General features: G+C 31.4%; 55 protein-coding genes, 5 pseudogenes, 1 riboswitch and 1 other annotated feature (1 of these 62 running past the window's edge). Of the genes and pseudogenes, 49 read left to right on the plus strand and 11 right to left on the minus strand.

All coding sequences use genetic code 11. The features are described from left to right. From ACYVEC_RS16080 to ACYVEC_RS16120, 9 genes and pseudogenes are all read left to right on the plus strand, one after another. Positions 1-895, plus strand: partial view of a hypothetical protein gene (locus ACYVEC_RS16080; protein ID WP_431113467.1) — the 3' portion only. It extends 149 nt beyond the left edge of the window; 895 of the gene's 1,044 nt are visible here — the last part of the coding sequence; the start codon falls outside the window, past its left edge; the stop codon is at positions 893-895. Further along, positions 873-1,259 (plus strand): ASCH domain-containing protein, encoded by a 387-nt coding sequence (locus ACYVEC_RS16085; RefSeq protein WP_097850605.1) that lies wholly within the window; start codon positions 873-875, stop codon positions 1,257-1,259. Before ACYVEC_RS16080 ends, ACYVEC_RS16085 begins: the two co-directional genes overlap by 23 nt. Next, positions 1,259-1,780, plus strand: coding sequence for an ATP-binding protein (locus ACYVEC_RS16090; RefSeq protein ID WP_431113468.1), 522 nt, complete (start codon positions 1,259-1,261; stop codon positions 1,778-1,780). Before ACYVEC_RS16085 ends, ACYVEC_RS16090 begins: the two co-directional genes overlap by 1 nt. A gap of 30 nt (positions 1,781-1,810) precedes the next feature. Continuing rightward, positions 1,811-2,047, plus strand: coding sequence for a DUF3850 domain-containing protein (locus ACYVEC_RS16095; RefSeq protein ID WP_431113469.1), 237 nt, complete (start codon positions 1,811-1,813; stop codon positions 2,045-2,047). 327 nt (positions 2,048-2,374) lie between these two features. Then, positions 2,375-2,548 (plus strand): annotated as a pseudogene (locus tag ACYVEC_RS16100) (replication-relaxation family protein); the annotation flags it as partial. Positions 2,549-2,689: 141 nt separating this feature from the next. Continuing rightward, positions 2,690-4,432 (plus strand): annotated as a pseudogene (locus ACYVEC_RS16105) (RNaseH domain-containing protein); the annotation flags it as partial. Positions 4,433-4,640: 208 nt separating this feature from the next. Continuing rightward, positions 4,641-5,414: a DUF3959 family protein gene (locus ACYVEC_RS16110; RefSeq protein WP_063223520.1), complete on the plus strand. Its 774-nt coding sequence runs from the start codon at positions 4,641-4,643 to the stop codon at positions 5,412-5,414. 145 nt (positions 5,415-5,559) lie between these two features. Further along, positions 5,560-5,976: a DUF3995 domain-containing protein gene (locus tag ACYVEC_RS16115; protein ID WP_063223519.1), complete on the plus strand. Its 417-nt coding sequence runs from the start codon at positions 5,560-5,562 to the stop codon at positions 5,974-5,976. Positions 5,977-6,294: 318 nt separating this feature from the next. After that, the gene (locus ACYVEC_RS16120) at positions 6,295-6,774 is read left to right on the plus strand and encodes a hypothetical protein (RefSeq protein ID WP_063223518.1); all 480 of its coding nucleotides are present in this window, start codon (positions 6,295-6,297) and stop codon (positions 6,772-6,774) included. A 718-nt stretch (positions 6,775-7,492) separates the two neighbouring features. On the opposite strand, the gene ACYVEC_RS16125 is transcribed toward ACYVEC_RS16120, so the two are convergent. Further along, the gene (locus ACYVEC_RS16125) at positions 7,493-7,678 is read right to left on the minus strand and encodes a hypothetical protein (protein WP_063223517.1); all 186 of its coding nucleotides are present in this window, start codon (positions 7,676-7,678) and stop codon (positions 7,493-7,495) included. A gap of 214 nt (positions 7,679-7,892) precedes the next feature. Further along, a complete protein-coding gene (locus ACYVEC_RS16130; RefSeq protein WP_162840209.1) occupies positions 7,893-8,069 on the minus strand; it encodes a hypothetical protein in 177 nt (58 codons plus the stop codon). 231 nt (positions 8,070-8,300) lie between these two features. Here ACYVEC_RS16130 and ACYVEC_RS16135 point away from each other — a divergent pair, with 231 nt between their 5' ends. Further along, on the plus strand, positions 8,301-8,504 hold the full coding sequence (locus ACYVEC_RS16135; protein WP_063223516.1) for a hypothetical protein: 204 nt from the start codon (positions 8,301-8,303) through the stop codon (positions 8,502-8,504). Between the two features lie 343 nt (positions 8,505-8,847). Here ACYVEC_RS16135 and ACYVEC_RS16140 read toward each other — a convergent pair whose 3' ends face one another. Next, positions 8,848-9,060 carry a hypothetical protein gene (locus ACYVEC_RS16140; RefSeq protein ID WP_063223515.1) on the minus strand — a complete coding sequence of 71 codons (213 nt, stop codon included), beginning with the start codon at positions 9,058-9,060 and terminating at the stop codon, positions 8,848-8,850. Positions 9,061-9,355: 295 nt separating this feature from the next. On the opposite strand from ACYVEC_RS16140, the gene ACYVEC_RS16145 reads away from it, so the two are divergent. The 6 genes from ACYVEC_RS16145 to ACYVEC_RS16170 all read left to right on the plus strand — a co-directional run bounded on the left by ACYVEC_RS16145 (position 9,356) and on the right by ACYVEC_RS16170 (position 14,705). Further along, positions 9,356-10,360, plus strand: coding sequence for a DUF1835 domain-containing protein (locus ACYVEC_RS16145; protein WP_460507260.1), 1,005 nt, complete (start codon positions 9,356-9,358; stop codon positions 10,358-10,360). 146 nt (positions 10,361-10,506) lie between these two features. Continuing rightward, positions 10,507-10,911, plus strand: coding sequence for a hypothetical protein (locus ACYVEC_RS16150; protein ID WP_098555042.1), 405 nt, complete (start codon positions 10,507-10,509; stop codon positions 10,909-10,911). Positions 10,912-11,070: 159 nt separating this feature from the next. Then, the gene (cypA, locus tag ACYVEC_RS16155) at positions 11,071-12,306 is read left to right on the plus strand and encodes a cytochrome P450 (protein WP_063223512.1); all 1,236 of its coding nucleotides are present in this window, start codon (positions 11,071-11,073) and stop codon (positions 12,304-12,306) included. A 267-nt stretch (positions 12,307-12,573) separates the two neighbouring features. Next, a complete protein-coding gene (locus ACYVEC_RS16160) occupies positions 12,574-13,857 on the plus strand; it encodes an MFS transporter (protein WP_063223511.1) in 1,284 nt (427 codons plus the stop codon). After that, on the plus strand, positions 13,847-14,479 hold the full coding sequence (locus tag ACYVEC_RS16165) for a Vat family streptogramin A O-acetyltransferase (protein ID WP_063223510.1): 633 nt from the start codon (positions 13,847-13,849) through the stop codon (positions 14,477-14,479). The genes ACYVEC_RS16160 and ACYVEC_RS16165 overlap by 11 nt, the downstream gene beginning before the upstream one ends. 70 nt (positions 14,480-14,549) lie before the next feature. Then, positions 14,550-14,705 carry a DUF1540 domain-containing protein gene (locus ACYVEC_RS16170; RefSeq protein ID WP_000046091.1) on the plus strand — a complete coding sequence of 52 codons (156 nt, stop codon included), beginning with the start codon at positions 14,550-14,552 and terminating at the stop codon, positions 14,703-14,705. A gap of 103 nt (positions 14,706-14,808) precedes the next feature. Here ACYVEC_RS16170 and ACYVEC_RS16175 read toward each other — a convergent pair whose 3' ends face one another. After that, positions 14,809-15,306 carry a PadR family transcriptional regulator gene (locus tag ACYVEC_RS16175; protein ID WP_063223509.1) on the minus strand — a complete coding sequence of 166 codons (498 nt, stop codon included), beginning with the start codon at positions 15,304-15,306 and terminating at the stop codon, positions 14,809-14,811. 140 nt (positions 15,307-15,446) lie between these two features. Between ACYVEC_RS16175 and ACYVEC_RS16180 the strand changes: the two genes are divergently transcribed. From ACYVEC_RS16180 to ACYVEC_RS16205, 6 genes are all read left to right on the plus strand, one after another. Next, a complete protein-coding gene (locus ACYVEC_RS16180) occupies positions 15,447-16,661 on the plus strand; it encodes a cytochrome P450 (protein ID WP_063223508.1) in 1,215 nt (404 codons plus the stop codon). 108 nt (positions 16,662-16,769) lie between these two features. After that, positions 16,770-17,348 carry a cysteine dioxygenase family protein gene (locus ACYVEC_RS16185; protein WP_063223507.1) on the plus strand — a complete coding sequence of 193 codons (579 nt, stop codon included), beginning with the start codon at positions 16,770-16,772 and terminating at the stop codon, positions 17,346-17,348. A gap of 172 nt (positions 17,349-17,520) precedes the next feature. Next, entirely contained in the window at positions 17,521-18,372 is an 852-nt protein-coding gene (locus ACYVEC_RS16190; protein ID WP_063223506.1) for a Cof-type HAD-IIB family hydrolase, read from the plus strand. Between the two features lie 458 nt (positions 18,373-18,830). Further along, positions 18,831-20,618 (plus strand): ATP-binding protein, encoded by a 1,788-nt coding sequence (locus tag ACYVEC_RS16195; RefSeq protein WP_063223505.1) that lies wholly within the window; start codon positions 18,831-18,833, stop codon positions 20,616-20,618. Positions 20,619-20,839: 221 nt separating this feature from the next. Then, complete coding sequence (locus ACYVEC_RS16200) at positions 20,840-22,921, plus strand: peptidoglycan D,D-transpeptidase FtsI family protein (protein ID WP_063223504.1); 2,082 nt, start codon at positions 20,840-20,842, stop codon at positions 22,919-22,921. A gap of 381 nt (positions 22,922-23,302) precedes the next feature. Beyond that, positions 23,303-24,481 (plus strand): macrolide family glycosyltransferase, encoded by a 1,179-nt coding sequence (locus ACYVEC_RS16205; RefSeq protein ID WP_275719297.1) that lies wholly within the window; start codon positions 23,303-23,305, stop codon positions 24,479-24,481. Positions 24,482-24,530: 49 nt separating this feature from the next. Here the strand turns inward: ACYVEC_RS16205 and ACYVEC_RS16210 are convergent, their stop codons facing one another. Next, positions 24,531-25,211: an aspartate/glutamate racemase family protein gene (locus ACYVEC_RS16210; protein WP_063223502.1), complete on the minus strand. Its 681-nt coding sequence runs from the start codon at positions 25,209-25,211 to the stop codon at positions 24,531-24,533. 153 nt (positions 25,212-25,364) lie between these two features. After that, positions 25,365-25,480: riboswitch (SAM riboswitch) on the plus strand. Between the two features lie 139 nt (positions 25,481-25,619). Between ACYVEC_RS16210 and ACYVEC_RS16215 the strand changes: the two genes are divergently transcribed. The 4 genes from ACYVEC_RS16215 to ACYVEC_RS16230 all read left to right on the plus strand — a co-directional run bounded on the left by ACYVEC_RS16215 (position 25,620) and on the right by ACYVEC_RS16230 (position 28,915). After that, positions 25,620-26,168, plus strand: a complete 549-nt coding sequence (locus ACYVEC_RS16215) for an ECF-type riboflavin transporter substrate-binding protein (RefSeq protein ID WP_063223501.1) — start codon at positions 25,620-25,622, stop codon at positions 26,166-26,168. Positions 26,169-26,178: 10 nt separating this feature from the next. Further along, a complete protein-coding gene (locus tag ACYVEC_RS16220; RefSeq protein WP_275719296.1) occupies positions 26,179-27,879 on the plus strand; it encodes an ABC transporter ATP-binding protein in 1,701 nt (566 codons plus the stop codon). Further along, positions 27,872-28,672 carry an energy-coupling factor transporter transmembrane component T family protein gene (locus ACYVEC_RS16225; protein WP_063223499.1) on the plus strand — a complete coding sequence of 267 codons (801 nt, stop codon included), beginning with the start codon at positions 27,872-27,874 and terminating at the stop codon, positions 28,670-28,672. The genes ACYVEC_RS16220 and ACYVEC_RS16225 overlap by 8 nt, the downstream gene beginning before the upstream one ends. Positions 28,673-28,807: 135 nt before the next feature. Then, a complete protein-coding gene (locus ACYVEC_RS16230; protein ID WP_000120182.1) occupies positions 28,808-28,915 on the plus strand; it encodes a YjcZ family sporulation protein in 108 nt (35 codons plus the stop codon). Between the two features lie 92 nt (positions 28,916-29,007). Here ACYVEC_RS16230 and ACYVEC_RS16235 read toward each other — a convergent pair whose 3' ends face one another. Continuing rightward, positions 29,008-30,276, minus strand: coding sequence for a sensor histidine kinase (locus ACYVEC_RS16235; RefSeq protein ID WP_063223498.1), 1,269 nt, complete (start codon positions 30,274-30,276; stop codon positions 29,008-29,010). A gap of 89 nt (positions 30,277-30,365) precedes the next feature. Further along, entirely contained in the window at positions 30,366-31,247 is an 882-nt protein-coding gene (locus ACYVEC_RS16240; RefSeq protein ID WP_336448542.1) for a protein kinase domain-containing protein, read from the minus strand. Positions 31,248-31,374: 127 nt separating this feature from the next. Here ACYVEC_RS16240 and ACYVEC_RS16245 point away from each other — a divergent pair, with 127 nt between their 5' ends. From ACYVEC_RS16245 to ACYVEC_RS16285, 9 genes and pseudogenes are all read left to right on the plus strand, one after another. Next, positions 31,375-31,887, plus strand: a complete 513-nt coding sequence (locus ACYVEC_RS16245) for a GrpB family protein (protein WP_275719294.1) — start codon at positions 31,375-31,377, stop codon at positions 31,885-31,887. 171 nt (positions 31,888-32,058) lie between these two features. Then, positions 32,059-33,048, plus strand: a complete 990-nt coding sequence (locus ACYVEC_RS16250; RefSeq protein ID WP_063223495.1) for a zinc-binding dehydrogenase — start codon at positions 32,059-32,061, stop codon at positions 33,046-33,048. A 261-nt stretch (positions 33,049-33,309) separates the two neighbouring features. After that, the gene (locus tag ACYVEC_RS16255) at positions 33,310-33,909 is read left to right on the plus strand and encodes an undecaprenyl-diphosphatase (protein WP_063223494.1); all 600 of its coding nucleotides are present in this window, start codon (positions 33,310-33,312) and stop codon (positions 33,907-33,909) included. A 308-nt stretch (positions 33,910-34,217) separates the two neighbouring features. Beyond that, positions 34,218-36,356, plus strand: a complete 2,139-nt coding sequence (locus tag ACYVEC_RS16260; protein WP_460507276.1) for a penicillin-binding protein — start codon at positions 34,218-34,220, stop codon at positions 36,354-36,356. Positions 36,357-36,531: 175 nt separating this feature from the next. Continuing rightward, positions 36,532-36,790, plus strand: a binding site (T-box leader). 64 nt (positions 36,791-36,854) lie between these two features. Next, on the plus strand, positions 36,855-38,093 hold the full coding sequence (locus ACYVEC_RS16265; RefSeq protein ID WP_063223523.1) for an MFS transporter: 1,239 nt from the start codon (positions 36,855-36,857) through the stop codon (positions 38,091-38,093). A gap of 97 nt (positions 38,094-38,190) precedes the next feature. Beyond that, positions 38,191-39,213: a serine hydrolase domain-containing protein gene (locus ACYVEC_RS16270; protein ID WP_460507279.1), complete on the plus strand. Its 1,023-nt coding sequence runs from the start codon at positions 38,191-38,193 to the stop codon at positions 39,211-39,213. 4 nt (positions 39,214-39,217) lie between these two features. After that, positions 39,218-39,811 (plus strand): annotated as a pseudogene (locus tag ACYVEC_RS16275) (GNAT family N-acetyltransferase). Positions 39,812-40,067: 256 nt separating this feature from the next. Beyond that, a complete protein-coding gene (locus ACYVEC_RS16280; RefSeq protein ID WP_063223491.1) occupies positions 40,068-40,574 on the plus strand; it encodes a DUF3189 family protein in 507 nt (168 codons plus the stop codon). Positions 40,575-40,773: 199 nt separating this feature from the next. Continuing rightward, on the plus strand, positions 40,774-41,580 hold the full coding sequence (locus ACYVEC_RS16285; RefSeq protein ID WP_063223490.1) for a DegV family protein: 807 nt from the start codon (positions 40,774-40,776) through the stop codon (positions 41,578-41,580). A gap of 172 nt (positions 41,581-41,752) precedes the next feature. Here the strand turns inward: ACYVEC_RS16285 and ACYVEC_RS16290 are convergent, their stop codons facing one another. Next, positions 41,753-42,325 (minus strand): DJ-1/PfpI family protein, encoded by a 573-nt coding sequence (locus tag ACYVEC_RS16290; protein ID WP_098557408.1) that lies wholly within the window; start codon positions 42,323-42,325, stop codon positions 41,753-41,755. A gap of 557 nt (positions 42,326-42,882) precedes the next feature. On the opposite strand from ACYVEC_RS16290, the gene ACYVEC_RS16295 reads away from it, so the two are divergent. From ACYVEC_RS16295 to ACYVEC_RS16320, 6 genes and pseudogenes are all read left to right on the plus strand, one after another. Then, the gene (locus ACYVEC_RS16295; protein ID WP_460507284.1) at positions 42,883-43,830 is read left to right on the plus strand and encodes a DUF7018 domain-containing (lipo)protein; all 948 of its coding nucleotides are present in this window, start codon (positions 42,883-42,885) and stop codon (positions 43,828-43,830) included. A gap of 371 nt (positions 43,831-44,201) precedes the next feature. Beyond that, positions 44,202-44,582: pseudogene (locus ACYVEC_RS16300) on the plus strand (helix-turn-helix domain-containing protein); the annotation flags it as partial. A gap of 63 nt (positions 44,583-44,645) precedes the next feature. Then, positions 44,646-45,608: a helix-turn-helix transcriptional regulator gene (locus ACYVEC_RS16305; protein ID WP_063223487.1), complete on the plus strand. Its 963-nt coding sequence runs from the start codon at positions 44,646-44,648 to the stop codon at positions 45,606-45,608. A gap of 74 nt (positions 45,609-45,682) precedes the next feature. Continuing rightward, entirely contained in the window at positions 45,683-46,315 is a 633-nt protein-coding gene (locus ACYVEC_RS16310; protein WP_336448547.1) for a type 1 glutamine amidotransferase family protein, read from the plus strand. 400 nt (positions 46,316-46,715) lie between these two features. Then, positions 46,716-47,939 (plus strand): methyltransferase domain-containing protein, encoded by a 1,224-nt coding sequence (locus tag ACYVEC_RS16315; protein ID WP_063223485.1) that lies wholly within the window; start codon positions 46,716-46,718, stop codon positions 47,937-47,939. Between the two features lie 111 nt (positions 47,940-48,050). Then, a complete protein-coding gene (locus ACYVEC_RS16320; protein WP_063223484.1) occupies positions 48,051-49,355 on the plus strand; it encodes an MFS transporter in 1,305 nt (434 codons plus the stop codon). Between the two features lie 40 nt (positions 49,356-49,395). Here ACYVEC_RS16320 and ACYVEC_RS16325 read toward each other — a convergent pair whose 3' ends face one another. Together ACYVEC_RS16325 and ACYVEC_RS16330 are read right to left on the minus strand one after the other, a co-directional pair. After that, positions 49,396-50,112, minus strand: a complete 717-nt coding sequence (locus ACYVEC_RS16325; RefSeq protein ID WP_142332805.1) for a hypothetical protein — start codon at positions 50,110-50,112, stop codon at positions 49,396-49,398. A gap of 794 nt (positions 50,113-50,906) precedes the next feature. Further along, the gene (locus ACYVEC_RS16330; protein ID WP_063223482.1) at positions 50,907-51,368 is read right to left on the minus strand and encodes a DUF2306 domain-containing protein; all 462 of its coding nucleotides are present in this window, start codon (positions 51,366-51,368) and stop codon (positions 50,907-50,909) included. 165 nt (positions 51,369-51,533) lie between these two features. Here ACYVEC_RS16330 and ACYVEC_RS16335 point away from each other — a divergent pair, with 165 nt between their 5' ends. Further along, the gene (locus ACYVEC_RS16335; RefSeq protein ID WP_063223481.1) at positions 51,534-52,064 is read left to right on the plus strand and encodes a DUF4269 domain-containing protein; all 531 of its coding nucleotides are present in this window, start codon (positions 51,534-51,536) and stop codon (positions 52,062-52,064) included. A 45-nt stretch (positions 52,065-52,109) separates the two neighbouring features. Here the strand turns inward: ACYVEC_RS16335 and norG are convergent, their stop codons facing one another. Continuing rightward, complete coding sequence (norG, locus tag ACYVEC_RS16340) at positions 52,110-53,543, minus strand: efflux pump transcription regulator NorG (protein ID WP_063223480.1); 1,434 nt, start codon at positions 53,541-53,543, stop codon at positions 52,110-52,112. A 148-nt stretch (positions 53,544-53,691) separates the two neighbouring features. Here norG and ACYVEC_RS16345 point away from each other — a divergent pair, with 148 nt between their 5' ends. The 7 genes and pseudogenes from ACYVEC_RS16345 (at position 53,692) to ACYVEC_RS16375 (ending at position 57,646) form a co-directional block, all read left to right on the plus strand. Then, positions 53,692-54,603, plus strand: a complete 912-nt coding sequence (locus ACYVEC_RS16345; RefSeq protein WP_063223479.1) for a DMT family transporter — start codon at positions 53,692-53,694, stop codon at positions 54,601-54,603. Between the two features lie 108 nt (positions 54,604-54,711). Continuing rightward, complete coding sequence (locus ACYVEC_RS16350; RefSeq protein WP_063223478.1) at positions 54,712-55,170, plus strand: GNAT family N-acetyltransferase; 459 nt, start codon at positions 54,712-54,714, stop codon at positions 55,168-55,170. Positions 55,171-55,200: 30 nt separating this feature from the next. Then, a pseudogene (locus ACYVEC_RS16355) lies at positions 55,201-55,402 on the plus strand (hypothetical protein). 25 nt (positions 55,403-55,427) lie between these two features. Next, entirely contained in the window at positions 55,428-55,874 is a 447-nt protein-coding gene (locus ACYVEC_RS16360; RefSeq protein ID WP_063223477.1) for an NUDIX domain-containing protein, read from the plus strand. A 203-nt stretch (positions 55,875-56,077) separates the two neighbouring features. Continuing rightward, positions 56,078-56,353 carry a heterocycloanthracin/sonorensin family bacteriocin gene (locus tag ACYVEC_RS16365; RefSeq protein ID WP_063223476.1) on the plus strand — a complete coding sequence of 92 codons (276 nt, stop codon included), beginning with the start codon at positions 56,078-56,080 and terminating at the stop codon, positions 56,351-56,353. A 101-nt stretch (positions 56,354-56,454) separates the two neighbouring features. Further along, on the plus strand, positions 56,455-57,471 hold the full coding sequence (locus tag ACYVEC_RS16370; protein ID WP_460507294.1) for a serine hydrolase domain-containing protein: 1,017 nt from the start codon (positions 56,455-56,457) through the stop codon (positions 57,469-57,471). A gap of 31 nt (positions 57,472-57,502) precedes the next feature. Further along, positions 57,503-57,646 carry a hypothetical protein gene (locus ACYVEC_RS16375; RefSeq protein WP_000653324.1) on the plus strand — a complete coding sequence of 48 codons (144 nt, stop codon included), beginning with the start codon at positions 57,503-57,505 and terminating at the stop codon, positions 57,644-57,646. Positions 57,647-57,671 lie beyond the last annotated feature (25 nt).

The following is a 57,671-nucleotide window of genomic DNA, read 5'->3' on the forward strand; positions in this document are numbered from 1 at the left end:
TGGAGTTCAGGGATTTTTGTATCTTAAGGAAGAAGATGAGTCTGATGATACTATCACTCCGAATTTTGTGAAAAAAAGACGTCTTAAGATTGGAACCTTTAAAATCAAGCCACATGGAACAGTTCTGGGAGAACGTTTTATTGGTATTATTTTGAAGAGAATGCTAGAAGAAAAATATTCTGAATGCTATGTAACTCTTTTTGAAAAGCAAGTAAAGTTAGTGGAGATATTTGAAAAGTTTGGTTTTGTTTTTTGGGGGAGAAAAAATAACGGTGAATTGGTATATGTAAAAACATTGGAGAAAAAAAATGATATTTTTAGAGACTTTCCATGTATTCAATTAGAGGACAACAATAAATTTGTACTTGGTATCTATCCTAAATACCATACAAGATTATTTCCGTTTTCAAAACTAGACACGGAAAGAAATCATAAAATAGAAGATTTATCTTTTACAAATACAGTTGAAAAAGTTTATTTAACAGCTATGCTGGGGATAGAAAGTATTCAATCTGGAGATATGTTAGTAATTTATCGAACAGCTGAATGGGGTCAGTCCGCTAAATATAGTTCTGTTGCAACATCTATATGTACTGTAATAGAAAGAAAACATATTAGTGAATTTAATAACATTGACGAATTCATTAAATTTTGCGGTAAAGGAACAATTTTTACCCCTCTAGAGTTAAAAGGATTTTGGGAGTTAAAAAAGTATCCTCATATTATTAAAATGTTGTATAATATTGCATTGCCAAAACGTATTATTAGGAAAGAATTAATTGAAAAAAATGTGATAAGTGACGGGAAGTACGCAGGTTTTATGCCCTTAACAAATTCACAATTTGAAAAGATTTTAGAATTAGGTGAGGTATGTGAAAGTTTTATTATCGATTAAACCGGAGTTTGTAGAAGAAATTATTTCGGGAAATAAAAGATTTGAATACAGAAAAAATATCTTTAAAAGAAAAGATGTTTCTTCTGTAGTAGTTTATGCAACTAAACCATATGGGAAAGTGGTAGGGGAGTTTGAAATAGAAGATATAATTATGGATAATCCCAAAAACATATGGAAACAGACAAAAGAATATTCGGGGATAACTAGAAGATTTTTTAATCATTATTTTGAGGGGAAGCAAAAGGGATTTGCAATACAGATTAAAGAATTTAAAAAATATGAAAAGCCTTTAGATTTAATCGAATTCGATAGTACTTTAAAAGGTGCACCTCAATCATTTTGTTATACCAATGGAGGCATATGATGGTAGAATATATTTTTTTATCTGGCATACATGGTGTTGGAAAGTCAACTTTAGTAAAAAAGTTGCAAAATGACATGAATCTTGAAGCATTTTCTGTTAGTGATTTAATTAGAAAAGCTGGTAATGATATTGAAATATCTCAAAAGAGTACTGGTAATATTTCGAGGAATCAAGAAATGTGGAAGAGTGAATTAAACAATTTAGAATTAACTGATTCAAAATTGGTGTTAGATGGACATTTTTGTTTATTAAACTCGAAAAATGAAATAAAGCCTTTAGATTTTGCAACTTTTAAGGGTACTAATATGAGTAAGATTATTTTCATGAAAAATAATCCTCAAGTAATAAAAGAAAGATTATTCAAAAGAGATCGTATAAAATATTCGATAGAACTGTTAGCGGATTTTCAAGAATTTGAAATGTGTCAGGCTATTAAATATTCGCAAGAGAATGATATCGAGTTATTTATGTATGATGAAATTGAACCATACTCAGAGCTAATTAGATTTATTAAAAGCTAGTAGTATTTTGGTTAGGAGTGAAGGTATACTATGCTACATAATTTAAAAATAAATCCCGTTTTTTTTGAACCTGTATTGAAGCGTATCAAGACCTTTGAAATCCGCAAAAATGATAGGGATTTTCATGTAGGTGATACAATTAATTTAAATGAATGGGATAATGAGCGAAAAGAATATACAGGAAGAAGCATAGCGATAGAAATTTTGTATATTACAGATTACGAACAAAAAGAGGGTTATGTAGTTTTTAGTTTTAAAATAGTATAGTATTTTTATTTCATAATCTTAACAAGGCGTATATTTAATTTTTTGTTTGGGTTTCTCTTGATATTAAAGGAATATAATTAGTCGACTTAAAGGCTATTTTATTTTTGCGTAACTATCACAGTTAATAAAGAGAAAATAAAAACATAAATTTAAAAACCCACCTAATCGTAATGATAGGTGGGTTTTTAAATTGTGTAGACGCCCACAATTTGCCCACAAAGTATTCAATTAAAAACCTACGAAATCGTATCTTTAATATATCAATAATATAAAAGAAATATCTATATCATGGTTTTAAAAAGTAATTCTTAATATAACTTACCGTAGAAAAAAATGAAAAGGTATGGTGAGTTTACAACTTACTACAAAAATAAATTTAAAGGTAAAATACCAATCGTTCATTTTTTTACCGTAACAGAATATAGACAAAAAACTTTAGAGCAGTTTGCAATGAAGAATGGCGTTTATGTGAAGGTGTATGTTGTCCCAGAGTTTCAATAAAAAAAGTGCTAACAAGTTTGCAAACGAACTTGCTAACACCTATACAAAATAGACATAATTTATCGCTGATATGTCGTCTTTGAAAATAGCTTTAATCAGTTAAATCACACTTATATGAAATGCTCATAAAAATAGCCTTAATATCAAGAATATAACCATCCAGACATTCCTTTGCTGTTAAGACGAAAACGGGGTATGGTATTAATTTCTACTCCAGAATTTGCATCGAATAATAAAAAGTCACGGTTTGTAAAACTAAAAGTACAACAAGCTACAAACGGTATAAAGTGGATCAAGATATTTAGAAATTTAAAAGAGGATTTTCATATAGGTGGAGAAGTTGAATTAGAGCATATTCTTCAATATCCGAAAGATTATATGCTAGGGGCAAATATTAGGGTGTTGCTTCCATACAATGAGAAAATATATAAAGTTCAAGGTACTAAAATAAAACCAGGTATAAAAGTAAAGGAAAGAGAGTATCTATTTAAAGGGTTTCAGCAAAAATTTTCCTACTTCAGATTACTACCAGAATGTAAAAGAATAGCAATAAATAATGAAAATGAATTATTCCCTTTAATTGCTCCAAAAGGATTAGAGACTATAACGTTAGAAATATGGTCTGAAAAAATATCGATGGAAGTAGAACAAGCATTATTTGAAAGTGAAATTGTGATAGCGCAAATTGGTGAGTCATCATATGTATTGAATGCAGATTCTCCAGTATTGTTAAAAATAGTAAGGTATAATATTGAAAAAGTATTGCAAAACCCATATAAAATGCAATATTGCCAGAAATACAAAACAAACCTAGTAGAGGATGTTATGAAAGCGGTTTATGCTACTGCAGGTAAGTGTAATGATGCGGCATTGGCGTTAATCGCAATGAAAAATTGTGATGGGCGTGAAAAGATTGATCCAAAGCAAATCGTTAGAGAAGGGTTTGCACGAACAAACCGTATTTCGGCATTTATTAATTTATTTGTAGGCCAAAATGTATCTCGTAAAACAATTATAAATTGTATTCTTAGTTTATTAGAACAAAGAGGATTTTTGAAACGTAGTTGGAATAAGATAAATTTACCTTGTACATATGTTAATTTATCAATTGAACGAATCTCGAAATTTGATTTCTTACCTATTATTTCACAAATAAAAGGTAAAGAAATTTCATATAAATTATATGGGAATACAGAGTGGCAAACGATTGATCGTTTATTATTAAATATAAATAAACATAATATCTTTTTACCGCAGCCTTCAAAAAGAAATGACATGGGAATTCAATTTAAACAATTTGTTTCTGAAACATTAACGGGAATTTTACAATATGCAAAAGAGCAAAATGAGCAAGTATATTTCATTATAGATGCGAGTTTAAGAAAACATTGGATAAAAGAGTTACAAAATAATAAAATTGATATAGATACTTTCCCTGAGATTGTTCCGGATGTGTTAAAGGTTCCAAACTTAAATATTATTAGAATAAATACATCTTTTGATGTACCAAAATACGGTGCAATAGAATGTGATGATGTACTCGATTGTACGAGTTTATATGTAGATCCTAAAGGAATGTATTATAGCACTGGTGAGTATTCGTTTAATGGTAGTGAAACATTGCAGCGATACATACTCGAAATTTTACCGCTAGGTGTAAAAGCTGTAGAAAAGAATTATATTGCCAAAATGGTACATTACATGTGCTGTAATTCAAGTATGCTTTTGGAAAAGAATATACACATGCCGTATTCCATGCATATGGCGAAAGTAATAAAAAGCTATATGACTGATATAGATGCAAGAGAGTTTAAAGAGTTTGATGATGAATTGGATGTAGATATAATGAAAATAGAAAAGAAAGATTCAATTATGTTTCTTTAAATAATAGTAGACAAATCCTGTTCATTATATCGATCAGGATTTGTCATTTTTTCATGTAAATAAGGATATCTTTTGTCATGTATCTTTTCTTTTATGTATTTACTTTATTTACATACAGGATTAAGATGTTTTTTAGAAATAAAAAACTACATCAAATGCAAAAGCAGTATGAATTGATTCAAAAGAAATTTGAAAGGAATGAGGAATTGTGAAGAAATTAGATGTGCTATTAATGTTATTGAGCGGCCTCTTTCCAATTGCAGGAATTATAAAGCAAATCCCACTAGAACGGTCTTTATATATTGGAGGCCTTTTATTTTTTACTAGTTTCGGTAGTTATTTTGCGAAAAAAATATATTCACGCATATGTAGCTGGATAGCGTATGCTCCATTTATAACACTACTGTTAGTCATTTGGCATCAAGATATTTCAATAAGTTCAATAATAGCGAATGCGAAAATTGCCGCATGTGTCGCTTTAATTCCGTGTCTATTCCGTTTTCGTACATATGGACTTACATTCGGTTTAGTCTCATTATGGGCCGCTTTACTATGGGATATTAAAGAAGTACAGTCATTAGTCATACTTGAACGTATGTCGAGTTTAATGACGAGCCATTACTTGTATATTCTCCTTTTAATTGGGGGACTTATATTAGGTGGGTTACTTGCGATGTTATTGCACCGAAAAGAGGAAGATAATAATAAAGAAAATATTAGTCTATTTAAACAAAAAAAGAAAAGAAAAAGACTATTATTTAAGATTCGTCTTCCAAGATTACCAAAATTTAAGATGAAGTTATTTAAGTTTGGTGGAAAAGTATCAAAACGAAAAACACCAGAAAAAATACGTGAGCATAATTACGAAGAATCAGCTCCAGCTGCAACATATGAAACGCCAGAGCAAATACATCAATATAAAGAAGGTACTGTTCAAGGGCAAACGAGGATGGAACGTCGTAGAAATAGGTATAATGCATAAGAAATTTCAGTAAACCCTTTAATGATTTATCATTGAATTGATAAATCATTAAAGGGTTTTTTATGTAATTAAATATAGATTGCTAATTAGGAATTCATAGCATAATCTAAAGTTGGGGACTTAAATAAAATAATGGGAGGACAAAATGCTTATTATTACATATTTTGCCGTCTGCATATTATTCTTAGTTAGCTTTTTACATGTTTACTGGGCTTTTGGAGGTAAGTGGGCGACGAATAGTGTCATTCCAACAAAATCTGGAGAAAAGGCGTTTACACCAGGTTTAGGAGTGACATTGTTCATTGCATTATTATTAAGTATGGCAGCAATGATTTTATTGCAACAAACAAATATAGTTCATTTTGCATTTCCTAATATTATTGTTCAAATGGGATCCTGGGTTAGTATGGTTGTTTTTTTCATAAGAGTAATTGGTGAGTTTCGTTATTTTGGTATTTTTAAACGCGAAAAAGATACGCATTTTGCTAGAATGGATACCGTTTTATTTATACCACTTTGTGCATTTCTATCTTTATCCTTCTTATTAGCAATTATAACGTGAATATATAAATATACGGGTATTAAATAAGCGGCCTCTGTGCAATCAGAAGCCGCTTGTTTCGTGTGGTTACATTTTATTGCAAAAATATAACCAACAATATTTTAATACTGTATTACAAAGTAAAGCGATGTATACAACTCTAATTAAGAGGATGGATTGCTTCTAGTTGGTAAGCAGTGAAAAAATTATTACAATAATGTAAGGTTTATGTAATGATAATCGATAGTAAATTAAAGTGTTTGAGTGTATTTTTAATATGGTTTAAAAGTACTGTTTATCTATAAGGATAAATAATATTTAATTAGGAAGTGTAATTAAATGATTGAGATTAAATCTATTATTCATTCATACAAACTAAAGAGAAGAATAGCTAGGGATTTATACGGCACCAGGGATGAATTGACGATATTATTAAATGAATTTAATAATATGAAATGTACAGTTGTATCTGAAAAAAAGGAAAATTGCATGCTAACTCGTTTACAATTAATTTATCAAAATATGAACTTAGATAAACAGTTTCCTCTTCCCCTTGCTTTACATAACAAGTTTTTGGAGCGATTAGAAAATGAATCTCTTCAAACTATTGAGGGTTGTATATCGTATCTGCATTTAATGTTAGATATAAATTATGAGAAAATAAGACATTATGGATCGAGCACAAGTAGGTCATTTGTTCCATTATCGCAATCTTCTATTTGTCTTGCTGATTGTATTTGTTTAACAGGATTTGTATTAGGAGTACTAGGAACAGTGACATTTGGAGGGTTAATATTATCTGTATGTTCGCTTACATAAAGAAAAAAGAACACTCACTTAAGGTGTTCTTTTTTAGTTATTTAGAAGAGCTTCTGAGATAGGAAACATTGATTCAAATGTATAAGTTCATTTTTATCATGTTGTGTAACTTAAAAAGGAAAGTATCAGAAAATGCTTATTTTGAATGAATATAAACAGCGGCTATTCGGGATCCGTATTAGAATGCTTAGAATTGGTCAAAAAATGTCGTGTGAAATGTAAATAAAAAAGGACAAGCAGTCGTATCTGCTGTCCTTAAAAGGAGAAAAGTCTTTTGATAAAGAACTACGAATAAACAGAAAAACTGCTTGTAATTAATTTTACCCTAAATATACATGTCTATACAAAAAAGGGATAAGTAAAAAATACTTATCCGAGGAAGGGAAATCCAAAACACCAAAATGGCTTGCATTGGTATGCAGGTTCAAAAGTAGTATATGTAAAACGAAAAATCTCATACAAAAGCAGACAAGTAAAAGTGTTGTTTGCTAGAGAATCTAATGAATGAGCCAACTTTTCACGCTTCTTTTCCCATGTCAAGAAGATCGAAAATTGAAGGATCTACCTGCTTTCAGTGGAATGTATCTATTACGGTATATATGAAATTATTCAGTTAATCAGTAAAAAAAGGCGAAAGAAGATAATGAATAGTACACAATTACGCGGAATATAAAAGGGACATAACTGAAAGGAAAGAAGTGGGATATATTTTTGGTTTCTATGAATGATGTATTTTCTTCATTTTCTTTGTCCCCAAAATACAACTAATAATTGCGAGTAATGCATTTGAAGAAATGAAATTTACGGTCCAATAAATTCCTGTTCCAGCAATTAAATCGATAATAATAAATTTTTTAATTGCCGAACCTTTTACTACATAAAAAACAAATTGATTGTTATTCAATGCTTTCACATCCCTTATCTTTTTTTTAATATATGACAAGGCATGCTTGTTTTAGTCTTAATGTTAATAAACCAATATGACTTAGAAGAAGCTAATAAAGCAATTATAAATAAAGGATAATTATTGGAAGTTACATTCTTAACTTCAGTGAAAAGAGTTCAAAATTATAATTTTTCCTGCGTTACTGATAAAATATTATATTTTACTTAAGGGTTTATGCGGAAAATTTGATAAAAAATTCTTTAATTAAAAGTATAATTCCAAGCAGAAACAAGACTTCAATAGAGAACCAAAACATACTTTTTTGAGGCTTTTTAAATTCCATAATAATAGATGAAAACAAAAAAATAGCAATAAGTATAATAATTAAGAGGCGAATTATATCAGCCATTAATAACACTCCTAATATTTAATCAATACTATTATATAATTCTTTCTAAAGATGTAGAATGCTAGAAACGTTTGATTGTAATTTTAATAAAAAGAATAAGAGGTGTAGATTGGCTGTTTTTCTTAAAGTCATTTTAAACGTGTTATGGGATGTGATAAACCATACTTTAATAAAAAAGGATGTAAGCGTATTCTTATCGAATTATAGATAATTAAGAGAGGCGGTGACACTATGAAGTATGTAAAAGTCAGTATGAATGGTGGAAGTGAGCACAAATTCTCAATGACTTTAGAACGATTTGAAGAACTTATTACTACAGAGAAAGGGTTATTAGAAAATAAATTAGTTTGTATTGAAAATGTAATGATTAATCCTACTAATATATCTTCTGTAGTTGAAAAAATTGGTGTACCTGCTAAGTTTATGGAAGTTTAAAGGTGATTAGAGAAAAAACATCCATGGGGATGTTTTTTGTTTATAAATAAAGCAATTTTAAAATGTAAGAATGAGCAGGTTTTATTAGTAATAATGTAGGAAGGCCTTTTATAGCGAGTTAGTTATCCAATGTGTATGTATCTATCTGGCATCTGGATATTGTGTTTTTTTATGCACAATATAATAAGTACAAGCATATAGTATGTAATAGGACAAGATCTTCGTGTCCGAATCAATACTCAGAAAAAACCTCTAATCACACTAGGGCATCCAATAGCAGGGTGCTCTTATTTTTTATGAAAAATGTAGCTCTACAACGGTTTCGTTTCAATTATAGTTTTCTTTAACCTTTGATTTTAAATTTATCTTTTACGTTAATAAATATTAAGAATAAAATGATAGCAATAATTAAATTAGACAAATAGAAATTTTGGTGAAACAGTAGTTCAAAGATAACATCAAGTGTATATAAGAAAGCCACAGCAGGTAATATACAAATAAATATAAATCTCCAATTTTTTAGATAATGTTTATAAGTAGTAAGTACTTTCTCCATTAATATTGCTCCTGTAGTTTTTATTTTCTATATAATTATACATTTAAATAAAAAGATTTACAAAGTATTTAAAATTTATTTAGCAACTATTGTGATTTCGTGTGATTGATAACGGGGAAGCGAAAAAATATTTTAGGTCTATAGCTTGAGGAGGAGATGGAGAAAGATTTTATTAAAAACTTAGATAGCTGCATAAATCAGTGTAAGAAATGATTTGACTAAAAAGCTTTTAAAGAACGATAGTAAAATGATACACTATAATCTACGTTATTTTGAAATGAATAGAGGGATTTACGTGATAGATAAAATTAAAAACGTTGTTGAGGATATGTATGAAGATGAAGCAAAACATTTACTTCAAAGTATTCTAATACAGTTAGATGTATTAGACGGGAATTATAACGAAGATATGGTAAAAAATTTAACGAGTATTCCTAAGCAATTAACGAGTGATACAACTCAGGAAAAGAACATAAGAGAAAGTATACACATTCATATCGCTTTTGATGATTCAACAGCCGGTTGTTTAAAATATATGTTGAAACAGGAAGGGTTACTCGAGGAGAGTGTGGTTTCATTCTCTGAATTCTTTTCAATTGGGCCAATACATCAATTACATACAAATGAAGGTCAATTAGCAAGAAAAGAGTGGTTAGTAAATAACTTAACCTCTTATGATAGTTATTTTGAAGATGAGTATTTACCAAGATATAAGGAAACTGTAGAAGTTCTGCATTCAATTCCGAATGAAACACCAATTACCATTTGGAAGGCAGATAACGCACATGAACATGTAGGTCTATGTTTTGTATTGACACAATTAAAAGATAAGAAAAACATTCGAGTTATTAATACGTCTGAAGCAAGTAAAGAAATATTAAAACAAGAGTATGATATTCGTGGAACTGGAGAATTAGCGCCTGAAAGTTTAGCTCTAATTCAAAAAAGTTTTGTAGAATTGCCTTATTTAACTGTGGAGAAACGTATGCAGTTTGAACATGAGTGGGATAGTCTATCGAAAAGTACGGAATTTTTAAGAGTTTGGACAGACAATGAAGTGCATTCTGTACAAGAAGATTATTTTGATCAATTTATAATTGAATGTGCGAAAAGTGTAGGTGCTGATCAAGAATTTCTAAAAGCTCCGAGAGTAATTGGTGAAGCACTTGGTCTTGTAGAGCAGTTAGTTGGCGATACGTTTTTAGAATATCGCTTAAAGGAATTAATTAAACAAGAAGTATTTGAATTTGTAGGTTCACTAGAAGAAATGCGCTTTTATAGTGTAAAGTTAAGGAAATAATAAATACATTTTATGTTTAAAAACCTCGTATTATTAAGAATACGAGGTTTTTAAATTGAAGTTGGGCTATAACATAAGCTTCCTTTAGAGGGCATATCACATATGAATGTTAAAGGTACTGAATGAAAAGAAGGTGATTTGTTAATATGTATAACCAACAAAATTATCCATATGATCAAGCGATGTATTATCAACCACAAAACTACGGATATGAATCTACAAATGAAGTGAGAAATATGGAACAAGAAGATTATAGACCAGATGATGCGGAAGATGCTCCAACGTCACCACCACCGTCACAAGCTCCATCATTACCATCTACATTTGCTTCTCCAGCACAAGCAGGTAATATGAAATCATGGATGTGTAACTGTTTAGGAAGATGGGGATATTTACGTTTACATCGTCCTGGACCTTTCGGAAGAGACTTATGGTTCTTTCCGACTGAAGTGAGAAGAAACGGAGTATCAGGTTACACTTGGCAAGGTGGTCGTCGTCGTAAAGTAAGTTACCGCTATCAACAAATTAGTAATTTTATGTGTTTCGCATAAAAAAAGTGAGAGAGTAAAATTATTTTACTCTCTCACTTTTTTTATTTTTCAATATACGAAGTAAGATTTTGATTAAAAATTAACAATTTTCACGTTTTTATTAGAGTATAATGCATATGTTGGTTGGTTTTCAAAAACAAATGAGAGTGAGGGAATACAATGTCAATGAAAAATAAAGTTGGGCTAAGAATAGAGGATGGCATTAATTTAGCTTCAGCTCAGTTTAAAGAAGATGCGTATGAAATCTATAAAGAATCTAGAAAAATGCAACCTATCTTATTTGTGAATAAAACTGAATTAGGTGCAGAGTGGCTTATTACAAGATATGAAGATGCTTTGCCACTTTTAAAAGATAGTCGCTTAAAAAAAGATCCGGCCAATGTCTTTTCTCAAGATACATTGAATGTGTTTCTTACTGTTGACAATGGTGATCATTTAACGACGCACATGTTAAATTCAGATCCACCAAACCACAATCGTTTACGATCACTTGTACAAAAAGTTTTCACACCGAAGATGATCGCGCAATTGGAAGGAAGAATTCAGCATATCGCAGATGATTTATTGAACGAAGTCGAGCGAAAAGGTTCATTAAACCTTGTTGATGATTATTCATTTCCTTTACCGATCATTGTGATAAGTGAAATGCTTGGCATTCCAAAAGAGGATCAAGCGAAATTTAGAATTTGGTCTCATGCTGTCATTGCTTATCCAGAAACACCAGAAGAAATAAAAGAAACTGAAAAGCAACTATCTGAGTTTATTACATATCTTCAATATTTAGTTGATATGAAACGAAAAGAGCCGAAAGAAGACTTGGTTAGTGCTTTAATACTTGCAGAGAGTGAAGGGCATAAACTTAGCGCTCGGGAACTATATTCAATGATAATGTTACTAATTGTGGCAGGACACGAGACAACGGTAAATTTAATAACAAATACAGTATTAGCACTTCTTGAAAATCCGAATCAATTACAGTTATTAAAAGAAAATCCAAAATTAATTGATGCAGCTATTGAAGAAGGATTACGATATTATTCTCCAGTTGAGGTAACGACTTCAAGATGGGCAGATGAATCTTTTCAAATTCACGACCAAACAATTCAAAAAGGGGATATGGTTGTCATTGCATTAGCTTCGGCAAACCGTGATGAAACAGTATTTGAAAAACCAGAAATATTCGATATTACTCGGGAAAATAATCGTCATATTGCCTTTGGACATGGTAGCCATTTTTGCTTAGGAGCTCCACTTGCTAGGTTAGAAGCAAAGATTGCTATCACTACTTTATTTAAGCGAATGCCTGAACTACAAATAAAAGATAACCGTGATGAAATCAAATGGCAAGGTAATTATTTAATGCGTTCTTTAGAGGAATTACCATTAACATTCTAGAATATTTATTGTAAGACATGCATACATTGAAAATGATTTACATAGAGTATGTATGTGTAATTTAAATTCGAAACGGAAGGGTGAATACATCCCAATGATCAACTAATTCTATTTGTAAGAGATCTTCGTTAAAAAACGAAATATTCTTCTGAATAGGATTAGTATGTACATTTATAGAAAAGGGATGTATTTCGCTCTGTGAAAATATAGTCTTTTCATATGATTTGTGCTGCCTCCTGTTCAGAACATGAAATAGGAGGCTTTTTTATGTCGACAAATGTAGTAACAAAACAAAATACCGGGGTATCGCAAGTATTAAAAAATCGGTTTGTGCAAGGAATTCTAGCATCAGCATTATTTTTGCAAATAGGAATATGGGTTCGAAACTTTGCGGTATTACTATACGTAATGGAAATGACAAAAGGTGATGCTTTTGCTATTTCGATGATTTCAGTTGCTGAGTTTGCTCCAATTTTCATCTTTTCCTTTATTGGCGGAACTTTTGCTGATAGGTGGAAGCCAAAGAAGACAATGATATGGTGTGAAACGTTAAGTTCTATTTCAGTATTTGCTGTATTAATTACTCTTATGTTTGGTACGTGGAAAATTGTGTTTTTTGTCACGCTTATTTCTGCAATCCTTTCGCAGTTTTCTCAACCATCTGGAATGAAATTATTTAAACAACATTTATCAACGGAACAAATCCAATTAGCGATGTCTATATATCAAACAATATTTGCGATTTTTATGGTGTTAGGACCGATTCTTGGAACATTTATTTTTCATAGTTTTGGAATTTATATTTCAATCATCATAACAGGTATCGCTTTTTTACTTGCGGCAGCTGTGTTGTTATTTCTTCCTAAAGATCTTGAGAATGATAATGAGAAGAAAGAAATCACTCTATTACAGGAAATGCTGGACGGTATTAAATACGTGAAAAAGAAAAAAGCATTAACTTTACTAGGGCTTTGTTTTATGGCAGCAGGACTAGGTATAGGATTAATTCAGCCATTAGGTATATTTATTGTGACTGAGCAGTTAGGGCTGTCAAAAGAGAGTTTACAATGGTTACTGACAGTCAATGGTGCAGGGATGATTGTTGGTGGAGCTTTAGCGATGGTATTTGCGAAAAATGTTGCTCCGCAAAAGATGTTAATTGTAGGGATGCTCGGTCAGGCGATTGGTATTGGTATTATAGGTTATTCGACAAATTTATGGGTGACACTTACAGCACAACTTTTTAGCGGTTTAGCTCTTCCTTGTATCCAAATTGGTATTAATACGCTCATCATTCAAAATAGCGATACTGATTTTATTGGTCGTGTAAATGGTATTTTAAGTCCACTATTCACAGGTTCAATGGTAGTAACGATGAGTATTGCTGGCTCATTAAAGGAAATGTTTTCATTAAGTATGATGTATGAAGGAACGGCTTTCCTTTTTATAATTGGATTATTGTTTATTTTACCTATATACAATTTAAAGCCAACGATAGCAATAGAAAGTGAAATAAGTGGTAAAGGAAGTGCTATACAAAATGAATCCTAATCCAAATGTTAAATACCCTATTGAAGGAAATCAAAACGTCCATTTTATAAAAAACACAATAACAAAAGCTAATATACTTGTTGGAGACTATTCATATTATGATGCGAAAGATGGAGAAACATTTGAAGATCGAGTATTACATCATTATGAATTTCTTGGAGATCGCCTTATCCTTGGAAAGTTTTGTTGTATTGCAAATGGAGTTACCTTTATTATGAACGGAGCGAATCATCGAATGGATGGATTTTCGGCATATCCATTTAATATATTTGGAAATGGGTGGGAGAAGTATACACCTAATTTGTCTAATTTACCTTACAAAGGTGATACAGTTATAGGAAATGACGTTTGGATCGGTATGGATACAACGATTATGCCTGGAATAAAAATAGGGGATGGTGCAATAATAGCAGCTAAATCTGTTGTGACTAGAGACGTCGCACCATATACAATTGTTGGTGGAAACCCTGCAAATAAAATAAAGGAACGATTTACAAATACAATAATAGAAGAATTATTGCAAATTCAATGGTGGCATTTTGATATTGAAAAAATAACTGAAAATATAAGTGCTATTGTACAAGGGAATATAGAGCCATTAAGAAAGCTAAAAAGGGAATAAAAAATGCATAACAAAGAGTATCATACCTCCGAATTTTGTTAATGATAATAGAACAAGGAGGTGTGATACTATGGCACAAGACGTTTTATGTGAAGTAAACAACTGTAAATTTTGGGCTAACGGCAATAAATGTAGTGCAGATGCAATTTATGTTGTAAGTCATAAAGGTAAACAAGCATCTACAACGGAAGAAACAGATTGCAAAACTTTTGATCCAGAAGTATAAATTTTTTTAAGGGTAACCAAATCGTGGTTGCCCTTTTATTAATTATAGTATTGATAATAAATCTCATTTTCATTCATTATTTTTAACTTTTCTTGTTATTTTTTCATATTTTCTTCATAAGTGATGTAATCCAGAGTAATTCATGTTCAATACGTGATTTACTAAATTCAATGACTTCTGTAATAAAAGAGGAGGTAATATCTAAAGATTGAATAGCAGTAAGCTGTTTATGTAGTATGTCTTGGCGCATTGTTAAAATTTCTTTTCTAGCTTCGCAATCAAGTTTTTCAAAAAGCGCGACACGAACAAGAAACTCTGCATTGTTTGTCGCGAGTTTTTCGGGAAACTCGCGTAACATTTCAGAAAACATTTTTTCTCCGGTTTCTGTTATGTCGTACATATTTCGGTTTGGTTTTCCGACTTGTGTATGTACTTTTTTCGTTATAGCCCCCATATTCTCAAAACGCCGAAGAGAAGGATAAAGCATATTATGATTTAATTCAAAATTCTCTCCTAACCGATTTTGGATATTTTTCTTTATTTCATAACCGTGTTTTGGCCCTGAAGTTAATTCTGCCAGTAATAAAATATCAACATACATAAAAATCCTCCTTATATATTTCTCAAGTTATTCAATGAAAAATCTCCTTTAGTATATGTTAAAATAACATATGTTAGATTATACAACTTTGAACTACCGACCTATCACTTTTATTGTAAAAGAAAAGGGAGGAAAGAACTATGGCTTCGCCTGAAAATGTGATTTTAGTTCATGAAATTTCAAAGCTGAAAACAAAAGAAGAATTGTGGAATTCATATGAGTGGTATCAATTTATGAGGGATAATCATTCGGTTCATTATGATGAGGAGCAGGATGTATGGAATGTTTTTTTATATGATGATGTAAATCGAGTTTTATCGGATTATCGCTTATTTTCAAGTAGAAGGGAACGAAGACAATTTGCAATCCCACCTTTAGAAACTAGGATAAACATCAATTCTACTGATCCACCAGAACATCGCAATGTACGTTCTATTGTTTCTAACGCATTTACTCCAAGAAGTTTAGAACAATGGAAACCTCGAATACAGTCTATCGCAAATGAACTTGTAGAACATATCGGAAAATATAGTGAAGTTAATATCGTTGAAGAGTTTGCTGCACCTTTACCTGTTACCGTCATATCCGATTTATTAGGAGTGCCAACAACTGACCGTAAAAAAATTAAAGAATGGTCGGATATTTTATTTATGCCGTATAGTAAAGAAAAATTTAACGATTTGGATGTAGAAAAAGGAATTGCGTTAAATGAATTTAAAGCATATCTTCTTCCAATCGTTCAAGATAAAAGATATCATTTAATCGACGATATTATTTCAGATTTAATACGAGCGGAATATGAAGGCGAAAGATTAACTGATGAAGAAATTGTTACTTTTTCTTTAGGTTTATTAGCCGCTGGTAATGAAACAACTACAAATTTAATTATTAATAGTTTCTACTGCTTTTTAGTGGACTCACCTGGAACATATAAAGAATTAAGAGAAAAACCTCAATTAATTTCGAAAGCAATTGAGGAAGTATTACGCTATCGCTTTCCAGTTACATTAGCTAGGAGAATTACAGAGGACACAAATATATTTGGACCTTTTATGAAAAAGGATCAAATGATTGTTGCATGGGTAAGCGCAGCAAATTTAGATGAGAAAAAGTTTTCACAAGCATCTAAATTTAATATACACCGAATAGGAAATGAAAAGCATTTAACCTTTGGTAAGGGCCCTCACTTTTGCTTAGGGGCACCACTTGCACGTTTAGAAGCTGAGATTGCATTAAGTACTTTTATAAAGACTTTTGAAAAAATAGAGTTATCTTCATCTTTCTGTTTAGAAGAATGTATATTGGAAAATGAACAAACATTAAAACATTTACCTATTCGATTGGAAGCTAAATAAAAATCTTAACAAGATGTATATATTTGCATCTTGTTTTTTGTTTCTCAATTGTGAGTTTTATAAAATTACCTTAATATGGAATTGTATAAAATGTAGAGGAGGATTCTTATGTTGACTTGTAATGGAAGTAAATCATTTCAAAAGTTTATTAAAGGTGTTACAGATCTTATGGAAAATTGTTTATTCGAAGAAGAAATAGTGTGTGGTATTGAAAAGTTACTAGAAGAACTTTTAGAAAAGAAAACATGGCTTCCGATAGAAAAACAGAAGGCGAATTCGGCTCAATATGCACGACACTCGCTATATGAAGACCCTTTAAAGCGTTTCGAAGTATTAGCTCTCGTATGGAAAGACGGCCAATCTACACCTTTACATGATCATGATGGTACATGGGGAGTAGAAGGCGTTTTTACAGGAAGGATAATGGTGCAGAACTTTATACAAACGAAGCAACTTGAAAATTCACTTGTGTATTTAACACATACAGGAAATCTTTATTTGGGAGAAGGCGAAACAGATAAAGTAATTCCACCAGCTGATTGTCATATTCTTGAAATAGGGAAATATGAAAGCGTTATCACAATTCATGTTTACGGAAAACGTTTGGAAAAGTTTAAAGTATTCGTCCCAACTGAAGAAAAGAATGTGTACATGTGTGAGACAAAATATATTAGTTATAATTCATAGTTTAAAATCCAAAGCTTTTTTTAAAAAAGTTTTGGATTTTATTTATAATTATTTCTTGACCTGAAACGCTTTTCATAAATTATAAATAAGGAGTACTTCACGAAATCAGTATGAAAACGATACCTTTCGTTTAATATGAACGCGTGTATATATAGAAAGTGGTGAAGAAATAATGAAATTAATTGCAATTGATTTAGACGGAACTCTTCTTTCGGGGAATAAAATGATTAGTAAAGAGAATGCAGAGGCAATTCGAAAATGTCAAGAAGCAGGTCATGTTGTAGCAATTTGTACTGGACGTTCTATCGTCGACATTGAGCGATTATTGTTAGAAGTTAATTTAGAGTGTCCAATTATTGCCGAAAATGGCGCGCTTATATATAAAGATAAAAAAATGATGAAGAGATATCCAATTCAAAATATGCAAGCACTTGAGATTGTGCACTATCTTGAAGAAAATGGTTTATATTATCAGCTTTATACTGATAAAGGTGTGTACGTGCCGGAATATGGAGTAGAAAGTGTACGTAATGAAATCGAATATGTGAAGAATTCAAATGAAAATATCGACTTGAAAGAGTTAGAAACGATTGCAGCATTATACCTTGAACATACAGCATTTCATAGTGCCGAAAGCTGTAAACCGATTGTAGAAACAGATATACATGTGCATAAACTTTTGCCATTTTCTTATGATATAGAAAAATTAAAAAAGTTAAAAGAAACGTTTCTGCATAATACTGATTTAGCCATTACATCTTCGTATTGGCATAATTTAGAGATTAATCACCGAGACGCCCAAAAAGGAAATGGATTATATACTTTAGCAGAACACCTGAATATTCCAGTTGAAAATACTGTAGCGATAGGTGATGGGCTAAACGATGTATCAATGATGGAAAAAGCAAATATATCAATTGCAATGGGGAACGCAGTCGAAGAAATAAAAGCGATGTGTCAATACGAAACCTTATCAAATGAAGAACATGGTGTTGCACATGCTTTATATAAATATGTAATGTAATAAAAAAAGAAAAAAGAATCTACATAGATTCTTTTTTCTTTTTATTAGGGGTAAGGTATTCTATGAGATTCATAGAAGCCTTATTACATTTTATTATATAGAATATATTGGAATAAATGTTTATATTTTTCATAAAAATTGTGAAAATTTTATGAACTTTATATTTTTTGTATTTTTATACTGCAACAATCGGTGCGTAAAACTCTAACATCAAAATTATAAGTATGCATGAGGGCGCGATTTATGTTGTTCGTCAAATCAGAATTGATATGTGATGAACAAAATGCATACTGATTAAAGTTTCATTTTATATGTGAATCCCTCTCTTTTTTAATTGAAAAATAAAATTTGTTCGAATAATTATTCTACAGCTATATACCTAATGGCACATTCTTCGTATAATGGAGAAGTATAAATTTTGAATTTGTATTAACTTTACATATTGAGGTGAAAAAAGAATGAATGCGCGGCTAATGGAACTTATTGATGTGAGTACAATAGAAACCATGGCAGAACAATTTTATCAATTAACCAACATATCACATCAACTTCTTGATGCTGAAAAAGAATGTATATTTTCTTTTGGAATAAATGAGACGAAAATATGTAAACTTCCCAAAATTGAAATCCCCATTTTCATATACAATCAATATTTAGGATCTTTTGTAGTATGGTCAAACAAAAGTGAAATTTTCAATTGTCAAAAATATTTTGAAATGCTTTCAAATCTAATTATAGATGGAGTAATGAAAGGATTTCAAAGTAAAAATACAACGTTACTTTCTCGAAAAGAGGAGGAACTACATACAATCTTACAAAACATGCCTGTTATGGTTGATGCACTTGATTATAATGGAGATTTTGTTTTGTGGAATCGCGAATGTGAAATTGTGACAGGCTATACTGCAGAAGAGGTAATTGGAAATCCAAACGCACTTCGATTACTGTATCCTGATCATAATTATCGTCACGAGATACAAAAGAAATTTTTGACTCGCGGAAAGAACTTTAGAGATTGGGAAATGCGCTTAACATGTAAAAATGGTGAAATTAAAACGATAATGTGGTCCAATATATCAGAACAGTTTCCTGTAAGTGGATTTAGTTATTGGGCTGTTGGGGTAGATATTACACATTTAAAAGCAATAGAAGAGAAATTAAAACAACAAACGTCTGAATTGGAATTAATTTTTAAGGCTTTACCAGATTTATGTTTCTTAACAGAAGATGATGGAACAATTATTGATTATAAAGCAGGATCCCCTACAAAATTTTACGTACCCGCAGAAGCTTTTATGGGAAAAAAGTTTTACGAAGTATTACCATCTACAGTAGCACAAAAATTTCAAGAAGCAATTTGTCAAGTGAAAGAAAAAGGAACAAATACAATTATTGAATATCCACTTACAATTAATGAAAGTATCGATTTCTTTGAAGCTAGATGTTTACCGTTATTGCATGATAAAATTATGATTATTGTACGGGATATTACAGAGCGAAAAAAGACAGAAGAATTGCTAAATAAATCAGATACACTTGCAGCAATCGGTCAATTAGCTGCTGGTGTAGCTCATGAAGTGAGGAACCCATTAACAGTCATTAAAGGGTTTATACAGTTATTCCAAATTAATATAGAAGATCAAGAAAAATATTTTGATCTAATGCTTTCTGAAATTGAAAGAATAGAAGCAATTCTTCAAGAGTTTTTGTCGATTGCTAAAACAGATGAAATAAGTACCGAAAAGAAAAATATTTATCAAATATTTAAAAATGTCGTATCATTAATAAATACAAAAGCAATTATGACAAATATTCAAGTTGAATTATATACAGATTCCAAAGATATAATCCTTGAATGCTCAGAAAATCAATTAAAACAAGTATTTATTAATATTTTGCAAAATTCAATCGAAGCTATGCCGGATGGTGGAAAAATTGCAATTCATATAAAAGAGATAAACGATGAGGGTGTCATTATTCATGTAATTGACGAAGGAATAGGGATACCTGAAGAAAGAATTAAGAGATTAGGTGAGCCATTTTATAGTACGAAAGAAAAAGGTACTGGTATCGGATTAATGCTAAGTTATAAAATTATTGAAAGTCATCAAGGGAAAATAAGTATTATGAGTGAGGTTGGTGTCGGGACAACAGTGAATATTTATTTGCCAAAAGCTCAGAGTAAAAAATCTTTATCAAATTATGATGATAGATTCGAATCAATGCGTCCAATTATTAATTCTTAAATTACTAAATACCCAATAATCAAAAGCTTAGTTTTTGGTTATTGGGTATTTTTACATTTAATTTAGTAAACTTTACCTTTTCTTTAGATTTGTTTTAATTTCTATTAAGTTTTAAACATTATATTAATATTTGTACAAGGTAATGTATGGAAGTCGCACGTTACTTTTAATATAGAAACCAAATATTATTTGAAATGTTGTAAGGAGGAGATTAAGGCGAAGTGAAAAAACAAGAGAAAACAAGAGGTAGAGCAATACCGATGCGGTTAAACATTTTATTTTTTTGTGTATTTTTATTATTTTCTGCCATGATCATACAGTTAGGTAAAGTACAAATTATCGATGGAGAAACGTATAAAAATGAAATAGAGAAGAGAGAAAATGCAACCGTAAGTCTTTCTGTTCCGCGCGGAAAAATATTTGATCGAGAAGGGAATCCAGTAGTTGATAATAAATCTTTACGTACAATTACATATACAAAGATGAAAGGTGTAAAATCAGAAGAGATATTAAAAACTGCAAGACAACTTGCAGACATAATTGAAATGCCGCAAGAAGATATAAATAAGCTAACTGAAACGGATAAGAAAGATTTTTGGATGCAATTAAATCCGAAACTTACCGAAAAATTAGTATCTAAAAAAGAAATAAATAAGTTCAGAGATAAAGATATTACCGGGAAAAATTTAGATAAAAAAATAGAAGAGTTAAAAAGGAAGCGTGTAACAGATAAAAATCTTCAGGAATTAACAAATAAAGATATAAAGGTGTTAGCTATTAAAAGTAAGATGACTTCTGGTTATCAAATGGCTCCTCAAATTATTAAAAAAGATGTTAGTGAAAAGGAATTCACTATAATTAGTGAAGGTTTAGCGAATCTCCCAGGTGTAGACGTATCGGTTGATTGGGAGAGAGTGTATGTAAATGATGGATTATTCCGATCTGTTCTTGGAAATGTTTCTAATTCCGATGAAGGATTACCAAGTGAACGATTAGATTACTACTTGGTACGTGATTATAGCCGAAATGATAGAGTTGGAAAAAGTTATATCGAGCAGCAATACGAAGATGCACTTCATGGTACAAAAAAAGAAGTAAGAAGCGTTGCAGATAAACAAGGTAATACAATTAGAACGGAAACAGTTTCTGAGGGAAAGAGCGGTAAGAATTTAACTTTAACAATAGATATGGAATTACAGAAAAAAGTAGAAGAAAGTATAGAAAAAATATTAAAGGCATATAAAGGATCAGAATCCATGTTAGACCGTGCTTTCGTGGTGATGATGAATCCGAAAAACGGACAAGTATTATCCATGGCTGGGAAAAGACTTGTAGAAAAAGACGGAAAAACAGAAGTTGAAGACTATGCTTTAGGCACAATGACTAGTTCTTATGAGCTTGGATCAACAGTTAAAGGTGCAACAGTTTTAACTGGATTTGAAACGAAAGCTATAACACCAGGTACTTATTTTTATGATGCACCTATGAAGTTTAAAGGAACTAAGGAAAAAAAGTCTTGGAAAGAGTTTGGAAATATTGATGATTTAAGAGCGTTACAAGTCTCTTCAAACGTTTATATGTTTCATACAGCATTAAAAATTGCAGGTGTGGATTATGTGAAAAATAGTTCATTAAATATTAAACAGGAGTACTTTGATAAAATGAGGTATTATTTCAGGCAATTTGGATTAGGTGTTCCAACGGGTATCGATTTACCGAATGAAACAGCTGGACAAATTGGTAAAAAAGATAATCAACCTGGTTTCTTACTAGACTACTCAATTGGCCAGTATGACACCTATACGCCACTTCAGCTTGTACAGTATATTTCAACAATCGCAAACGGTGGATATCGAATGAAGCCACAAATTGTTCAAGAGGTAAGAGAGCAAACGTCGCAAAAAGATGAGATTGGTAAAGTGGTGCATTCAGTAGAACCAATCGTTTTAAATAAAATAGATATGAAAGTGGAATATATAAATCAAGTAAAAGAAGGATTTAGAAGGGTGTTCCAAGAAGGTGATGGAACAGGTGTAAGGGCGTTCCAAAAAGCATCTTATAAACCAGCAGGTAAAACAGGGACTGCACAGACAGTATACGGTGGAGAAAGTGATATTGGAAGAAATGAAAAAGGTGAGCGAAGAGAATGTTATAATTTAACGTTAGCAGGATATGCACCATATGATAATCCTGAAGTAGCATTCTCTGTAGTTGTACCGTGGGTTATTAATGATAAATCTGGTATTAATTCTGATATTGGAAAAGAAATTTTAGATGCTTATTTTGAATTGAAAAATAAGTGATTGACTGGAGAAACTACAAAAATAGATAGCTCTAAAGAAGATTAAAATATATGAAATGTTATAGAAACTAGAGTCGTCTTATTTAGGGATAGATTCAAAATGGGTGATAGAGAGGTAAAATCATTCTATCAATTATTCACGTTTTATAAAATAAATCATATATTGATAGCATAGGACAAGCTGAAAAGCTTATTCTAACCTCACAGAACACTCCTTATCACGGTTAGGCATCTACTTATGTAGATGCCTTTTTTAATTTAATGACTGACAATTATTTATCAATCTAAAGTAGCAAGTTTATTAGGACTATTAGGGGAAGATTGACTGTAATAATTACAGTATGGTTAATAAGAGCATTGAAATGTAGGGAGTGAGAAAGAAGTGCTAAATATTTTAATGGTTAATTTTCCGGCAGAGGGACATGTAAATCCTACATTAAGTTTAGTCAAAGCCTTCATTGAACGGGATGATCACGTACATTATATTACAACAGAACATTTTAAAGGCAGAATTGAAGATTTGGGAGCTACTGTATATACACATCCAGATTTATTAAAGGAGATTTCTATTGATACTGAAACTTCATATGGGTTGAATTCTTTCTTTCATGTACATGTTCAAACTTCTTTATATATATTAGAAATTACGAAAAAATTATGTGAAAGCATAATTTTTGATTTTGTAATTTATGATATATTTGGTGCTGGAGAGTTAGTAAAGGAGTATTTACAAATACCAGGTGTAGTTTCTTCTCCTATATTTTTAATTCCTCCAGAATTTTTAGAGACGTTACCTTTTCATCCAAATGCAGAAATACAATTCCAACCCGATGAACTTTCTGAAAAGTTACTATATCAAATGGAGCATGAATTTGGCGTAAAACCTAAAAATAATCTTCAATTTATACATAATAAGGGAGATATTTCTCTCGTGTACACAAGTCGTTATTTCCAACCTAATAGCAATTCGTTTGGAGAAAATAACATTTTTATTGGGCCGAGTATTTCAAATCGTAAAACAAATGTAGAGTTTCCATTTGAAATGCTTAAAGAGAAGAAAGTTATTTACATTTCAATGGGAACACTACTTGAAGGACTCGAACCATTCTTTAATACTTGTATTGATACTTTCTCAGATTTTGATGGGATAGTTGTAATGGCAATTGGTGATAGAAATGATCGTTCTAAAATTAAAAAAGCGCCAGACAATTTTATAATTGCTTCATACGTACCCCAATCAGAAATATTAAGTGAAACAGATGTTTTTATTACACATGGCGGCATGAATAGCGTACACGATGCTATATATTTTAAAGTCCCATTTGTAATAATTCCACATGATAAAGATCAGCCAATGATAGCACAAAGGTTAACTGAGCTTGAAGCAGCGCATCGGTTATTGAAAGAGCATGTTAATGTGCAAACGTTAAAAGAAGCGGTAACAGACGTACTTTCAAATGAAAAGTATAAACATGGTATACGAAAACTTAATGATAGTTTTTTAGAATGTGGTGGTCCAAAAGAAGCCATTGCAGTTATTGAATCTCTTTTAAGTAAATAGTGTCAACAATATACAAGCATAGAGGTTCTACCTTTATGCTTGTATATTGTTATCCCGCAAACTGCACAGCAGTATTTGCATGTAAAAAAGCAGTATCAAACACAGGAACAGTAAGGTCGTTTTGTGAAATAAGCAAAGGGATTTCAGTACATCCTAGTAATATTCCTTCTGCGCCATTTTGAATTAATAATTTTGTAATTTGTAATAGCTTTTCTTTTGATGTTTCTGAAATAATTCCTTTACTTAATTCATTTAAAATAACGTGATGAATAAAATTTCTTTCCTCTTCATTTGGAATGACTGTCTCAATGTTATAGTTTGCTAGACGTGATTTATAGAAGTCTTGTTCCATCGTTTGTTTTGTACCCAATAGTCCGATACGCTTTATATTCTGTTCTACCATTTCTTTAGCACTTACATCACCAATGTGAAGAAGTGGGATGGATATTGCACTTTCTACTTCTTCAGCAAATAAATGGACCGTATTAGAACACATTAATAAACATTCAGCTCCAGATTTTTCAACTTTTTTTGCAACTGTGACTAATTCGTTTTTCACTTTTTCATATTGATGATTTTGTAATAAAGTAGTTACCTCACCAAAGTCCATGCTATATAAAACAAGCTTTGCATTTTGATCATATTGAGAGAGTGTAAGTGTATTAATATGTTTATAGTATAACGATGTAGATTCCCAACTTAGTCCACCAATTAAACCGATTACTTTCATCGTGCATTCCTCCCGTAACTATTTTGAACTTATTATTTCATAATTCCGATAAGAATACAATGATTTAAATGTACCGTTAAATAAAAAATAAAAATAATTAGAAAAGTGTTGAAATTTACACTTCTTAGTGCCATAATACGAATTACAAATTAATACTTATCCAGAGAGGTGGAGGGAACGGCCCTATGAAACCTCAGCAACCCCTATATAAATTTATAGGAAGGTGCTAATTCCGCAGAGGACACGATGTGTTTTTTTGAAGATAAGAGGATTCTTGAACGTGAAAGAAAATGACCTCTTATATAAGAGGTCATTTTTTGTTGTATAGAAAGGGAGTGTCGATGCATAATTCATTTTCAAAATAAATATAGAGTAATAAAAGTTGACTAATATGAGAGGGGAATTGTAATGAACAAATTATCAACAAAGTTAGTAGTAGCAATCGGAATTGGGGCAGCATTATACGGGATATTAGGACTTTGGGGATTTTCTATTGCGCCAAATACATTTATTAAACCCGCATTAGCTATTTTAACTGTTTTTGGAGCTCTATTTGGTCCAGTTGCAGGACTGTTAATAGGTCTTATCGGTCATACCGTAACAGATACGATCGCTGGATGGGGTATTTGGTGGGGATGGGTTATTAGCTCAGGCATTATCGGATTTGCAATGGGACTCATTCAAAAAAGAGTTGGCTTTAGTGTGAGAAACGGGACGTATAATAAGGGAGATATTTCTTATTTAGCCATTACTGGGTTAATTGGAATTGTCATAGCTATTATATTTGCTGGGGCATTCGATATTATTGTGATGGGAGAACCGTTTGACAAAATTGTTATACAAGTATTAGGAGCAACAATTGCTGATGTTATTGTATTTTTAGTTCTTGGATTGCCAATTACAATAGGTTTAGCTAAATCTAATAAGAAACATACACATTTAAAAATTGAAAAGTAGGGATGTTAACATGCAACCAATTATTTCTTTTGAACAATTCAGCTTTCAATATGAGCATGCAGCACAGCCTACTGTAAAAGACATTTCATTTCATATATATCCTGGAGAAAAAGTACTAGTTGCTGGACGAAGTGGTTCAGGGAAATCAACGTTAGCTCATTGTATCAATGGGCTAATTCCATTTTCTTATGAAGGAATTAGTACTGGTAATATTTTAATTGCCGGAAAAGATCCAAGGAAAGAGAGTATTTTTGAACAGAGTAAACAGGTAGGAACAATTTTACAAGATCAAGACGCTCAATTTATTGGCCTTACAGTAGAAGAAGATGTAGCATTTTATTTAGAAAACGAATGTGTAAATCAAGATGATATGAAAAAGATTGTTTCGGATTCATTAAAAAAGGTGAAGATGCATGCTTTTCATAAACAAAGTCCACATGAATTATCAGGAGGGCAAAAACAAACTGTTTCTCTAGCAGGTCTGTTAACAACAAATGCTAATATATTATTGTTCGATGAACCGTTAGCAAATTTAGATCCGCTAAGCGCCATACATACAATACAACTAATTAAAGATATACATAAACAATATAATAAAACAATTGTAATTATTGAACATCGAATAGAAGAAATATTAAACCTGGATTTAGATAAAATCATTTTAATTGATGAAGGTGAAATTGTTGCGATTGGGACACCTGAAAAGATTTTAGCGTCAAATATATTACCATCTTTAGGCTTAAGAGAACCTATGTATATAGAAGTATTAAAGAGATTACATTTTGATAGTAATAATGACGTAATATACCCACTTGAAAATCTTTATAGGGAAAGTGTTAGTGGCGTAATAAATGAGTGGATGGAGAAGCAAGTTTTTTGTAAAGACACTCCTACAAAAAAAGAATTATTGAAAGTAGAGAATTTGTCATTCTCATATTCTAATAAACAAAAAGTATTAGATAATGTGAATTTCTCTATATATAAAGGGGAAATAGTAGCACTTTTAGGCCATAATGGAGCTGGAAAATCAACATTAGCTCATAGTCTTATAGGGATAAACAAAACAAAAAATGATAGGATTTTAATTGATGGAGTAAATATTAATTCTTGGTCTATTCGTAAACGCGGTGAGGTTATATCTTATGTGATGCAAAATCCTAATCATATGATTACTCAACCTACTGTTATGGAAGAGGTTTCGTTTTCATTAAAATTAAAAAAATTTTCAAAGGAAGAAATTAAGCTTAGAGCGGAAGAAGCGTTAAAAGTTTGTGGTTTGTATCCATTTCGAAATTGGCCAATTCAGGCGTTAAGTTATGGACAAAAAAAGAGATTAACGATTGCATCTGTACTAACAACAAATCCGAAACTTATCATATTAGATGAACCGACAGCGGGACAAGATTATTATCATTATAAACAATTTATGTCGTTTATTAGAAAATTAGCTGCAAAGGGAATATCGTTTATTTTGATCACACACGATATGAATCTCGCATTGGAATATACAGACAGAGCGATAGTTTTACATGAAGGGAAAATTATTGCGAATAATACCGCGTCTATTGTGTTAGGGCATCCAGAAACGTTACAAAGAGCGAACCTAAGGGAAAGTTCTTTATTCAAACTAGTTAAATTTAGTGGGATTGCATATCCTGAAAGGTTTATAGAACTTTATTTTGATGTTATTAGGAGGGAGGAAGATGTATAGTACATATTTTCATCGCATGGATGGAGCAGTGAAATTGTTGTTATTTATTTTTTGTATGACGTTTACCTTTTTATTTTTTGATTTTCGCGTATTGCTAGTTGTATTTTTGATTGGATGTATGGGACTTATAGTTGCTAAAATTCCACTCCGTAAAATTTTTATTGTTTTTAGTGTTATATTTACATTTAGTTTATTAAATTCTGTCATGATTTTATTTATTACACCAACCCATGGATCTGAATTAACCGAATCATATACTTCGTTTGTGCATATTGGATATGCAACAATTACATATGAAACATTATTTTATGCAGCTACACTTTCATTAAAATATTTTACGTTATTACCATTTACACTTATTTTTATTTATACGACTGATCCAAGCGAATTCGTGAGTAGCTTAAGTAAATTTCGAATTCATTATAAGATTACATATGCAATAAATATTGCATTACGTTATATACCTAATATTCAGTCCGAATATAAAGTTATTAAACATGCGCAAGAGGCGAGAGGAGTAGCTTTTGAAAAAGGAGAAGCAAGTTTATGGATTCGCATGAAAAACCGTGTCTTAATTTTCTGGCCTTTAATTATTCATTCTCTAGAGAGAATTGATACCGTTTCAAACGCAATGGATTTAAGAGGATTTGGAAAGAAAGATACACGTACGTGGTTTTATACAAATAAAGCGAAAAGTGGGGATTTCTTTGCTTTATTTGTAGGTGTTTTTATTTTAATTGTTGCAGTATATTTAAAATTACATGTATTTCAAAACTTTTGGTATCCATTTTAAAGCACTCTCAAATGAGTGCTTTTACTTATTTTTATATAGACATGCTCAAAAAAGGGATATTTACATAATGTATAATACGAACCAGTTAAAATGATCAACTACCTATTAGTTTTCAAACCAAAAGGAGGAGAAAATATGAGTTACGGTGGTTCTTGTGGTTTTGGTGGAGGTTTCGCTTTATTAGTTGTGTTATTTATTTTGTTAATTATCGTTGGATGCAGCTGCTGGGGCGGAGGGTACTAATTTCTAATTAGTCTCCACAAATGTAAACTAAAAAAACATAAAAGATACTTATGTATCGAAACAAATAAAAAAGGAGCAATTATGCTCCTTTTTTATTTGTTCTCAGATGAGTTCTGATTACATTTTGGGAATGTAATTGTCAAAGTGGTACCTTTATTAACAACGCTTCGGATTTTTAAACTACCTTGCATCGTTTCAATAATCTTAACAGCAACCATTGTACCTAAACCTGTACCTTTCGTTTTTGTACTAAAATACGGTTCGCCAAATCGATTTATTTGCTCTTGTGACATACCAATTCCGCTATCTTCAATTCGTATTATAACTTTATTATTACTAATAGATGAGGAGATATTTAAAGTGCCACCATTAGGCATTGCTTCAATACCATTTTTTATTAAGTTTAAAAAACATTGCTGAAAGTGCTGTTTATTTCCAACTATTGTTGCCGTAGAGAAATCTTTTGTAATATGTATTGTATTCATATTACATAAAGGTAAGATCATATTAATAACTCGATTTAACTCTTGTTCTACTGAAATCTCATCTAATTTTTCTGAAGCAGGTTTGGCAAACGTTAAATAATCATCAATTATTCCTTGGGCACGATGTAATTCTTCAAGTATATGCTTAATATACTCGTCTCTTGATTCTGGAGTTAAATTTGGTGTTTTTAAAAGTTGAGTAAATCCTTTTACAACAGTTAAGGGATTTCTTACTTCGTGCGATATACTGGCAGCTAGTTGACTGACAATTTCCATTTTTTCCATTTTAATCAACTTCGATCGCATACATACTGCATCTTTTAAAACTTCATTAAAATAAACTACAAACAACATTAAAGTAGTTGGTAATATTATGAAATAAATAATGTACAAATTATTCACTTCAAAATCTGATAAAGTTAATACAATTACAGTTGTAAATATTCCTAGAAAAAATGTTAAAAACATTGTATAAGCTACTTTGATTTTTCTATTATACGTATTAAATTTTGCGGATGCGAATGCTGTAATGATAAACATTGTGCCATAAACTAGTATTGTTAACATACTAAATCCATAAAATGAAAATCTTGTAATTAATAAAATAGCAAACAATATGATACCGACAGGGAAGCCACCATAAAGTGTACCTATTATAACTGGTATTTGTCTTAAATCATGAATGCAATTTTCATCCATATAGATAGGATAGCGCATACATAAAATAAGAGGGATACTCGTACAAAGTATAATAAGTAGTTTTTTATATTTCTTCAAATAGTGCCCGCTATCATATATAAAATAAAAAATAAAGATACTAATTAAAATGTAAAGAAGATTATTTAATACGTTTTGATTAATATAAACAAAGTCCATAATATTTGCCTCATTATTTTGAATTTCCTTTTCATATATATTATACATGATTATAGTATAATATATATATTTGATTAAATAATATAGGTTTATATTTTTTTAGTATTTGCCACGTTTACCCATTCTTCATATAATTCTTCAACTGATGCATATCGTTCAGTTCGGTTTTCATTTACAGCGCGATACGCTATTTCATATAAATCCATACTTGCTTCCCATTTTGTAAAGGAGCGATCTTTTCCACCCCCTAAAATTGTGAAAGCCATTGCACCCATATTAAATACATTTGTTTTCGCATCAATCATAGCGTTTAGCTCAAATTCTTCAGGAGACATAAAACGCGAGGAACCCCATAATCTTCCCATTTTATTTACGTATGGTTTTTTAGAATATAAATCAATATCACAAATTTTCGTCTCATTTGTATGAAAATCATATAAAATACTACCGTCATAAAAATCTATTGCTACATAGTTTTTCTTTTCGACATACGTATGGAAAGAAAAAATGGAATTTAAGGATTGAATTCGTTCCATAACAGATAAATGCTTAAATTTATAAAATGGGGACTTTGGATTATTATATTTCTCAGGAGGCGGGAAACTCCAATGCGAATGAAGACATTCACCATCAAACCAATCGAAAATCAATACATATCCAGATTGAACTGGAAAATGTTCAATTAGTTTTATAAGCGAGTCATGTTTTAATTCCTCGTATAGGGAAACTGAATTTCTTAACCGTTCAATAGCGTCGTTCATTGTTCCTTCGTATGCAATTGTTTGTGCCCCTGCGTATTTAATGAATTTCTTATGCCCATTTTTTTCTACACCAAAACTTATATTACCTGAATCTTGCTGGTCAAAAACTGCAAATACGGTTCCTAATTTCAATAGCCAATCAAAATTATGATGTTCTTTTAATTGGAATGTTATTTGATTCAACTGAATTTCAACTGGTTTAGCTTCCATAATATACCTCACATTTATTATAATTAAGTTGTATATTTCAGTATTCGACATATTTTGTAAAAATCCTATGTTAATCACATGAAATTTTATAAATATAATGATAAACACTTATAGGAGGGTGAATAAAATGGAACAACAAATCGTTATTAAACCATATGAAAAAGAGTGGCATGAAGAGTATTTAATAGAAAAGGAGAAATTTATTTCTTTATTTGGAGGAGAATGTATTGCTATTGAACACATAGGGAGCACATCCGTACAAGGATTAGGAGCGAAACCCCTAATTGATATGATGATTGGTGTAACGGATTTGCAAATTATCGAAAAATGGATTGGTGATCTATTAAAAATTGGATATGAGTATGTACCAAAGGAATCAACTAATTGGCGCTTTTTTAGAAAGGGAAAATGGAGAGCGGGTACCCATCATTTGCACGTTTATATTTATAATAGTGACGAATGGAATAATAATCTTTTATTTCGAGACTTTCTAACAAAACATGAATGGGCACGTAATGAATATGGAGAATTAAAAGAGAAACTTGCAGCTACATATCCTTTTGATCGAGCTTCATATACAAGTGCAAAAGCGCCGTTTATTCAAAAGATATTAGAATTGGCCAAAACTCAAAAAATTTAATATTAAAGATTCTTATCTGAAAAATTTTTAAAATCCCTTCCTACGTTATTTATAGGAAGGGATTTTTTATTTTGTCATAACGATATACATTATTTCTAATTATTGGAGACAGATTAGTTTATTTATTTCGATATTTCTAGTACATTGAAAATATTAAGGGGGAATTAAGCAATGAAAGCAATTGTACATCAATATAAAAAAGGTGCAGAGGGATTAGAATATAAATTTTTATCTGAAACAAATCCTAATGCTGGTGAAGTAAAAATAAAGTTAAAAGCTGCAGGATTAAATCATAGGGATTTATTTATTATAAACAATAGAAAAGAAATGGATCTGCCGTTAGTAATAGGGTCAGATGGTTCAGGAATTGTTACAGAAGTCGGAGAAGGTATTTCAAAAAATTTATTAAATAACGAGGTTATTATAAATCCTAGCATTGGATGGGAAAATATTGCCGAAGTACCAGAGTTACCAGAGGTGCTAGGTGGACCGAGAGATGGGACGTTTGCTGAATATGTGATTGTGCCAGCTGAAAATGTAGTAGCAAAACCGTCATATCTTACTTGGGAAGAGTCTGGCGTATTATCTTTATCGGCGTTAACTGCATTTAGAGCACTTTTTACAAAGGGTAGATTGAAATGTGGAGAACATGTTTTAATTCCGGGAATAGGCGGCGGTGTAGCGACATTTGCCATGTTATTTGCGAAAGCAATTGGCGCAAAAGTAAGTGTTACTTCAAGGATTGAGAACAAAAGAAAGTTTGCAGAAAAATATGGCGCAGACTTTTCTTTTAATAGTTCTGGAAATTGGGAAGAGATTTTACAAGGAGAGAAAGTAGATTTAATAATCGATAGTATAGGTCCAGCAACATTCTTGAAATATTTTGATGTATTGAAACCAAATGGAAGAATTGTTAATTTTGGTGCAAGTTCAGGAGATAAAATAGAATTGCCTTTAAGAGCGTTATTTTATAATCAAATTGATATTATGGGAACATCTATGGGTAGCCGTGTGGAATTTAATGAAATGATTAAGTTTATAGAGAAATATAAGATTAAACCAATTATGGATAAAGTTTATTCGTTAGAAGAAGCAATTCAAGCGTTGAGCCGTATGGAACAGGGAGAACAGTTCGGTAATATCGCCCTACGTATGGAATAAAAATATGATTTAATAACCAATGTTTTTATATGGATATGTTATGTAATATACACACTTATAGTTTGTGGATCATTTGATTTAAAAGCTTTTTCAACTATATATATCTTTAATCCATATAAATAGTTACATAATTGTCAAATGAGAAATAGTAAAATAAATAAAGTGAAAATCTAAATGTGTGTAAATGTTGTATACTGTGTAAATCAAGTAAACTTGTATCTTTATTTCAAGTAAAACAAGAAATTATAAGGAGAGAGTAATGTGAATTACACAGTATTTCAATGGATAAACAATTTAGCAGGTACATCTGCGCTCTTAGATAAGGTAATGATTGCTATTACAAATAGCGCTGCATATGTGGCTATTCTATTCATGTTTATCTTATGGTTTCATAACGGAAAGAAAGAGAGTGCGATAAGAAAACAATATACAGTGTTGTATACGACACTTTCAGTAATAATTGCATTACTAGTAAATGTTTTTATTCATGTAGTATATTATCATCCACGTCCTTTTGTATCATATGATGTGAATCAATTAGTACCACATGCAGAAAACTCATCCTTTGTTAGTGATCATTCTGTACTTGTATTATCGATTGCATTTATTTTTATTCTTAGAGGAGAAAAGTTAAGATATATTGCACTTTTATGGGCGGTTTTAGTTTGTATATCACGTTTGTATGTAGGTGTTCATTTCCCTTTAGATGTAATGGGTGCAGCTGTAATAACGATTATAACAAGCAGTTTATTGTTGCAGAAAAAACGTATATTTGAACCAATTGCAAAACTTGTTTTCAAGGTGTATGCACTCGTAGCGAAACGAATTCCTTTTTTAGAGAAATATAACCATGTAGCTTAAATTTTATAACTAGCCTTTTATAGATTAGGAAAAAAAATCCCCCTTTGGAAATCCAGAGGAGGATTTTTTTGTTGTATACAAGTGAATAGATTGCTTGCAATAACAATTCGAGTGTTAGGCATTAAGAGGAAAAGAATGAATATTCTTAAATTTAACGTACTGTATTTTAATAAAATAACAATAACTAGTTTCACATTGTTTTAAAGGAATTAATAAGAAAACTTCGAAACATATAGTATCGAAAGCAAAAATTACTTATTTGAAAGCGCATCTGTGCATGTATCAATTAATAAAGAAAGGAGCGAAATATGCATAAACTTCAAACGAATAAAGGCGCGCGGTATTTTATGGTTGCTTTTATTATTTTGTTTCTTACTATGATTTTGCGTATATTTTATATTCAAGCAGTAGGGGTCGTGCATAATGTAAACGTCAAGGATCTTGCAACTGAACAACATAATAAAAATGGTGTTTTGGAAGCAAATCGTGGCACAATATATGACCAAACTGGAAAGGTACTAGTCCAAGATTCCACAACGTATCGTGTTGTTGTGAATTTAAAAGGAACAGATAAAGTGAAAAATAAAGATGAAACCGCAGGGCAATTAGCTGATGCGCTTGAAATTGATAAAGAAGATGTGTTAAAAAATTTTCATGAGGGGCGTACGCAAGTTGAAATTGGAAAAGTTGGTCGGAATTTATCTAGAGAAAAGAAAGAACAAATTAAAAAATTAAAAATCCCGGGTGTATCTTTTATGTCAGAGAAAGCAAGAGTGTATCCGAATGAAGATTTTGCATCTTATATACTTGGTTTTGCTAGACCAGACGATAAAGGAAATACAGAAGGGAATTTTGGACTTGAAAAAAGTTTGGATAAATATTTGCGCTCGACAAATGGGAAAATAGAATATGTAGGAGCACGAAGAGGTATCCCGCTTACAAATGATATAGGGAAAATAGAACCCGCTAAAAATGGAAATAACGTTTACCTTACGCTTGATAAACAAATTAATAGTTTTTTAGAAGAATCGATGAATAAGGCACAAGAGCACTATGATCCTTCCATGTTAGTAGGAATCATAGCTGATCCAAAGACAGGGAAAGTTTTAGCAATGTCTAGTAAACCTAGTTTTAATCCTAATAAAGGCGATATTGAATACTTTTTAAATGATCCAATCGCAAATGCATATGAACCAGGTTCAACAATGAAAATATTTACGTTAGCTGCTGCAATTAATGAAGGTGTATACAACGGGAAAGAATATTTTCAATCCGGAAAATATTCCGTTGGTTCATCGGATATAAAAGATCATAATGGTGGATTTGGATGGGGATCTATTACATTTGATGAAGGCTTTGAAAGATCATCAAACGTAGCTTTTTCTATTTTAGAAGATCAGTTATTAAAACCCGATAAATTTAAGCAATATATGAATAAATTTGGATTTAACCAAAAAACCGGAATAGATTTACCTGGTGAAAGTAAAAATACTTTATTATTAAGTACACAAATTCAACAAGTCACAACTTCTTTTGGACAAGGTTCTACAGTAACTCCTATTCAATTAATCCAAGCTGCTACTGCTATAGCAAATGACGGGAAAATGATGCAACCATATATCGTTGACAAAGTTGTAAATCCAACAAACAAACAAGTTATTATGGAAAATCAACCGAAAGAAATTGGGAATCCGATAAAAAAAGAGACAGCGAACAAGGTAAGAGACTTAATGGAACGTGTTATTACGTCTTCAAAAGGGACTGGTACAATGTATAAAGTGGATGGTTATCCAATTGGAGGTAAGACAGGAACAGCGCAAATTCCGAATCCTGAAAATGGACGATATATGGAAGGGAAAGAAAATTATATTTTTTCATTTTTAGGTATGGCTCCGATTGATGACCCAGAGTTAATTGTATACTTAGCTATTAAGCAGCCAAAGTTAAAGGGAGACGAGTATGGAGCTCAGCCGCTTGCTGAAATATTTAAACCAGTTATCAAAAATAGCCTTGAATATTTAAAAGTGAAACCATTTACAGAACAACAAATGACAGATGCAACGAAACGATCTCAATTAAAAGTACAAAATTATGTCAACCAATCAATAGATGCAGTAGAGAATAGTGTAAAAAAAGAGAAACTCCAGCCGATAATTTTAGGAGAAGAAAAAATCAAAAAACAATATCCGCAGTCTGGTGAAGTAATGAGTGAAGGGGATCGTATATTTTTATTAGGAAGCAACCCCAAAATGCCAAATTTAAAAGGTTGGTCCATGCGTGATGTTATGTATTTCTCTAAACTATTAAAATTAGATTTAAAAACTTCAGGGACAGGCTATGTAACGAGTCAAAGCATTGAAAAGGGACAAGATATACAAGAAGGCGATATATTAGAACTAGAATTAGAACCACCATTACAACCGTTAGCAGAGGCGAATACAAATTAATTTGGGCAATGTAAAGAGTCTATATACAATAGGCTCTTTTTTATAGATGTAAGTAATTTCACGCACCGTAATTTTTAGAAAAAAATAATAAATAAGAGAATTAACAGTGACGTATCATTAAATATCTGATTATTTTTTATTTACAGTTAAAAATAATTGTGATAATATGGAAAAAATAAATGCGGTGAAGAGAAGAGTAAATAAAATGAATTTTTCACAGAGAGCTCCATTTAGCTGAAAAGGAGTAAAAATTCTTTATTGAACCAAGCCTCTGAGCAGCGCATCGGAACCTATTATTAGGGGATGGTGTGACGGGAGCTCCCGTTATAGAGATAAGGTATAAGCATGAATCAAAATGCAGTACCTAATAAGGGTAATATGGTGACATATTAACAAACTAGGGTGGCACCGCGATGATAAATCTCGTCCCTAAGACTAAAAGTCTTGGGGGTGGGATTTTTTTATTGGTTTAAAACAATTTGGAAAGCGGGGCCTAAAATGAAAAACTTACTTAAAAATTGGAAATATCCTTTATTACTACTGTTCGGAGTTGGTATTGCGAATTTAGGGGCATGGATTTACTTAATAGCACTGAATGTACTTGTCTATCATATGGGTGGCTCAGCCTTAGCAGTTGCTACTTTATATGTAATTAAACCATTAGCCGCTTTATTTACAAACGCTTGGTCAGGAAGTATGATTGATCGTTTAAATAAACGGAAGTTAATGATTCACCTCGATATATATCGCGCGGTATTTATCGCTATTTTACCTTTACTTCCATCACTTTGGATGGTTTATGTGTTCGTATTCTTTATAAGTATGGCCAGTGCGATTTATGAACCAACTGCTATGACATATATGACTAAATTAATTCCAGTTGAGAAAAGACAACGTTTCAACTCATTGCGTAGTTTAATAGGATCTGGTGCTTCTGTAATTGGTCCATCGATAGCGGGAGCATTGTTAATAGCAAATACATCAGAGTTTGCTATATATATGAATGCTATAGCATTCCTCTTATCCGGAGTAATTACATTGCTGCTACCTAATCTTGATAAAAAACCTGATATTCATACATCAAATGACAGGTTATCTTTAGCTGTACTAAAAAAAGATTGGAACATCGTTTTAAATTTTAGTAAAAAATCTTTGTATATCGTTTTTGTGTACTTCCTATTCCAAGGGATGATGGTGTTAGTTGCCGCAAATGATTCACTTGAATTGTCATTTGCAAAAGAAGTTTTATTGTTAACAGATAGTGAATATGGCTTTTTAGTTAGTATCGCTGGAGCCGGCTTTATTTTAGGAGCAATAACAAATACAATTTTATCAAAAAAATTAACACCTTCATTTTTAATTGGAATAGGATCATTATTCATCGCAATCGGTTATATAATTTATGCTTTTTCAAATGAGTTTTTAATGGCTGCAATTGGATTCTTTCTTTTATCTTTTTCTATGGCGTATGCAAATACAGGGTTTAACACTTTTTATCAAAATAATGTCCCTGTCCATATAATGGGACGGATTGGGAGCATATATGGCTTATTTATTGCAGGTATCACCATTTTAATTACGATTTTGTTTGGAGTTGCAACCCAATTTATTTCTATACAACTCGTAGTTATTGTAGGATCATTGGTAATGCTACTTATTACTATCATATTGTGTGTGTTTACTTTATTGCCTTCACATTCTAAGGCGTATTCTTCTGAGTCAATACATTCGAAATAGTTTTAGAATTTACGGTGTTATATAGGAGGGTTCCCCCTCCTATATATGGAAATATAAGAAGGGTGAACAATATTGATGAACAAGGGTGATTTTTATAATGAAAACAAAAGATCAAATAGACAACATTGTAAAAGAAATACATCGGCATATAGATTTTTCAGGGGTAATTTTAGTGAAAGAGGAAAAAAGCTTAGTCTATGAAGAGGCGTTTGGTTATGCAAATCGAAATGAATGTATAAACAATACACTACAAACTAGATTCGGAATTGCCTCGGGATGTAAAATCTTCACAGCAATTGGAATCTGTCAACTTGTTGAAAGGGGTATAATTACTTTTCATACAAAGTTAAAAGATTGTTTAAATATTGAATTCCCAAATTTCAATGAAGATATTACAATACATCACCTTCTGATGCATAGTTCGGGTATTCCAGATTATTTTGATGAAAGTATTTTGGATAACTTTGAGGATCTTTGGAAAGAAACTCCTATGTATCTATTAAAAAGTTTAAAAGACTTTTTACCATTATTTCAAAACAGAGATATGATGTTTGCACCAGGAAGTAAGTTTCACTACAATAATGCAGGGTTTATCATACTTGGATTAATAATCGAAGAACAGACAGAACTTACATTTACGGAGTATATAGAAAAAAACATATTTAAACCAATCGATATGAATGATTCTGGCTATTTTTCTTTAGATAGATTACCAAGACACACAGCAATTGGATATATACAAGATGAAATTAGCCAGACATGGAGAACAAATGCTTACTCTATTCCGATAAAAGGTGGTTCTGATGGTGGAGCCTTTATTACTGCGCCAGACATGCTGAAGTTCTGGGAAGCGTTATTTAACTATGAAATCATAAGCCGAGAATATACAAAAATACTTTTAACTCCTCACATTCAAGTAAATAAGAATCAGTCTTACGGCTATGGAGTATGGATTGAAACAAGAGAAAACAAGGTATTTAAATATCATGTAATGGGATATGATCCAGGCGTCAGTTTTCGCTCAGCCGTATATCCAGACTTAGGAATTACATTAGTTATTCCGTCAAATAAAGGGGCGGGACCCGAAAAATTAATGAAAGAAATAGAAGGAGCTTTTTAATTATATGGATATAGAAATTAGAGCGTATAAAAAAGAGGATGAAACCGGTTGGGTACGTTGTCGTGTGTTATCTTTTTTAGATACAGCTTATTACGATAATGTGTTTAGAGAGAAAGAAAAATATGAACATCCTGCTATTGAATTAGTAGCTGTATATGAAAATCAAATTGTGGGTTTAATAGATATCGAATATGAATTAGAAGAACGTACAGTTTGTTCAAGAGGAACTGGCCTTGGCGATATGATTTGGCATATTGCAGTTCATCCGGATTTTCGTAGAAGGACAATTGGTGATCAACTATTATATAAAGCAGAAAAGTTAGTAAAAGAACATAACCTAAATCGCCTGGAAGCATGGACTAGGGACAATTGATGGGTTCATGGATGGTATGAAAAGAACGGATTTGTAAACGTAGACTCCTATTTACACGTATATAGCGATCATACTGACGAGATGAAAGGTGTAATGAAAAGTAATATAGATCAGTTATATCCAGTTCAAACATTTGCTCATTATACAGGTGAAAATAAAGAAGACATAAGAAAACAATTTAAACGGGTTCATGATTGTTTTTGTTTTGAAAAGTATTTTAGTTAACAATTCATACGGGTTAAAGGATATATTTGTTTTGAATAAAGATGATAGCAGACGTACGAGTCAAAAATACGTCTGTTTACTTTTGTAAATAATACTAATAACTATTACATTATGTAACGTAATTAATAGATGGTAGTATAATCGAAAAATATATAATAAATTAACAAAAAAGTGTAAATACATTCATCACTTGTTTATCAATGCTGTGAACGGTAATACTAAATAACATTGAACTTTTATAACAAGGGATGATAATATGATATTCATTTACACAGATTTCGGCGGAACACATTCAACTGCACTCGCTGCAGCTTATCATTTAAATAAATTACCAACGGATCGCAAGCTAACAAAAGAAGAAATATTAAATGTAGAATACTTTAATAAATTGAAAACTGAAGATATGGGGAAAATTATTTTTCATGGAATAGATGAAAATGGTAACCCGGTTTATACAATTGGATGCGGCGCATCAAAAGTCGTTGTACCTGCGATGAAGCATTTAGGAGAAATTCTGCAAAAGCATTATCAAAGTCATGAAAAGATTATTCTTTCTAATACATCACCAACAGTGCCTTTACCAATGACTTTTGGCGGTCTGTTTTCTAGAAGATTTCATATTGACTTTATTGGTGTACCACTACTTGTATGGGGAGCAAAACTTAGTTGTGATAATGTACAAAGACTTGTTAGTTATACGAAAGAAGCCGGACGATTAACAAATGATTATGTTGTGATTTTAGATAATGAAACTTTTAAATAATGTATGATAAAAAGAAAATCGAGCAAATTTCTTGATTTTCTTTTTAATTTGTGAAAAAGACAAGAAATATTCACATTTATCAGCTATCTACTATAGCCAAAACAATAAAGTCCTGTTACTATTACAGGGATATTCTCTTTTCATAACATAAATATATAGAAAAATTAGAAAAGAGGAATTGAATTAAGGGAGGAACAACATGAAGCGTGTTGCTTGGATTACTGATAGTACAACTGCGAGTTTTACAACAGAAGGAGATAACTTTGTTATCCCAATTGAAGTTATTATTGATGGTGTGTCGTACAAAGATTGTGAAGAAGGTGTGCGTGAGCGCGTTTATAATGCTTTGGACGAAGGTAAAACTGTCACTACATCACAGCCTAACATAGGGGAAATGGTAGATTTATTTTCGAAGTGCAAAGAAGAATATGAAGAGGGATTTGCAGTTGCTATTAGCGGAAAAGTAAGTGGAACCTATCAAAATATGAAATTAGCTGCAGAAATGGCAGGTTTCCCATTAACGGTATTAGATAGTGAAACAACAAGCTATCCAATGGATGAACTAATTAGAAAAGCGAAATCGTTATACAATGATGGTATGACTTTACAAGATATACACAAAACATTAGTAGATGAAAAAAGAAGACCTTTCCACGTATTCCCGAAAAGTTTAAAAGGCCTTTATGCAAGTGGACGTGTAAAGGGAGTTCAATTTTTACTTGGAAGTTTATTAAGTGTCAACTTAATATTAGAAGTAAAAGGTGGAGAACTTTTACTTGAAAAGAAAGTTCGCAAAATCCAAAAATGTCGAGAATACATTAAAAATGAACTTGAAAAAGAGTTACCAAGAGTACTTCATATGTTCCATGCTAACGATAAAGATGGAGCTGAAGAATGGATTACAGATATTAAAAAATCATTCCCAGAAATGGATTTTAAACTGTATCCATTACCAATTTCATTTGCGGTTCATGCAGGTGAAGGTACAATAGCAATTAGTTATTAAGAAGAAAACCCGTGAATAATTCGCGGGTTTTTTTATTTAAAAATGGTGCACACCACGCCGCCATCAGGTGGAAGTTTTATAGCGCTTTAGAACGAAATTTGTGTTAACTCGAAACAAAAATTTTATTTTATCGCTTTAGGGAGCAACCACAATCCCTTGACTTGATTTGAAATTAAAAATATAACCCTTTGCCTACTGGTTGAACAGTTTCTAGTACAATATCAACCATTTCTTGATTAATTAGGGTTCTTATAATCCAAGCTGAGAGTTCTTGAGCAGCAAAACAACCCGCAGCAGTTGAAATATTTCCTTCATTTACGAAACTTTTTTCAATAACGTCTACACCAAATTCTTTAAGTTGTTCTACTGCGGATGGATATGTAGTTGCTTTTTTGCCAGTTAACAATTTTTTAGCTCCTAATAGTAGTGAACCAGAACACATAGATCCTATTAATTGTCTTTGAGGATTTACATGAATGCTATGAAGATATTCTTGATTCTTATATAAATCTTGTACACCCTTACCACTTGCAAATATTACAGCGTCAGCAGATGGAATATCAGATAGGCTTCCTGTCATCGGAATACGCAAACCAGACATGGAAATATGAGTTTTTTCCGTTCCTAATAGTTGGACATTCCAATCAGAAATACCGCCAACTAAACGTACACGATTTAATAAATCCCATGGTAGAAAAACATCTATATCAGTAAAGTTATCGAAACAGACTATTGCAATTTTCATTTTCTACTCCCCCATTCCTGTTGTTAACGTTACCAATTAAATTTTCTAACAAAAAATTGCTTTAACAACTGATTCTAACTCCATATGTATGTCCCTTTATTTACAATATAAACTTCTCCTTTTTATGTTCTATATTAAGTTATAAATCCCTGTATATTCCATGCGTATGAAAGGGGTGTTAGCGATTTTTTGTACAAAACCAAGATCTGTAGCAATAACTTGTAAGGTATTGGGGATGAGAATCTTTAAAATTCTAAAGGAAATCACACATACAAATAGAAATAAAACCGTCATCCTTCTTATAAATTTACAGATAGAAACACATTTTTCTTTTTTAGGGGGGGCTTTGTTTCATTAGCTTACTAATATATTTATAAATTGCCAGCAATCAATAAATCATATGATTTTTATAATTTTTGTAAAATAATTTTGACGTATTTATTTTTTCAATATAAAATAATATTCGTTCATCCAAATTTAACCAACAGCATATAAAAGATATATCTTTTTATATGCATAGGTATGTATCTTTTTAGTTTTAAGGGGGAAGGGTTAAAATGAAAGTAAAGAAACTAGTTACGCTTGCAGTACCATTTATGCTATTAGTAGGTTGTGGATCTGAGAAAACAGATGCAAAGCCGAAAGAAAAAGTGGAATCAAAAGCAGAAACAAAAGAGAAGTTATCGAAAGACAAGTATCCTGATCGAATAACAGCTATATCTACCGAATTCTTGCAGAAAGTCACTGAAATGTCTGAAACAGCAAAGGATAGAACAACCAGTGATAATGAAGTATCTAAGAAAATATTAGCACAAGTAAAGGATATACAGAAAATCATTAAGAAGTTTGATACTATTGAACCGCCAGTAGAGTATCGAGATGCCCATAAAGACATATTAAAAGCAGTAGATTGTTATAAAGAAGCATATTCGATTCAAGAAGAAATATTAACATCAGACAAGAAAGCAGACGAGAAAGAACTTAAGGATAAAGCAGTAAAGTCAAAAGACTTACTAAAAAAAGGTTCTGAACTTTGGGTATTTGGTTACAAGCCAATTCAAGATGCGATAGTAGGTAAAACGAATGAAATTAAGGATAACTCTGACTCTAAAACTGATAGTCTTTCAACTTCTGATACTTCTACTCTTAGTAATAAAGATGTGCAACTATCAATAAGTGGTAAAGAGTTAGTAGGGGAATGGGGCAGCTATGAAGGTTCTGAATTCATCAAAGCAGTTGAGTTTCTTGAGGATGGTACATATATCGCTTATGATGACAAAGGTAAAACACCCTATGAGCAAAACCATATGGAAGGAAGCTGGTTCTACACTCAAGAAAAAAACCAAGTATCTTTAACGGCGAAAGAAGTTGTAAAAAACGGGAAGAAGATTGATACAAGCCAGTTAAAAGTAGCAGTAGACTACAAGGTTGATTCCTTTAAAGACGATTCGTTCAAGATGACAGACGCAAAGGGAAACAGTCTACAAGCAGAAAAACGTAAGTAATTCATGCAAAGTATGTATGCTATTTGATTTTAATTCATTCAAAAAAGACATTTACTTTTTCAGTAAGTGCCTTTTTTATATCAAAGAAACAAATCCTCTTTCTCTTTAATTCATTAAGCTTAAATAACTTTGAACAATATTATGTCCTATCCCCTTTAATATTTGTAACCTTGCCATTTTAGCACCTCGTGTACATTTTGTTTAAAATATTTTATGCTACCTGTCCGTTTTTTATATTCAACTGCTGTTGTTAGGTGGAGAGTATTCTAAATAAGGAGGTTGCGATGCAAATGGCTAATTTTTACCGTCTCTAATTCTATTCCCCGTATGTATTCGAGTCGGTCTATTACTTTCAGAAATGTTTCGGGTGAAGGATTACTCGTAGTACACAAGATTTATTTGAATTAATCGATAACATATGGAGTAAAAAGGCAAATTTAAAATCCTTAAAAGATACATGACTGGATTTATCAGAAGATAATCCCTACAGCCAATTCTTAATTACGGTTATGGCAGGTGTAAATCAATTAGAACGTGATCTTATCCGTATGCGGCAGCGTGAAGGAATTGAACTGGCTAAGAAAGAAGGAAAGTTTAAAGGTCGGTTAAAGAAGTACCATAAAAATTATGCAGGAATGAATTATGCAGTAAAGCTTTATAAAGAGGGAGATATGACTGTAAATCAAATTTGTGAAATTACAAATGTGTCTAGGGCCTCATTATATAGAAAGCTATCGGAAAGGAACAGTTGATGAGTTATACCAAAAATAGGAAATGTATAATAGGAAATAAGTTTCATATAGAGGTGGAATTATATGCCTAAAATTGACAATATGTTAGCAATTCTATGGATGCTTCGTTCAGGTAAAAAAATTACTGCAAAACAAATTTCAGAAAAGTTAGAGATGAATATAAGGACTGTGTATCGTTATATTGATACAATTTCAACTAGTGGCGTACCTATAATTTCAGAACCAGGACATAACGGTGGATACACTTTATTGAATAATTTTATTGAGGCTCCTCTTTTTTTTGATTTTGAGGAGCAAACCTCACTATTTCACGCTGCTGTTTTTGCAGAAGAAGCCGGATATTATGGAGGTGAAGCACTAAATAGGGCCATTTCAAAACTAAGTAAATACTCAAATCAAGAGCAGGAAACAAAGATAAACCAACATTTAACTAGTCTTGAAGTAATAAGTCGATTAAGTTCACTCTCTATAGAACCTTTTTTGAAGGAGTTGGAGCAGGCCGTAGCTGACGGGTACTCAGTAAAAATTATTTACCATAAAAGTGGCGAAAAGCAATTAAATTATAGATTGGTCGATCCATACAGAATTATCTATTGGAATAATAAATGGTATGTGATTGGATTTTGTCATCTTAGGAATGATATTCGTAATTTTAGAGTAGATCGAATTGAAAGTTTAACGCTAACCGAAAATAAGTTTAACCGGCCAGAAAATTTTTCAGCACGTGACTTTTTTATAAAAAGTCTTCTTCCAACTATAGAAGATAAGGAAGGTATTATTTCTTTGGTTATTAATGGGGATAAAAGTGTATTGGCTGATATTTGCCAACATTGGTTTTTAGGAAATTATTTACAAGAACGAACTTCAAATCAAGCAGTTTTTCTTCTTGATAAAGATATGATACATAAATATGTACCTTATTTACTTTTACCGTACAATAAATCCATTAAAGTTATTGAGCCAATAAGTCTTAAAAAAAGGCTTATTGAAGTTCTGTCGGAATTAATAAAATTTCATCAAGTATAATAACTTCCCTGACGCTAACTGTCAGGGAAGTTATATTATAATAGCTATACAAATTGTGATTGGAGTGTTATTGGATGCAAACAAAAAAAGCGTTTCTATATGTATTTAATACAATGTCGGACTGGGAATATGGATATTTAATTGCTGAACTAAACTCAGGAAGATATTTCAAAAAAGATTTAGCACCTTTAAAAGTAATTACAGTAGGAGCTAATAAAGAAATGATTACTACTATGGGAGGACTGGGCATAAAACCAGATATTTCCCTTGATGAATGTACTCTTGAGAGTAAAGATCTTTTAATTTTACCAGGTGGGACTACTTGGAGTGAAGAAATTCATCAACCTATCTTGGAAAGAATTGACCAAGCTTTAAAGCTTGGCACTATTGTTGCTGCAATTTGTGGCGCAACTGATGCCCTCGCGAATATGGGATACTTGAATACTAGAAAGCATACAAGTAATAACTTAGAATATACTAAAATGGTATGTCCTAACTATAAAGGAGAAAAGTTCTATGAGTTGGGATCTGCGGTATCTGATGCGAATTTAGTTACTGCATCAGGAATAGCTCCTCTGGAATTTGCAATGGAGGTACTGAAAAAAATAGATGTATTTACACCAGATGCATTACATTCATGGTATAATCTAAATAAGACTCATAAACATGAATACTTCTTCCAGTTAATGAATTCATTAAATAAATGAAATAAATAAAAAGCTCAATTTCTCTATTTTGATTTGTAGAGAAGTTGGGCTTTTTAATTTGGAAATCCTTTATCGTTGTAAATCCGCATTTTCCTGACGCTACCCCTATGTAATCTTCTACAGAATCCTACTCTAATAGTTCAATAAAGTAATCCTATTCTGTCCACTTATAGGTACATTTCATTAAATAGAAAGTAATAAATCTATTGAGGTTTAATAATTTTGATACTCATAATTTGACATGCATAAAACCAAAATTTACATGTTATATTATTAGGCACACCAATATAAATAATACCATTTTTTCATTCCGTAAATAATGTTGATAAAAAAGGTGAAAGGATTTTTAAAGATAAAAATAGAAATCTATATAAAAAAATATTTAAATGGTAGGGATATTATGAAAATCGGTAAGTTTGGAGAAGTAAATAACATAAGTATTGATACGATTAGACATTATATGGATCTCAGTCTCATTATTCCTGAAAAAAAGGGAGGACACTATTTTTTTGATGAGTATTGTCAAACAGATTTAGAACTTATTTTACATTACAAAGATCTAGGATTTAGCTTGAATGAAATTAAAGGACTATTTTTTTATAAAAATTTAGCGAAATCTATGAATTACGAAAAAGATACTTTTTACCAATCTTTATTTAAACTGAAATATGACAAGATGGAACAGGAAATAGAAATTTTGGAGAAGAAACGGGATAAATTAAAGAGAGTGTTACATGATTTATCATTAACAAATGAAACTTCTAATTCAATTATAGGGATAGATTTAAGTGTATTACATTTACTTACATGTTCTAAGTGTAGCAAAAAACTAATTCTTCAAGATGGAATAATTAATAACAATCAAATTACAGAGGGGAAGTTAATTTGTAATTGTGGTAAAGAATACAATATTATTTCAGGAATTATAACTGCTGATAAATTATTCAAAGCAAATGAGCAAACGTCACTTGAAGATACTATTTCGGATTATATTTATGAAACTGATAATGCATATTTGGAAAATATGCATAGAGAAGGTGAATGGGCGAAAAAGAAACTAATAGAATTAGATTTAAATAACAAATTAATACTGGATATAGGTTCGGGACTTGGATTCTTTTTGAGAAACATTTATGAAGAACTACCAGAAGATTGCCTATACATTGCAGTGGATCGAGATTTCAATAAACTTATATTTTTAAAAGATGTAATAGCGAGAAGAAATCCGAGAAGAAATATTCTCTTTATCTGTGCGGATTTTTTGAACATCCCTATTCAAAATCGGTCTGTTGATATTGTAATTGATCACTCTGGTACAAGCAATTATAGTTTTGAGCATGAGAATTTTTTACTTCACGAATTAAATCCGCTTTTTAAAACGGATTGTTATTTATTAAGTTTATTTATTTTATTTAAAAATTTCAGCTCAAATAGCCAAATTACAAATAACTTTCGGGCAAATTTTACAATTTCAAAAGTAACGAAAGAAATTCAAAATCTACAGTTTCAATCGATTGATGAAAGTACTTCAAATTATTTGAAACGAGGCGGAAAGTACGAGAATTTCTTTGTTCAAGGAGAAGAAATTTATACATATTCATTTTTCGGAAAAAGATGGGGTTAACCCCATCTTTTATTTATTTTCCCTTAAAACTATTCAAATAGTACATATTGCGATTGGGTTGACCCAAGAACTTACAATGTACGTAACACAAATTAGGCAGGGGGAAAAGTTATGGCAAGTTTACAATTACATATAGAAAATAAAAAAAGCAACCAAGAACGAAGAAATATTTGTTTATATTCAATTGCAAAAACAATATCAATATCCGGTAGCTCTATTTATAGTTTCGCATTAGGATTATATGTTTTACAAATAACTGGATCTGCTTTAAATTTCGCGACTACGCTTATTTTAGGAACGATTCCTATGATTGTTATGAATCCATTTGCAGGTGTAATTGCTGATAAGATTGATAAAAAGAAACTCGTCGTTTGTATGGATGTACTAAGCGGATGCTTATTAATAACGGTTTATATATTAAACAGCTATTATGGGTTAAACTTATTCATCATTTATACTACTACCTTTCTTATGACAGTATTTACAACATTTTTTGGAATAGGATTAGAGGCTGCAAAACCAAATATCGTCTCTAAAGAGAGACTAATGAGTCTTAACTCTATAAGTAAAATTATCGACTCTATATCTTTAATTCTAGGGCCTATGTTAGGGGGCTTTGTTTTTGCAGTCTTTGATATGAAAACTTTTATAATGATTAACGGTATTTCATTTATCCTTTCTGCTATATCCATATTGTTTATAAACTTTAAGTTGTGCGAGCAATACATAAATGAGGAATGTTCAATTAGAGAAATTAATTTTATTAAAGATATAAAGGAGGGATACACTTACTTAATGGAGCGGGAAAGCTTAAAAAATACGTTTAGTATTTTAATTTCACTTAATTTTTTCCTAGGATTTGCTGTAACTGTTCCATTGCCATACATTATTAATACAGTTCTCAATCTTAGTTCTAAACAATTTGGTATGATTCAAGGGACTTTTCCGATAGGTATGATAGTTGGTGCAATATTAGTAAAAAAGATAACTGATCGTTTTTCTTATTCCTATCTATTGAAAAAAATAAGTTTTATGCTGGCAATTTTTATGATAGTTTCAGGTGTCCCTGTTCTATTTAAAAGTATTGAAGTGAATAATATTGTATTTGTTACTATGTATTGCGCTATTATGTTCTTTTTAGGGCTAATGATAGCATTAATCGATATCCCTTTAATTTATTTTATGCAAAAAGAGATTCCAGATGAATATAGGGGAAGAGTGCTTAGTATTGGATTAAGTATAGGTAAAATGATGCAGCCGATAGCACTCGCATTATCAGGTCTATTATTAAATCATATTCCAGCCTACACGCTTCCAATTGGAGGAGGGATCGTATTTCTTATTTTGAATAAGGCTTACTCAAATAAGTTGAATTTAGAAATCCATTCAAAAGGTTATAGTGTTGAAGGTAATTAAATAATATCGAAATAGCGCAGGATCATTATCCTGCGCTTAGCTATCGTAATTCTGCTGTTTTTCTAATAACAATCTTATCAATATCATCTTCTTCATCACCAATAAATAACCCGCGTTCTTTTAAATACGCCTCAAAATATAAATCTGCTTCTGCACGTTCATCATATGGTTTTACAGATAGAACGAAACCTAATTTGTTTTGTTCCTCTAAATGAGAAGTGGAGATATAGGCTGGAACATTATGACGTAAAAAGAGTTCTTTAACTGGAATAATCATATCTTTCATTAATTTTGTTAACATACCCATTTCAAATTCGAAATTAAAACGATCTATACTACATAAATCGGCGAATACTACACCGATAAAACCAGTATTAAATACTTCTTGATATTCTACGTCTTCGTCATGATTACCGTAAAAATTCTTTTCGATTAAATAATTTACAAAATAAGCAACACCGTCACTTTGTTCAAATGGTTTCGTTGAAAGAACAAAGCCGATTTTCTTTTGTTTATGTAAATACACACATGACATATATGCTGAAATATTATGTTCTTTAAATAGAGAACTTGTTGCCCCAGAGAGAGCATCTAGTACGTGATGAACAATTTGAAGTTTTTTACGGGCGAAATAATAGGATTTCTTTTGTAACTCCAATGTATCAATAAAGACAGAGCCGATAAAGCCTGTATTTGAAATAATAGGTGTTTGCTTTTTTCTTCCTCTGCGCTTTGCTTGAGCCATTGTAAAAATCATCCCTTCATGTACAATTAAAATTAAAAGAACGTTTGTTCGTATATTTATATTTTACTATTAAAACGCTCTAAAGTAAAGGGTTTTTGACGAAAAAACAATAAAAAAGACACCTGTAAAAGGTGCCTTAAACGCTGTAGGGAAGAGGGTTCATCCCAATTATTTATATTATGATACAGAAACAATCTCTTCTGTATCTTCTACATCTAAATGACAGTCCATTGTACGAACATCTTGATCTTCATGACTTCCGAAATAAATAGTAATTTTCATATGTATCGCTCCTTTATTCTAGGAATACCTAAAATAATTACTAGTAATGTTAATATTTATTATATACCACTTTTTTCATTCCGACAACGTTATATCATTTTTTATTCTTTTAGGGTGCAAAGAGTGATTTAAAGAAATATTTTTATAGAAATAGGTACATTTCTTATATCTTATATTTAATACGGGAGGATTCGAATACGAATTTTTATGAAAGGAGCAAAATGAATGAATTATAAAAAGTTGCTTTTACATTAATTATTATAATCTTAAACTATAATGGTGTAATGATTACTGAACCAATACAAGTACCCACCAGTAAGAAAATGATAGTTCGTCATCCAGATGGTAACATCATTGTATACATAGAACTGAAATTGAAATGAAATATGATAAAGAAATTAAAAAGAATCCAATAAACATATTGGATTCTTTTTGTTAGTTTAATGAACCAAACGTGAAAGAATATGATATTGAGTGTTATTTTTCATAAGATTAGTTAGAAAGTAACGAAAATGTAATGAATTTTAACTACGCTTTTTATATTTTTTTGATACACTGACTACGAGAGGAATACCGATTAATGTCGGCAAAAACCAAAACCATATAGGCGGTAGTAAATTAATAATAGGAATATGAATACCGATGTTTACTAATAGTGCGGTAACAGCACCAATATAAGAGCCTAACATACCTCTAATATGGTGATGGAGCCAATTTTTCCAACGCTTTTTTCTTGCAAGGTAACCATAAATCGCAAATGCATAAGATAAAATTGCAACATAAAATAAATATGCAATTTTATCCCAGTTTATAATGGATAATATAATTGCAGTAATGGTGATGACAACGTAGGATGCATGATATATTTCGCCCCATTCCGTATGTTTTCCTTTCTTCTTTTGAGTAACCATTGCTACAATACCGGTGATTAAGCATATTGTTCCAAATAATATGTGAATGGTTAAAAGAATGTTAAAAATGCTCATAATAATTCCTCCTTTTTTATTTTTATAGTATTGCAATGTGGGAGAAAAGTTGAAACATATTGTTTATTCACCTTAATATATTGAAGTAAAGGTACTCCTAGAACGAGTTTAAACGGACAAATTTTTAGTGAGTCAAGTATTACGTGAAATGAAGGAGAGACTTCCATGTTTACATCTATTACATATTTACAATCAGGGAATGCCAAGCAACAAAAGGTATATGATGTTTTGAATAAATTAAACATAATGGAGGATTTAGTTTTGTATAGTCCCGTTCTTTGCGGGACAATCCCTATAAGAGTTGATACTCTTCAATCTGACTTAGATATAGTAATGGAAGTACATAACTTTGATGTTTTTGAACAGGAAATGAGATCTTTATATGGTTCTTATGAAGGATTCAAAATAAAACAGAAAAAAATTAAAAATACAGAATCGATAAAAGTAAATTTTGAATTTGAAGGCTTTGAATTTGAATTATTCGCTCAGCCTAAGCCAGTGCGTAATCAAAATGCATATAGACATATGATAGTAGAGCACATGCTATTAATGGAGCATCCACATATAAGGGAAGAAGTAATTCATTTAAAAGAAAAAGGTTTAAAAACAGAACCTGCTTTTGCTCAAGTATTACACATTGACGGAGATCCTTATGAAGAACTGATTTTATTGGGGCAGGAAATGAGATTGTGGTAAATAAAATACACAAAAACTCCTCTATAGAAAAAAGAGGAGTTTTTGTTATGTCATTAGCTTACGAATTAATTCACTCAACAATTTAATACCGTTAGTGATTTGTTCTGGAGAAGCATATCCATATGATAAACGAATGTACTGATCGGATTCTTCTTTATAGATACGTCCTGGGTTTAAAAGAATTCCTTTTGATAGTGCCTCTGAAAATAACTTTTTCATTGGAATGTTAGGTACGACCTTTAGCCATATAAACAGTCCACCATTAGGTATATCCCACGATGCAACGTCTGCGCAATACTTATTTAAAGCTCGTATCATTATTTGTCTTCGTTCTTTTAGTTGAATTCTTACGTTCGCTACATGTTCTTCATAAAAACCTTTATTTATCCATTCAGCAGCAACTCTTTGAGATAATGAACTCGATCCATAGTCTGTTTGCATTTTTATATCTGATAATCTATCAATAACTGGTTCAGGTCCGATAATCCATCCAATTCTAAGTCCTGGGGTAAGTGTTTTGGAGAGACTACCAATATATAATACATGTCCATGTTTATCCTTCGATTTTAAAGGAGCTGGAGGTGGTTCATCAATCCATAACTCGCGGTAAATATCATCTTCAATAATAGGTAACTGTTCCTTTTCACATATATTTAATATTTCTTTTCTTCGCTCTTCAGACATTAAGATCCCTGTTGGATTTTGAAAACAAGGGATTGAATATAAAATGTTTTTCTTCTGACTATATTTTATTCGTTTTAATAACTCGTTAGGTAATATACCGTAATTATCCATAGATATACCAGACAGATTTATTTTTGCTGATTGAAATACGTGAAGTGAGTATAAGTAAGAAGGTTGTTCAAGTAAAACGGTTGATTCTCTATGCAAAAGACCAATTGATATTAATTGTAATGCTTGTAACGCACCAGAGACGATTAATATAGAACTCTGTGATGCATGTATTCCGAATGATTTTACGTATTTACTTATTGCTTCACGTAACGGTAAAAAACCTTTTTGTTCTTCGTATCCAAAATAATCTAATTCCTCACATACGCTTGTCAATATGGACTGCATAGTTTCTAGCGGGAAAAGCTGAGGCGCAAGTTCACCTTTACTAAGATGGATAAGTTTTTTATTTGCTTCTGCTTCATTTATTTCTCGCACCATTAACTTGCTTGGTTTATGAATACCAGCCTTTACATATTTATTCCAATCAGGCGGGGGATTCGTTGCTAATAATGACCATGTATTATTTGTTACAATTGTTCCTGCTCCGATTTGACTTTGAATTAAGCCATCTGCCATAAGTTCATCTAGTGCGGTTATTACAGTACTTCGATTTACATGAAATAATTTTGCTAACTGCCTTTGACTAGGAATTTTACTTCCGATTGGCCATTCTCCATTTTCAATTTTTTCTTTCATATAGTCTATTATCTGCCGATACTTAGGCAGTTTTTTATTAATTGTCATAAAAAAACTCCCTCGTTCACTTTAAAAATACCAAGTGGTTGGTTTTTACGATAAATAACTGGTTGAAGACATTGTATCAACTATTAAATATGATGAAAAGAAATAATTGGTAATTATCAAATGGTTGGTTTGAAGGGGGAGAGAAAATATGAATTATAAAAAATGGGATTATCGAATTATATGTGCTCATGCTTTTACGATTCTAATATGGGGGACTGCCTTTCCAGCAATTCGTATGGGGCTTGAATCTTATACACCTGAGCATCTTACTTTACTACGTTTATTAATCGCTTCATTTATACTTCTAGTGTTTTCCTGTATATACAAACTACGACTACCGGATTTAAAAGATATTCCAGCAATCTTTATATTTGGTGCTTTAGGGTTTACAATTTATCACATTGCATTAAACTACGGCGAAAAAACAGTAAATGCCGGATCTGCAAGTTTAATTGTTTCAGTAACACCTATAGTAACGGCAATACTTGCTTCTGTTTTTATGAATGAAAAAATGAAATTAAATGGTTGGATCGGTGGTGTAATTAGTTTTATAGGAATTGCTTTCATATCATTTAGTCAAGGGGGGGCTATTCAATTTAATAGCGGGGGATTATTTATATTATTAGCAGCGATTTCAGAAAGCCTATTTTTCGTTTTCCAATCATCTTACTTAAAAAAGTACGGATTCTTACCATTTACCATATATACAATTTTGTCTAGTACTGTATGTATGCTTATTTTCTTACCGGGAATGTATCAAGAAATACTAGCAGCTCCTCTTGAAGTTAATTTGAGCGTTATATATTTAGGTTTATTTCCAACAGTACTTCCGTATATTGCATTAGCGTATATTATATCTCATGCTGGTGCTGCTGAGGCGACGAGCTCCCTATATTTAACTCCAGTAACTGCGTGCTTTATAGCTTGGGTATGGTTAGGTGAAGTACCTACTTTTATTTCAGTAGTTGGTGGGGTAATTACTATACTCGGGGTTTTAATAGCACATGTATCATTAAAGAAAGATATTCGAAGTGAAAAGTACAGCAATGTAAATGGATAGATTATATTTAGAAGTGATAATTCCCTGTTTCTTATAATCAAGAAACAGGGAATTATTTCGCTACGTTGAATATATAAATACATTCTCTTTATAAAGGAGCTTACAATATTGAATGTCCAGTTAAAGGTTGTTACGAGAGAGAATTGGGAAGATGCATTAAAGTTACAAGTTAAAGAAGATCAAAGAAAATTTGTTCCGGCTGTAGCAGTCTCACTTGCTAAAGTTTATATAAAACCAGATGGTGACAATGTAGAGTACATACCATTTGCGATATACGATGGGGATCTTATCGTTGGTTTTATTATGCATGCTGTTGTAAGAGAAACAACTGATATGTATTGGATAAACGGATTCATTATTGATCAAACGCGGCAAGGTAACGGTTATGGAAAAGCGGCATTACAAGAAAGTATTTACTTAATAAAAGATACATTTAAAGTGTGTAAAGAAATAAAATTAACAGTACATAAAGGTAATATCTCTGCAAAGAAACTATATGAACGTTACGGTTTTCAACCATTAGGACATGATTATGATGGTGAGGAAGTATATCGTTTATTCGTTTAACTATGATGTAATAAAGGTGTGAAATGAAAGATGCAATTTACTGAAGTGAAAATCGAAGTATTTATCCCTGAAGAATACATTGAAATGTTGAGGAATGCGTTAAATAAAATTGGTGCTTGTAAAACGGGAAAATATGATCATTGTCTGTCCTATAGTTCTGTGAAAGGATACGTATGAAACACCTATGATTTATATTATACCGATATTAAGTGGCTATTTTGAGCAAGTATAAATTGAATACATAGGAGGAATATCAATTGAAAAGTAAATTCCATCATATTGTACGAGCAGTTGTAATTAAAGATGAGAAAGTATTAGTTGCTGAATACATTGGTCATCATTATCTTTTACCTGGTGGCCATGTTGAAGTTGGCGAATCAGCTGAGAATGCATTAATAAGAGAACTACGAGAAGAACTCGGAGTAAATTGTAGTATAAAACAATTTTTAGGAGTCATAGAAAACCAATGGCAAGATCGAGAAGTTCTTCACCATGAAATCAATCATATTTTTGAGATAGATTCACAAGAGTTACATATTGATTTCGTACCAAAATCTAAAGAATCTCATTTAGCATTTCACTGGATAGATTATAATCAAGAAGCTTTACATACTTATAAAATCATGCCAGCACCTTCAGTTAAAGAGTTACTAGAAAGAAAATTAAGTGATGAACTACTAAACTGTTGGATAAGTAATTTTTAAAAACCTCTATTAATAGTAAATTCGTCCAGTAAAAAGAGATTAAGAAAATAGGCTAAAAAACAAGGTACATCACCTAGTGTAAGTTCATATTTTGTTGATGTACGCATTTAAGTATATAGCCATTTGTTTCTACTTTGTTTATTAAAATTTATCAACTTCAATATTTGGACGGAATTTATATTTATAAATGGAGGGGTTTCATAATGAATCAGTTTCAACAAGAACTACAATCATTGAACCTTAATGATTATCAAACTGGTAATGTTGTGTATTGGGATCCACAACAAAGTCAATATCCATACTACTACATTCAAGACGATGCACGTCGTTGCGGCGGATGCGGAGGATGCGGAGGTTGTGGTGGACGCTGTGGAGGATGTGGCGGCAGATGTGGTGGTTGTGCGGGACGTTGCGGAGGTTGTGTAGGCTGTGCAGGATGTTTCAGTTGCTTTAATTGCTGGAACTGGTGGATCATTTAAGTATTGAAAATTAAAGCTATTTCACTTGAAAGAAAGGTGTGAGAACTATTTTGCACTTTTCTTTCAAGTTGTAATTTTTATGCGTATTAAGGAGGAATTATTTGTATACATATGATAAGTTGATTTCTTGGGTAGAGAATATTAAAGAAAAAAATCATAGTTCTGCAACAGCACTTTGTATTATAAAAGATAACAAAATCATACTAGAGCATTATAGTGGCTATCATTCAAATACATCGAGTAATAAAAAAGTAACCACATCTTCACAGTTCAACGTTGCTTCTGCGAGAAAAAGTTATTTAGGATTAATGATAGCGTATGCGCTTTACGAGGGGAAAATAAACTCTATTGATGATGAAGCGATAAAGTATTTTAAAGACTTCGATCCTGTATTACTTGGTAAAACAACTATAAGACATTTAGTAACTCATTCGCACGGTTTAGGAGAAACGAATGACGGAAAAATTTTTCGTGAATTTGAACCTGGACAATCTTGGGCTTATAGAGATATTAATGTAAGAATGATGACCCATCTTATTTATCAGCTATATAGCAAAAGTTTTCCTGAGTTATTAAAAGAGCGTGTGTTTAAACCTGCTAATTTCCAAGAAACAGGATGGAGAATACAGCAAGATGACAATTTAGTTGCAGTTGTTGATGATCCAAATAAAATCGCAATCAGTGAAATTGGTACAGTAGATGACGGTACTGAAAAAAATGTGTTTGTCTCAGCTAGAGAATTTGCTTATTGGGGCAATCTTCATTTAAATCAAGGTGTGATAAACGGTAAACAAATTGTTCCAAAAGAAGTGATAGAAATTGCGACAAGTTTGCAGAGTCCTACATTTATAAATAATGAATTACCACAAAACGGGTTATTTTGGTTTGTTCAAAATGAACCTGCGCTTTTAAGTGAGCTTGGTGAACGAGTTCCAAAAGGATCTTATCAAATATTAGGAATTACAGGACCGACTATTTTAGTAATACCCGAATATAATGTAGTTGTTGCGAAAATGTACAATAAAAGATACAACTACGGCGGTGATAATTATTTATATTATTTACGTGAATTTAGCAATTTAGTCGCTGATACATTTCGTAACAGTAATAGGGCATAATTACTCCTATAATGAAAAGGAGTGAAAGAAAATGAAAGATAAAATAAATAAAAACAAAAAGCAAAACATTAAAGATGTAAATACAGAACAAAATGCGATTTATAGCGATCCTAAAGACGCAGCTAATATGCAAACTGTACCTCAGCCGAAGGACTTTGATGAAATCGAATATTAATTCCTTATCCGACTATATAATGAAT

The organism is Bacillus sp. MN7755, from assembly GCF_054771475.1.

Bases quoted from the DNA above. Each gene is read 5' to 3' on its own strand.
- ACYVEC_RS16090 (WP_431113468.1), top strand. From the start codon at position 1,259: ATGGTAGAATATATTTTTTTATCTGGCATACATGGTGTTGGAAAGTCA.
- ACYVEC_RS16095 (WP_431113469.1), top strand. From the start codon at position 1,811: ATGCTACATAATTTAAAAATAAATCCCGTTTTTTTTGAACCTGTATTG.
- ACYVEC_RS16115 (WP_063223519.1), top strand. From the start codon at position 5,560: ATGCTTATTATTACATATTTTGCCGTCTGCATATTATTCTTAGTTAGC.
- ACYVEC_RS16120 (WP_063223518.1), top strand. From the start codon at position 6,295: ATGATTGAGATTAAATCTATTATTCATTCATACAAACTAAAGAGAAGA.
- ACYVEC_RS16130 (WP_162840209.1), bottom strand. From the start codon at position 8,069: ATGGCTGATATAATTCGCCTCTTAATTATTATACTTATTGCTATTTTT.
- ACYVEC_RS16135 (WP_063223516.1), top strand. From the start codon at position 8,301: ATGAAGTATGTAAAAGTCAGTATGAATGGTGGAAGTGAGCACAAATTC.
- ACYVEC_RS16140 (WP_063223515.1), bottom strand. From the start codon at position 9,060: ATGGAGAAAGTACTTACTACTTATAAACATTATCTAAAAAATTGGAGA.
- ACYVEC_RS16150 (WP_098555042.1), top strand. From the start codon at position 10,507: ATGTATAACCAACAAAATTATCCATATGATCAAGCGATGTATTATCAA.
- cypA (WP_063223512.1), top strand. From the start codon at position 11,071: ATGTCAATGAAAAATAAAGTTGGGCTAAGAATAGAGGATGGCATTAAT.
- ACYVEC_RS16160 (WP_063223511.1), top strand. From the start codon at position 12,574: ATGTCGACAAATGTAGTAACAAAACAAAATACCGGGGTATCGCAAGTA.
- ACYVEC_RS16165 (WP_063223510.1), top strand. From the start codon at position 13,847: ATGAATCCTAATCCAAATGTTAAATACCCTATTGAAGGAAATCAAAAC.
- ACYVEC_RS16170 (WP_000046091.1), top strand. From the start codon at position 14,550: ATGGCACAAGACGTTTTATGTGAAGTAAACAACTGTAAATTTTGGGCT.
- ACYVEC_RS16175 (WP_063223509.1), bottom strand. From the start codon at position 15,306: ATGTATGTTGATATTTTATTACTGGCAGAATTAACTTCAGGGCCAAAA.
- ACYVEC_RS16180 (WP_063223508.1), top strand. From the start codon at position 15,447: ATGGCTTCGCCTGAAAATGTGATTTTAGTTCATGAAATTTCAAAGCTG.
- ACYVEC_RS16185 (WP_063223507.1), top strand. From the start codon at position 16,770: ATGTTGACTTGTAATGGAAGTAAATCATTTCAAAAGTTTATTAAAGGT.
- ACYVEC_RS16190 (WP_063223506.1), top strand. From the start codon at position 17,521: ATGAAATTAATTGCAATTGATTTAGACGGAACTCTTCTTTCGGGGAAT.
- ACYVEC_RS16195 (WP_063223505.1), top strand. From the start codon at position 18,831: ATGAATGCGCGGCTAATGGAACTTATTGATGTGAGTACAATAGAAACC.
- ACYVEC_RS16210 (WP_063223502.1), bottom strand. From the start codon at position 25,211: ATGAAAGTAATCGGTTTAATTGGTGGACTAAGTTGGGAATCTACATCG.
- ACYVEC_RS16215 (WP_063223501.1), top strand. From the start codon at position 25,620: ATGAACAAATTATCAACAAAGTTAGTAGTAGCAATCGGAATTGGGGCA.
- ACYVEC_RS16220 (WP_275719296.1), top strand. From the start codon at position 26,179: ATGCAACCAATTATTTCTTTTGAACAATTCAGCTTTCAATATGAGCAT.
- ACYVEC_RS16225 (WP_063223499.1), top strand. From the start codon at position 27,872: ATGTATAGTACATATTTTCATCGCATGGATGGAGCAGTGAAATTGTTG.
- ACYVEC_RS16230 (WP_000120182.1), top strand. From the start codon at position 28,808: ATGAGTTACGGTGGTTCTTGTGGTTTTGGTGGAGGTTTCGCTTTATTA.
- ACYVEC_RS16235 (WP_063223498.1), bottom strand. From the start codon at position 30,276: ATGGACTTTGTTTATATTAATCAAAACGTATTAAATAATCTTCTTTAC.
- ACYVEC_RS16240 (WP_336448542.1), bottom strand. From the start codon at position 31,247: ATGGAAGCTAAACCAGTTGAAATTCAGTTGAATCAAATAACATTCCAA.
- ACYVEC_RS16245 (WP_275719294.1), top strand. From the start codon at position 31,375: ATGGAACAACAAATCGTTATTAAACCATATGAAAAAGAGTGGCATGAA.
- ACYVEC_RS16250 (WP_063223495.1), top strand. From the start codon at position 32,059: ATGAAAGCAATTGTACATCAATATAAAAAAGGTGCAGAGGGATTAGAA.
- ACYVEC_RS16260 (WP_460507276.1), top strand. From the start codon at position 34,218: ATGCATAAACTTCAAACGAATAAAGGCGCGCGGTATTTTATGGTTGCT.
- ACYVEC_RS16265 (WP_063223523.1), top strand. From the start codon at position 36,855: ATGAAAAACTTACTTAAAAATTGGAAATATCCTTTATTACTACTGTTC.
- ACYVEC_RS16270 (WP_460507279.1), top strand. From the start codon at position 38,191: ATGAAAACAAAAGATCAAATAGACAACATTGTAAAAGAAATACATCGG.
- ACYVEC_RS16280 (WP_063223491.1), top strand. From the start codon at position 40,068: ATGATATTCATTTACACAGATTTCGGCGGAACACATTCAACTGCACTC.
- ACYVEC_RS16285 (WP_063223490.1), top strand. From the start codon at position 40,774: ATGAAGCGTGTTGCTTGGATTACTGATAGTACAACTGCGAGTTTTACA.
- ACYVEC_RS16290 (WP_098557408.1), bottom strand. From the start codon at position 42,325: ATGAAAATTGCAATAGTCTGTTTCGATAACTTTACTGATATAGATGTT.
- ACYVEC_RS16295 (WP_460507284.1), top strand. From the start codon at position 42,883: ATGAAAGTAAAGAAACTAGTTACGCTTGCAGTACCATTTATGCTATTA.
- ACYVEC_RS16305 (WP_063223487.1), top strand. From the start codon at position 44,646: ATGCCTAAAATTGACAATATGTTAGCAATTCTATGGATGCTTCGTTCA.
- ACYVEC_RS16310 (WP_336448547.1), top strand. From the start codon at position 45,683: ATGCAAACAAAAAAAGCGTTTCTATATGTATTTAATACAATGTCGGAC.
- ACYVEC_RS16315 (WP_063223485.1), top strand. From the start codon at position 46,716: ATGAAAATCGGTAAGTTTGGAGAAGTAAATAACATAAGTATTGATACG.
- ACYVEC_RS16320 (WP_063223484.1), top strand. From the start codon at position 48,051: ATGGCAAGTTTACAATTACATATAGAAAATAAAAAAAGCAACCAAGAA.
- ACYVEC_RS16325 (WP_142332805.1), bottom strand. From the start codon at position 50,112: ATGATTTTTACAATGGCTCAAGCAAAGCGCAGAGGAAGAAAAAAGCAA.
- ACYVEC_RS16330 (WP_063223482.1), bottom strand. From the start codon at position 51,368: ATGAGCATTTTTAACATTCTTTTAACCATTCACATATTATTTGGAACA.
- ACYVEC_RS16335 (WP_063223481.1), top strand. From the start codon at position 51,534: ATGTTTACATCTATTACATATTTACAATCAGGGAATGCCAAGCAACAA.
- norG (WP_063223480.1), bottom strand. From the start codon at position 53,543: ATGACAATTAATAAAAAACTGCCTAAGTATCGGCAGATAATAGACTAT.
- ACYVEC_RS16345 (WP_063223479.1), top strand. From the start codon at position 53,692: ATGAATTATAAAAAATGGGATTATCGAATTATATGTGCTCATGCTTTT.
- ACYVEC_RS16365 (WP_063223476.1), top strand. From the start codon at position 56,078: ATGAATCAGTTTCAACAAGAACTACAATCATTGAACCTTAATGATTAT.
- ACYVEC_RS16375 (WP_000653324.1), top strand. From the start codon at position 57,503: ATGAAAGATAAAATAAATAAAAACAAAAAGCAAAACATTAAAGATGTA.